The sequence below is a fragment of the Microlunatus kandeliicorticis genome, assembly GCF_014137855.1.
Classification (GTDB): domain Bacteria; phylum Actinomycetota; class Actinomycetes; order Propionibacteriales; family Propionibacteriaceae; genus Microlunatus; species Microlunatus kandeliicorticis.
Genome location: NZ_JACGWT010000005.1, coordinates 171,666 through 229,336 on the forward strand (window position 1 = coordinate 171,666; position 57,671 = coordinate 229,336).

Annotated in this window: 51 protein-coding genes and 1 pseudogene (2 of these 52 cut by a window edge); 20 read left to right on the plus strand and 32 right to left on the minus strand. The window is 73.1% G+C overall.

The annotated features are described in order from the left end of the window. The 8 genes from FHX74_RS15460 to uraD all read right to left on the minus strand — a co-directional run. Positions 1-377 carry the 5' portion of an acetolactate synthase large subunit gene (locus FHX74_RS15460; RefSeq protein WP_182561097.1) on the minus strand. Its footprint begins 1,438 nt before the window's first position, so 377 of the gene's 1,815 nt are visible here — the first part of the coding sequence; it begins with the start codon at positions 375-377; its stop codon lies beyond the left edge, outside the window. A 375-nt stretch (positions 378-752) separates the two neighbouring features. Next, entirely contained in the window at positions 753-920 is a 168-nt protein-coding gene (locus FHX74_RS15465) for a hypothetical protein (RefSeq protein ID WP_182561098.1), read from the minus strand. A 178-nt stretch (positions 921-1,098) separates the two neighbouring features. After that, on the minus strand, positions 1,099-1,236 hold the full coding sequence (locus tag FHX74_RS15470; RefSeq protein ID WP_182561099.1) for a hypothetical protein: 138 nt from the start codon (positions 1,234-1,236) through the stop codon (positions 1,099-1,101). Positions 1,237-1,383: 147 nt separating this feature from the next. Beyond that, entirely contained in the window at positions 1,384-4,068 is a 2,685-nt protein-coding gene (gene aceE / locus FHX74_RS15475) for a pyruvate dehydrogenase (acetyl-transferring), homodimeric type (protein ID WP_407941494.1), read from the minus strand. A 146-nt stretch (positions 4,069-4,214) separates the two neighbouring features. Next, entirely contained in the window at positions 4,215-5,786 is a 1,572-nt protein-coding gene (locus FHX74_RS15480; protein WP_182561101.1) for a nucleobase:cation symporter-2 family protein, read from the minus strand. A gap of 109 nt (positions 5,787-5,895) precedes the next feature. Then, entirely contained in the window at positions 5,896-6,849 is a 954-nt protein-coding gene (gene pucL / locus FHX74_RS15485; protein WP_182561102.1) for a factor-independent urate hydroxylase, read from the minus strand. 83 nt (positions 6,850-6,932) lie between these two features. After that, on the minus strand, positions 6,933-7,268 hold the full coding sequence (uraH, locus tag FHX74_RS15490; protein ID WP_182561103.1) for a hydroxyisourate hydrolase: 336 nt from the start codon (positions 7,266-7,268) through the stop codon (positions 6,933-6,935). Next, positions 7,265-7,822, minus strand: coding sequence for a 2-oxo-4-hydroxy-4-carboxy-5-ureidoimidazoline decarboxylase (gene uraD, locus FHX74_RS15495; protein ID WP_182561104.1), 558 nt, complete (start codon positions 7,820-7,822; stop codon positions 7,265-7,267). Before uraD ends, uraH begins: the two co-directional genes overlap by 4 nt. Before the next feature lie 124 nt (positions 7,823-7,946). Here uraD and FHX74_RS15500 point away from each other — a divergent pair, with 124 nt between their 5' ends. Then, on the plus strand, positions 7,947-8,717 hold the full coding sequence (locus FHX74_RS15500; protein ID WP_182561105.1) for an SDR family oxidoreductase: 771 nt from the start codon (positions 7,947-7,949) through the stop codon (positions 8,715-8,717). On the opposite strand, the gene FHX74_RS15505 is transcribed toward FHX74_RS15500, so the two are convergent. The 10 genes from FHX74_RS15505 to FHX74_RS15550 form a co-directional block, all read right to left on the minus strand. Then, positions 8,680-9,666, minus strand: coding sequence for a hypothetical protein (locus tag FHX74_RS15505; protein ID WP_182561106.1), 987 nt, complete (start codon positions 9,664-9,666; stop codon positions 8,680-8,682). The two genes, FHX74_RS15500 and FHX74_RS15505, sit on opposite strands and share 38 nt — an antisense overlap. Positions 9,667-9,730: 64 nt before the next feature. After that, positions 9,731-10,639 (minus strand): bifunctional allantoicase/(S)-ureidoglycine aminohydrolase, encoded by a 909-nt coding sequence (locus FHX74_RS15510; RefSeq protein ID WP_328823854.1) that lies wholly within the window; start codon positions 10,637-10,639, stop codon positions 9,731-9,733. After that, positions 10,636-12,018, minus strand: coding sequence for a DUF6986 family protein (locus FHX74_RS15515; RefSeq protein ID WP_220484055.1), 1,383 nt, complete (start codon positions 12,016-12,018; stop codon positions 10,636-10,638). Before FHX74_RS15515 ends, FHX74_RS15510 begins: the two co-directional genes overlap by 4 nt. 10 nt (positions 12,019-12,028) lie before the next feature. Continuing rightward, a complete protein-coding gene (aceB, locus tag FHX74_RS15520; protein WP_182561107.1) occupies positions 12,029-13,627 on the minus strand; it encodes a malate synthase A in 1,599 nt (532 codons plus the stop codon). 87 nt (positions 13,628-13,714) lie between these two features. Beyond that, complete coding sequence (locus FHX74_RS15525) at positions 13,715-15,172, minus strand: NAD-dependent malic enzyme (protein WP_182561108.1); 1,458 nt, start codon at positions 15,170-15,172, stop codon at positions 13,715-13,717. 65 nt (positions 15,173-15,237) lie between these two features. Continuing rightward, on the minus strand, positions 15,238-15,648 hold the full coding sequence (locus FHX74_RS15530) for a PIN domain-containing protein (protein WP_182561109.1): 411 nt from the start codon (positions 15,646-15,648) through the stop codon (positions 15,238-15,240). Positions 15,649-15,700: 52 nt separating this feature from the next. Then, a complete protein-coding gene (locus FHX74_RS15535; protein ID WP_182561110.1) occupies positions 15,701-16,858 on the minus strand; it encodes a cysteine desulfurase family protein in 1,158 nt (385 codons plus the stop codon). 59 nt (positions 16,859-16,917) lie between these two features. Then, positions 16,918-17,880 (minus strand): electron transfer flavoprotein subunit alpha/FixB family protein, encoded by a 963-nt coding sequence (locus FHX74_RS15540; RefSeq protein WP_182561111.1) that lies wholly within the window; start codon positions 17,878-17,880, stop codon positions 16,918-16,920. A gap of 65 nt (positions 17,881-17,945) precedes the next feature. Next, entirely contained in the window at positions 17,946-18,737 is a 792-nt protein-coding gene (locus FHX74_RS15545; protein WP_182561112.1) for an electron transfer flavoprotein subunit beta/FixA family protein, read from the minus strand. A gap of 61 nt (positions 18,738-18,798) precedes the next feature. Continuing rightward, positions 18,799-19,596 (minus strand): enoyl-CoA hydratase/isomerase family protein, encoded by a 798-nt coding sequence (locus FHX74_RS15550; protein ID WP_182561113.1) that lies wholly within the window; start codon positions 19,594-19,596, stop codon positions 18,799-18,801. Positions 19,597-19,801: 205 nt separating this feature from the next. Here FHX74_RS15550 and glgX point away from each other — a divergent pair, with 205 nt between their 5' ends. Continuing rightward, positions 19,802-21,922: a glycogen debranching protein GlgX gene (gene glgX, locus FHX74_RS15555; RefSeq protein ID WP_182561114.1), complete on the plus strand. Its 2,121-nt coding sequence runs from the start codon at positions 19,802-19,804 to the stop codon at positions 21,920-21,922. Between the two features lie 25 nt (positions 21,923-21,947). Here the strand turns inward: glgX and FHX74_RS15560 are convergent, their stop codons facing one another. Next, entirely contained in the window at positions 21,948-22,613 is a 666-nt protein-coding gene (locus tag FHX74_RS15560) for an SDR family oxidoreductase (RefSeq protein ID WP_182561115.1), read from the minus strand. Positions 22,614-22,726: 113 nt separating this feature from the next. After that, positions 22,727-25,291 (minus strand): alpha-glucan family phosphorylase, encoded by a 2,565-nt coding sequence (gene glgP / locus FHX74_RS15565; protein ID WP_328823855.1) that lies wholly within the window; start codon positions 25,289-25,291, stop codon positions 22,727-22,729. Positions 25,292-25,485: 194 nt separating this feature from the next. Here glgP and FHX74_RS15570 point away from each other — a divergent pair, with 194 nt between their 5' ends. From FHX74_RS15570 to FHX74_RS21160, 4 genes and pseudogenes are all read left to right on the plus strand, one after another. Next, positions 25,486-27,861 carry an alpha-1,4-glucan--maltose-1-phosphate maltosyltransferase gene (locus tag FHX74_RS15570; RefSeq protein ID WP_328823856.1) on the plus strand — a complete coding sequence of 792 codons (2,376 nt, stop codon included), beginning with the start codon at positions 25,486-25,488 and terminating at the stop codon, positions 27,859-27,861. After that, positions 27,858-29,357: a phosphotransferase gene (locus FHX74_RS15575; RefSeq protein ID WP_182561117.1), complete on the plus strand. Its 1,500-nt coding sequence runs from the start codon at positions 27,858-27,860 to the stop codon at positions 29,355-29,357. Before FHX74_RS15570 ends, FHX74_RS15575 begins: the two co-directional genes overlap by 4 nt. Beyond that, a pseudogene (glgB, locus tag FHX74_RS15580) lies at positions 29,357-31,258 on the plus strand (1,4-alpha-glucan branching protein GlgB); the annotation flags it as partial. The gene FHX74_RS15575 and the pseudogene glgB, both read left to right, overlap by 1 nt. Before the next feature lie 299 nt (positions 31,259-31,557). After that, entirely contained in the window at positions 31,558-32,367 is an 810-nt protein-coding gene (locus FHX74_RS21160; RefSeq protein ID WP_182561119.1) for an NUDIX hydrolase, read from the plus strand. A gap of 425 nt (positions 32,368-32,792) precedes the next feature. Here FHX74_RS21160 and FHX74_RS15590 read toward each other — a convergent pair whose 3' ends face one another. Beyond that, a complete protein-coding gene (locus FHX74_RS15590) occupies positions 32,793-33,620 on the minus strand; it encodes a helix-turn-helix transcriptional regulator (RefSeq protein ID WP_182561120.1) in 828 nt (275 codons plus the stop codon). An 85-nt stretch (positions 33,621-33,705) separates the two neighbouring features. Between FHX74_RS15590 and FHX74_RS15595 the strand changes: the two genes are divergently transcribed. Then, a complete protein-coding gene (locus tag FHX74_RS15595) occupies positions 33,706-34,473 on the plus strand; it encodes a phytanoyl-CoA dioxygenase family protein (RefSeq protein WP_182561121.1) in 768 nt (255 codons plus the stop codon). Positions 34,474-34,524: 51 nt separating this feature from the next. Here the strand turns inward: FHX74_RS15595 and FHX74_RS15600 are convergent, their stop codons facing one another. Then, a complete protein-coding gene (locus FHX74_RS15600) occupies positions 34,525-35,499 on the minus strand; it encodes a co-chaperone YbbN (RefSeq protein ID WP_182561122.1) in 975 nt (324 codons plus the stop codon). Between the two features lie 79 nt (positions 35,500-35,578). On the opposite strand from FHX74_RS15600, the gene pgm reads away from it, so the two are divergent. The 5 genes from pgm to FHX74_RS15625 all read left to right on the plus strand — a co-directional run bounded on the left by pgm (position 35,579) and on the right by FHX74_RS15625 (position 39,663). Continuing rightward, positions 35,579-37,210 (plus strand): phosphoglucomutase (alpha-D-glucose-1,6-bisphosphate-dependent), encoded by a 1,632-nt coding sequence (gene pgm, locus FHX74_RS15605; RefSeq protein ID WP_182561123.1) that lies wholly within the window; start codon positions 35,579-35,581, stop codon positions 37,208-37,210. 204 nt (positions 37,211-37,414) lie between these two features. Beyond that, complete coding sequence (locus tag FHX74_RS15610; protein ID WP_182561124.1) at positions 37,415-38,620, plus strand: inorganic phosphate transporter; 1,206 nt, start codon at positions 37,415-37,417, stop codon at positions 38,618-38,620. 25 nt (positions 38,621-38,645) lie between these two features. Then, positions 38,646-38,921 carry a hypothetical protein gene (locus tag FHX74_RS15615; protein WP_182561125.1) on the plus strand — a complete coding sequence of 92 codons (276 nt, stop codon included), beginning with the start codon at positions 38,646-38,648 and terminating at the stop codon, positions 38,919-38,921. An 80-nt stretch (positions 38,922-39,001) separates the two neighbouring features. Next, a complete protein-coding gene (locus FHX74_RS15620) occupies positions 39,002-39,373 on the plus strand; it encodes a DUF3349 domain-containing protein (RefSeq protein ID WP_182561126.1) in 372 nt (123 codons plus the stop codon). Next, a complete protein-coding gene (locus tag FHX74_RS15625; RefSeq protein ID WP_182561127.1) occupies positions 39,373-39,663 on the plus strand; it encodes a DUF3349 domain-containing protein in 291 nt (96 codons plus the stop codon). Before FHX74_RS15620 ends, FHX74_RS15625 begins: the two co-directional genes overlap by 1 nt. Positions 39,664-39,711: 48 nt before the next feature. Here FHX74_RS15625 and FHX74_RS15630 read toward each other — a convergent pair whose 3' ends face one another. Together FHX74_RS15630 and FHX74_RS15635 are read right to left on the minus strand one after the other, a co-directional pair. Then, positions 39,712-42,996 (minus strand): ATP-binding protein, encoded by a 3,285-nt coding sequence (locus FHX74_RS15630; protein ID WP_182561128.1) that lies wholly within the window; start codon positions 42,994-42,996, stop codon positions 39,712-39,714. A gap of 135 nt (positions 42,997-43,131) precedes the next feature. Next, entirely contained in the window at positions 43,132-44,760 is a 1,629-nt protein-coding gene (locus FHX74_RS15635; RefSeq protein WP_328823882.1) for an acyl-CoA mutase large subunit family protein, read from the minus strand. Between the two features lie 245 nt (positions 44,761-45,005). On the opposite strand from FHX74_RS15635, the gene FHX74_RS15640 reads away from it, so the two are divergent. Next, positions 45,006-46,223, plus strand: coding sequence for a cytidylyltransferase domain-containing protein (locus FHX74_RS15640; RefSeq protein WP_182561130.1), 1,218 nt, complete (start codon positions 45,006-45,008; stop codon positions 46,221-46,223). On the opposite strand, the gene FHX74_RS15645 is transcribed toward FHX74_RS15640, so the two are convergent. From FHX74_RS15645 to FHX74_RS15670, 6 genes are all read right to left on the minus strand, one after another. After that, positions 46,167-47,519, minus strand: coding sequence for a DUF6716 putative glycosyltransferase (locus FHX74_RS15645; protein ID WP_182561131.1), 1,353 nt, complete (start codon positions 47,517-47,519; stop codon positions 46,167-46,169). The genes FHX74_RS15640 and FHX74_RS15645 overlap by 57 nt on opposite strands. Then, on the minus strand, positions 47,509-48,054 hold the full coding sequence (locus FHX74_RS15650; RefSeq protein ID WP_182561132.1) for a MarR family winged helix-turn-helix transcriptional regulator: 546 nt from the start codon (positions 48,052-48,054) through the stop codon (positions 47,509-47,511). The genes FHX74_RS15645 and FHX74_RS15650 overlap by 11 nt, the downstream gene beginning before the upstream one ends. Next, positions 48,047-48,592: a PH domain-containing protein gene (locus FHX74_RS15655; RefSeq protein WP_182561133.1), complete on the minus strand. Its 546-nt coding sequence runs from the start codon at positions 48,590-48,592 to the stop codon at positions 48,047-48,049. The genes FHX74_RS15650 and FHX74_RS15655 overlap by 8 nt, the downstream gene beginning before the upstream one ends. A 13-nt stretch (positions 48,593-48,605) precedes the next feature. Further along, the gene (locus FHX74_RS15660) at positions 48,606-48,770 is read right to left on the minus strand and encodes a hypothetical protein (RefSeq protein ID WP_182561134.1); all 165 of its coding nucleotides are present in this window, start codon (positions 48,768-48,770) and stop codon (positions 48,606-48,608) included. A 76-nt stretch (positions 48,771-48,846) separates the two neighbouring features. Then, a complete protein-coding gene (meaB, locus tag FHX74_RS15665) occupies positions 48,847-49,791 on the minus strand; it encodes a methylmalonyl Co-A mutase-associated GTPase MeaB (RefSeq protein ID WP_328823857.1) in 945 nt (314 codons plus the stop codon). Between the two features lie 5 nt (positions 49,792-49,796). Next, positions 49,797-50,996, minus strand: coding sequence for an acetyl-CoA C-acyltransferase (locus FHX74_RS15670; RefSeq protein ID WP_182561135.1), 1,200 nt, complete (start codon positions 50,994-50,996; stop codon positions 49,797-49,799). A gap of 152 nt (positions 50,997-51,148) precedes the next feature. Between FHX74_RS15670 and FHX74_RS15675 the strand changes: the two genes are divergently transcribed. After that, a complete protein-coding gene (locus FHX74_RS15675; RefSeq protein WP_182561136.1) occupies positions 51,149-52,510 on the plus strand; it encodes a coiled-coil domain-containing protein in 1,362 nt (453 codons plus the stop codon). Between the two features lie 29 nt (positions 52,511-52,539). Here the strand turns inward: FHX74_RS15675 and nucS are convergent, their stop codons facing one another. After that, positions 52,540-53,259: an endonuclease NucS gene (gene nucS, locus FHX74_RS15680; RefSeq protein WP_182561137.1), complete on the minus strand. Its 720-nt coding sequence runs from the start codon at positions 53,257-53,259 to the stop codon at positions 52,540-52,542. An 86-nt stretch (positions 53,260-53,345) separates the two neighbouring features. Between nucS and FHX74_RS15685 the strand changes: the two genes are divergently transcribed. The 4 genes from FHX74_RS15685 (at position 53,346) to FHX74_RS15700 (ending at position 55,168) form a co-directional block, all read left to right on the plus strand. Continuing rightward, positions 53,346-53,603 (plus strand): hypothetical protein, encoded by a 258-nt coding sequence (locus FHX74_RS15685; protein ID WP_220484137.1) that lies wholly within the window; start codon positions 53,346-53,348, stop codon positions 53,601-53,603. Continuing rightward, a complete protein-coding gene (locus tag FHX74_RS15690) occupies positions 53,600-54,442 on the plus strand; it encodes an alpha/beta fold hydrolase (RefSeq protein ID WP_182561138.1) in 843 nt (280 codons plus the stop codon). The genes FHX74_RS15685 and FHX74_RS15690 overlap by 4 nt, the downstream gene beginning before the upstream one ends. A gap of 47 nt (positions 54,443-54,489) precedes the next feature. Beyond that, the gene (locus tag FHX74_RS15695; RefSeq protein ID WP_182561139.1) at positions 54,490-54,726 is read left to right on the plus strand and encodes a hypothetical protein; all 237 of its coding nucleotides are present in this window, start codon (positions 54,490-54,492) and stop codon (positions 54,724-54,726) included. Positions 54,727-54,913: 187 nt separating this feature from the next. Next, positions 54,914-55,168, plus strand: coding sequence for a hypothetical protein (locus FHX74_RS15700; RefSeq protein ID WP_182561140.1), 255 nt, complete (start codon positions 54,914-54,916; stop codon positions 55,166-55,168). Positions 55,169-55,188: 20 nt separating this feature from the next. Here the strand turns inward: FHX74_RS15700 and FHX74_RS15705 are convergent, their stop codons facing one another. Further along, a complete protein-coding gene (locus FHX74_RS15705; RefSeq protein WP_182561141.1) occupies positions 55,189-55,926 on the minus strand; it encodes a peptidylprolyl isomerase in 738 nt (245 codons plus the stop codon). Positions 55,927-55,990: 64 nt separating this feature from the next. Here FHX74_RS15705 and FHX74_RS15710 point away from each other — a divergent pair, with 64 nt between their 5' ends. Together FHX74_RS15710 and FHX74_RS15715 are read left to right on the plus strand one after the other, a co-directional pair. Next, the gene (locus FHX74_RS15710) at positions 55,991-56,665 is read left to right on the plus strand and encodes a cob(I)yrinic acid a,c-diamide adenosyltransferase (protein WP_182561142.1); all 675 of its coding nucleotides are present in this window, start codon (positions 55,991-55,993) and stop codon (positions 56,663-56,665) included. Next, positions 56,662-57,671 carry the 5' portion of a sugar phosphate isomerase/epimerase family protein gene (locus tag FHX74_RS15715; RefSeq protein ID WP_182561143.1) on the plus strand. It continues 70 nt past the right edge of the window, so the window shows 1,010 of its 1,080 coding nt (coding positions 1-1,010); the start codon lies at positions 56,662-56,664; its stop codon lies off the right edge, out of view. The genes FHX74_RS15710 and FHX74_RS15715 overlap by 4 nt, the downstream gene beginning before the upstream one ends.

Here is a 57,671-nt window from a genome sequence, read left to right on the forward strand (position 1 = left end):
GTGATGGCCACGATCGGGACCGAGTCCATGTAGGCGTCGGCGATCGGGGTGACCAGGTTGGTCGCGCCCGGGCCGGAGGTGGCCATGCAGACGCCGACCTTGCCGGTCACCATCGCGTAGCCCTCGGCGGCGTGCCCGGCGCCCTGCTCGTGCCGGACCAGGATGTGGCGGACGCCCTCGGAGTCGTAGAGCGGGTCGTAGGCCGGGAGGATCGCGCCCCCCGGGATCCCGAAGACGACCTCGGCGCCGACCAGCTCGAGGGACCGGACCAGGGCCTGGGCCCCGGTGAGCTCGTCCACCTGCGGGCCGCGCGCAGCGGCCGGTGCGGTGGTCTGGTGCGGGGCTGCGGGCTTCGGCGCCTGCTCCGTCTCCGTCATGTCCACTCCTGGTTGCTGATCCGATGATCGTACGCCGATCCCCGGTACCCCCGCCGGACGGCAGAGGTCGGGTGCCCGAGCAAGAAAAAACCCCCGCCGCCGATAGGCAGACGAGGGAGCGCGTCGGACGAGTGAGCTTGTGGCTCAGCCGACACGCTGTCGAACTACGAGGATCCGGGTGATCGAACGCACGACCCCATCTTGCCCCACCCGCCGGGCAAGTCAATCGCCGACACCCGCCGTCTTGTCATCCGGAAGGACGTTCGGGTGCCCTAGTGGTTGTCGGCTCCCGCGCCGTCCGACCCGTCCGACCGGGCACCGCCCGGACCCCGGAGGGTCCGAGCGGCGCCCGAGCAGAGTCGGCTCAGTAGTGGATCAGTAGTGGATCTGGGGGTGCCGCGGGTCGAAGGCCAGCGTGTGCCCCACGGACACGGCGAGGCGGTGCACCCGCTCCCGGGTCTCCGGGGCGGCGGTGCGGATCAGGGCGATCACCGGGACGACGAGGATCACGGCGAAGGCGAGGACGGCGACGAAGATGCTCACGAGGAGTCCTTCCGGTCAGCGACTGGGTCGGTCACAACCCCACTGTTGCGCCATCTGGTATGCACCAGACGATACCAGCAACCATGCCAGTGGTCCGTCTATTCCCCGCCGGTGACCGCGTGCCGCCTGAGCCGAAGCCGAGCCGAGGCCGCGGTCGAGGTCGTGATCGAGGGCGAGGTCAGTGGCGCCCGGCGTCGAGCCGTGCGTCGGCGGCGCGACCGACCGGAGCCTGGGTCGGCCGGAAGGTGGAGGCGATGGCGACGACCGGGACGACCAGCACGACGACGAAGGCCAGCACGGCGATCAGGGTGTCCACGAGAACTCCTCGGTGAGGGTGGGCGGATGGGTCGACGCCGCTGTCGTGGTCGGCGACCAGCCTACCGGCTCGCGCGCGACCGCCGGGACGACGAACGGCCCGGGCCGCAGGGCCCGGGCCGGTCGCGTCAGACCGTGCGGGACGACGTCAGGCGTCGCCGCCCGCGTTGCCGGAGGTGCCGGCGTTGACGTCGAGCAGGTCGTACTTGCGGACCGCCTCGGCAGCCGCCTCGGCCGGGAGCTTGCCCTCCTGCGCCAGCGCCTGGACCGCCTTGGCGGCGATCGAGTGGCTGTCGATGGTGAAGTAGCGCCGGGCCGCCGGGCGGGTGTCGGAGAAGCCGTGGTCGTCGGCCCCGAGCACGTGGTACGGGTTCGGGAACAGACCGCGGATCTGGTCCGGCACCCCGGTGGCGTAGTCGGAGCTGGCGATCACCGGTCCCTCGGCGCCGGCCAGCTTCTCGGCCAGGTAGCCGGTCCGCCGCTCCTCGTCCGGGTGCAGCCAGTTGTGCCGCTCGGCCGCCAGGGCGTCGCGCCGGAGCTCGACCCAGGAGGTCACCGACCAGACGTCGGCGCTGACCCCCCAGTCGTCGCGGAGCAGCTTCTGGGCCTCGAGCGCCCACGGGACCCCGACACCGGAGGCCATCAGCTGCACCTTGGGGCCGTCGCCGTCGTCGCCGGCGACCTTGTGGATGCCGCGGACGATGCCCTCGGTGTCGACGCCCTCGGGCTCGGCCGGCTGGACCATCGGCTCGTTGTAGACCGTCAGGTAGTACATGACGTCGCGCTGGTCGTCGGGGGTGTCGGGGCCGTACATCTGCTCGAGCCCGGCCCGGACGATGTGCGCGATCTCGTACCCGTAGGCCGGGTCGTAGATCTTCATCGCCGGGTTCGAGGAGGCGAGCAGCGGGCTGTGGCCGTCGGCGTGCTGCAGGCCCTCGCCGGTCAGCGTGGTGCGGCCGGCGGTGGCCCCGATCACGAACCCGCGGGCCATCTGGTCCATCGCCGCCCAGAGCCCGTCACCGGTGCGCTGGAAGCCGAACATCGAGTAGAAGACGTAGACCGGCAGCATCGGCTCGCCGTGCGTGGCGTAGCTGGTCGCCGCCGCGGTGAACGCCGCCACCGAGCCGGCCTCGTTGATCCCGGCGTGCAGGATCTGGCCCTGCTCGGACTCCTTGTAGCTGAGCAGCAGCGCCCGGTCGACCGAGGTGTAGTGCTGGCCGCGCGGGTTGTAGATCTTGGCGCTCGGGAAGAAGCTGTCCATCCCGAAGGTCCGGGCCTCGTCGGGGATGATCGGCACCACCTGGGCGCCGTAGTCCTTGTCCCGCATCAGGTCGCGGAGCAGCCGGACGAAGGCCATCGTGGTGGCCGCCTCCTGCTTGCCCGAGCCCTTGCGGATCCCCTCGAAGACCTTGTCGTCGGCGCGCAGCGTGGTCGAGGTGGCGTGCCGGCGCTCGGGGACGAACCCGCCGAGCTTGCGGCGCCGCTCGACCGCGTACTGCACCACGTCGGAGTCCGCCCCCGGGTGGTAGTACGGGACGCCGTAGGTGTCCTCGTCGATCTGGGCGTCGGTGACCGGGATGTTCATCAGGTCCCGGAACGCCTTGAGGTCGTCCTTGGTGAGCTTCTTCATCTGGTGGGTCGCGTTGCGCGCCTCGAAGTGCGCCCCGAGCCCGTAGCCCTTGACCGTCTTGGCCAGGATCACCGTCGGCCGGCCGGCCGCCATCCCCTGCCGGCTGGTGGCGGCGTGGTAGGCGGCGTAGACCTTGCGGTAGTCGTGGCCGCCGCGCTTGAGGCCCCAGATCTGCTCGTCGGTGTAGCTGTCGACCAGCGCCTTGGTCTCCGGGGTCTTGCCGAAGAAGTTCTCCCGGACGTAGGCCCCGGACTCGCCCTTGTAGGTCTGGAAGTCGCCGTCGGGGGTCTCGTTCATGATCCGCACCAGCTGACCCGAGCTGTCCTGGGCGAACAGGTCGTCCCACTCGCGGCCCCAGAGCACCTTGATGACGTTCCAGCCGGCGCCGCGGAAGAAGCCCTCGAGCTCCTGGACGATCTTGCCGTTGCCGCGGACCGGACCGTCGAGCCGCTGCAGGTTGCAGTTGATCACGAAGGTCAGGTTGTCCAGACCGTCGTTGGCCGCCAGCTGGAGCAGGCCGCGGGACTCGGGCTCGTCCATCTCGCCGTCACCGAGGAAGGCCCAGACGTGCTGGTCGGAGGTGTCCTTGATGCCGCGGTTGTGCAGGTAGCGGTTGAACTGCGCCTGGTAGATGGCGTTCATCGGACCGATGCCCATCGACACCGTCGGGAACTGCCAGAAGTCCGGCATCAGCCGCGGGTGCGGGTAGGAGCTCAGGCCGTGCGGAGCCTTCGACTTCTCCTGCCGGAAGCCGTCGAGGTCGGCCTCGCTCATCCGGCCCTCGAGGAAGGCGCGGGCGTACATGCCGGGCGAGGCGTGGCCCTGGAAGAAGACCTGGTCGCCGCCGCCCGGGTGGTCCGGGCCGCGGAAGAAGTGGTTGAGCCCGACCTCGTAGAGGGTGGCCGCGCCGGCGTAGGTGGAGATGTGCCCGCCGACCGCGATGTCCGGGCGCTGGGCGCGCTGGACCAGCACGGCCGCGTTCCAGCGCAGCAGCTTGCGGAACTGGCGCTCGAGCGCCTCGTCACCGGCGAAGTCCGGCTCGTCCTCGGGCGGGATCGTGTTGACGTAGTCGGTGGTCACCGGGGCGACCGAGGGCAGCCCGGACGCGGTGGCGCGGGCGGCGACCGCCCGGATGATCTCCTCGGCCCGCTGCGCGCCGCGGCTGGCGATCAGCGCATCGACCGACTCCAGCCACTCGGACAGCTCCTCCGGGTCCTGCCCCGCCCGGTCGGGCTCGGGCTGCTGCCCCGGGAGAACCGGCTTGGCTGAGCCGTTGGTGCGTGCGTCGGATACGGCGGTCACGGTGTCGACTGACTCCTCTGCTCGGCAGCCCGCTGGTCGGATCGCGATCAGTGCGGCTGGTCTTTCGCGGTGTCGCAGACCCGACAGTCCACCACGGAACCGGCGGCGTCCACCACAGGAACATTATTCCCGTCCGCATCGACGATGCGTCCGCCGGTGATCCGGTCCCCCTCGCGGAGCTGCCCGAGGGTGGTCAGGTCCTCGTAGCGGACGCTGCGGACGGGGGCCTTGGCGAACACCGACGGGTCGGACCGCGGCGTCCCGCCGAGGTGGTGGAAGACCAGGTTGAGCACGATGGCCATCAGGGCCGCCGAGCTGATCCCGGAGTGGAAGATGACCTGGAACCAGCCCGGGAAGCGGTCCCAGAAGTCGGGGCTGGCCACCGGGATCAGACCGACCCCGAGCGAGATGGCCACGATCACCAGGTTGAGGTTGCCCTCGTAGTCGACCTTGGCCAGCGTCCGGATGCCCGAGGCGGTGACGGTGCCGAAGAGCACCAGCCCGGCTCCGCCGAGCACCGGGTACGGGATCGCGGCGACCACCCGGCCGAGCACCGGCAGCAACCCCAGGACGAGCAGGATCAGCCCGCCCGCGGTGACCACGTACCGGCTCTTGACCCGGGTGATGGCGACCAGCCCGACGTTCTGGGCGAAGGCGGTCTGGTGGAAGCCGTTGAACAGCGGGGCGATCGCCGAGGACAGCATGTCGGCGCGCAGCCCGTTGCCGATCCGGCGCTTGTCGACGCGGGTGCCGACGATCTCGCCGACGGCCAGGATGTCGGCGGTGGTCTCGGTCATCGCCACCAGCACCACGATCAGCAGCGAGACCGTCGCGGCCAGCTCGAACCGCGGCATCCCGAAGGCCAGCGGGGTCGGGAAGGCCACCACCGGCCCGGTGCCGACGCCGGAGAAGTCGGCCCGGCCGAGCACCGCGGCGATCACCGTGCCCAGCACGATCGCAAGCAGGATCGAGAGTCGCGAGATCGCCGCGACCCCCACCTTGCTGAGCACGATGACGATCAGCAGGGTCAGCCCGGCCAGCCCGATGTTGCCGGTCGAGCCGTACCCGGGCGCCTTGCTGTCGTTGCCGAGCGCCCAGTTGGCGGCCACCGGGAACAGGCTCAGCCCGATCGAGGTGATCACCACCCCGGCGACCACCGGCGGGAAGAACTTGATCACCCGGGCGAAGAACGGGGTGAGCAGCAGCCCGATCACCGAGGAGAGCAGCACCGCACCGAACACCACCGGGAGACCGCTGCCGTCGCGGGCACCGCCGGCCGCGATGGTGGCCATGGTGGCCACCCCGGCGAACGAGGTGCCCTGGACCAGCGGCAGCTGCGAACCGAAGAACGGCAGCCCGAACGACTGGAGCACGGTGGCCAGCCCGCCGATGAACAGGCAGCAGGCGACCAGCAGGGCGATCCGGTCGCTGGGCAGCCCGGCCGCGCCGCCGACGATCAGCGGCGGGGCGATGATCCCCCCGTACATGGTCAGGACGTGCTGGGCGCCGTAGGCGAGGCTGCGGCCGAGCCCGAGGTACTCGTCCTCGGGTCGGCCCGAGCGGGCCGGGCGGCCGAACCGGCGCGGGGCGGTCGGGACTGCGGGCGGCGCAGAGGTCATGGCGTCGTTGCCTTCGGGTGTGCGGTGGCCGGCGTCCGGCCGGGTGGGTGTGCGGGAACGACCGCCGGCGGGCGCCGGCGGACCTGGCGGGGCTCTGACGCGCGGGGCCTCAGCAGAAGCCGGCGATGCCGACCCAGGCGGCCTCGGCGCTCGGTGCGCCCTTGCGGGCGATGGTGGCCTCGATCAGCCCGTAGGGCCGGTCGGCGGCGTGGTAGACGACGTTGGGGTTGTCCAGACCGCAGAAGCTGAGGTCGGAGAGGAAGTGGTGGTTGTTGGGGCAGGAGAACTTGATCTCGTCGATGGTCGGGTTGGCGGTGATGACGGACTCGGCCATCTGGAACAGGGTGTGCTGCAGCGCCTTGGAGTAGCCGGCCGCGAAGGTGGCGAGGATCGTCTCGCGGACCGCGGCGTAGGTGGCGTCGTAGTCGACCTCGGTGGTGTTGTAGCGCCACCGGGTGGCGAGATCGGTGGCCAGGATCCGGTCGGTCGTCTCGGCCAGCGTGGTGTAGCGGTCGCGGGGGTAGCCGACGAACCCGGACTCGGTCGACTTGAGCACGGTGAGCCCGTGGAAGCCGGCGATGACGGTCTCGGTGTCGCCGTCCTTGACCACCACCGCGGTGCGGGTCTCCGGACCCGCCTTGTAGAACGCGTGGTCGTGGTCGTTGATCCGGGCCCACAGGGTCTGCTCGGCCGCCCAGCGGCCGCCGGTGACCCAGCCGAAGCTCTCGGTGAAGTGCCGGCCGAGCCGGAGCAGGAACTGCTCGGGGGTGTCGATCCCCTCACGGGCGAAGGCGAAGACGGTGTTCTTCTGGGTGTCGGTGGCGACCACGTGGGCGTTGTCGCCCTCGGTGTGCGCCGCCTCGAAGTCGCCGCGCAGCTGCGAGGTGACCACCAGGTCCTCGATCCGGTGCCGGGCGCCGGCGCCGCGGTCGGCGTCCCGGGTGATCCGGACGACGTGGTTGCCCGCCTTGCCGTACTGGTTGGCGGTCAGCTCCACCTCGGCCGCCGCGGCGGGCCGGCCCGCGGTGCCGGAATCCGTGCGGTCGGTCACGGTGTCGGTCATGTCTGCTCCCTCGGGTGTGGCGGGTCGGGCGGGTCGGGCGGGTCGGGCGGGTCGGGCGGGTCGGGCGGCGGGTGGGTGGTCGGTCAGCTGCCGCGGTAGGTCGAGTAGGCGAACGGGCTGAGCAGCAGCGGGACGTGGTAGTGCGGGTCGGCTCCGACGGCGACCAGCACCCGGACCTCGGGGTAGAAGGTCGGGGTGCCGCGGTCGGCGAACCAGGCTCCGGTGCCGAAGGTGATCGCGTAGGCGCCCGGCTCGAGCGTCTCGGGGCCGAGCTCGCGGACCCGGCCGTCGGCGTCGGTGAGCGCGGTGGCGAGCGGCGCGTCGGACCCGGCGGCGTCGGCGCGGCGGAGCTCGACGGTCATCCCGGCGGCCGGCGCGCCGCCGACCGCGTCGAGGACGTGCGCGGTGATCAGGCTCATCGGGGGTCCGTTCGCTGGTCCGTTCGCTGGTCCGGGGCGGGCGGTCCGTCGTCGGGTCCGCCGCCGACGGCACCCTGCAGCCGCACCAGGGCGATCTGGCGGAGCTGCTCAGCGGTCTCGGCGGCCTCGGTCTCGTCGTCGTTGCCGAGCCGGCGGTCGAGCTCGGCGAGGATCTCCTCGCTGCTCCGGCCCGCGGCCCGGATCAGGAACACCCGGCCGAAGCGCCGCTCGTAGGCGGCGTTGCCCTCCCGCAATCGTCGCGGCACGTCGCCGCCGGTGTCCAGACCCGCCTGCTCCCCACGCGACAGGCCGGCCTCGGCGCTCTCCCCCGCGGCCCGCTCGCCGATCCGCGGGTGGTGGGCCAGCGCGCTCTCGACCTCGGCCGCGCTCAACGGGTCGGCGGCCGCGGCGGCCGTGGCGGTCAGGGCGTCGGTGTCGGCGTACGGGCGACCGGCGACGACCTCGGCGATCCAGCGGTCGACGTCGAGGCAGGGCCGGAGCACGGAGGCGGCCCGGTCGGGGGCCGCCGCGTTGAAGTCTGCGAGAGTGACCATCAGGAGCTACCTCACTGATTCCGTATCGCGGAAGTGATCTTCCGCATGACGACATCTTGGAGTGGTTCCAGTCTTCTGTCAAGGACCGGACGCCGGGCGGACGGTCGCGAGCGAGGGAGCAGCGATGGCGGAGCGACCACAGTCCCAGGTCGTGGTGGTCACCGGGGGCGGCAGCGGGATCGGACGCGCCGCGGCGCGGGCCCTGCTGGCCCGAGGGCACCGGGTGGCGGTCACCGGACGACGCCCGGAGCCGCTGACCGAGACCCTCGAGGGCGACGGGGTCGCGGCCGGTGGCGCCGGACTCACGGTGCCGATGGACGTCAGCGACCCCGCCTCGGTGGAGGCCGGCTTCGCCGCCGTCGAGGCCCGGTTCGGCCGGGTGGACGCGCTGTTCAACAACGCCGGGATCGGCGCCTCCGGCGCGGTCGACGAGGTCGACCACGACGCGTGGCAGCAGGTGGTGGCGATCAACCTGACCGGCTCCATGCTCTGCGCGGCGGCCGCGGTCCGGATCATGAAGCGGCAGGACCCGCAGGGCGGCCGGATCATCAACAACGGGTCGATCTCGGCGCACGCGCCGCGACCGGCCAGCGTGGCCTACACGGCGACCAAGCACGCGATCACCGGGCTGACCAAGTCGATCGAGCTCGACGGCCGGCCGTTCTCGGTGCGCGGCGGTCAGATCGACATCGGCAACGCGGCCACCCAGATGATGAGCGGCATCGGCGACGACGTCGGGGCGCTGCAGCCCAACGGGTCCCGGATGGTCGAGCCGACCTTCGACGTCGCGCAGGTGGCCGAGGCGGTCTGCTGGATGGTCGAGCTGCCGCTGTCCACCAGCGTCAACTCGCTCGTCATCACGGCAGCCGGGATGCCCTTCGTCGGTCGCGGCTGAGCCGGAGCAGGGTGGCCAGGTCGAGCCGGATCTTGGCCAGGGTGCGGACCAGCGGCTCCTCGCGCCACTCGTCGGGCAGGTCGTCGAACCGCACCGCGCGGTGCCGGGCGACCAGCAGCCCGAGCGCGGTGCCGAGCACCCAGAAGGCCAGCCCGGTGACGGCCATGGTGATCGCCCGGGCCCCGTGGGCGTGGATGTGCAGCACGGTGTTGTCGTCGATCAGCCGCGGCAGGTCGCTCACCGGACTGACCAGGGCGTAGAGCGCGTAGGGCAGCCCGAGCGCGACGCCCCAGCGCAGCGTCCGCCAGCGGTCGCGCCGGTTGATCCAGCGTTGCCGCAACGGCAGCGCCGCCACCGGCATGGCCACCGAGACGAGGTTGCCGATCCCCAGCCAGGTGAGGATCGGGAACAGCACCCCCAGCCCGGTGAACAGCACCGCGACCGCGTGGTGGCTGTCGACCAGCGCGATCCCACCGGTGAGCAGCAGCGTGGGCAGCCCGACGATGATCAGCAGCGTCAGGTTCTTGACCAGCAGGATGCGGCGCAGCGGGATGCCGTGACGGAGCCGGGCCGTCACCCGGACCGCGTCCGCGCCGAGCACGTTGGTGGTGGTGACGTCGGCCAGCACCCAGACCGCGAAGTAGCTGCCGACGATGACCGCCCAGGCCCGCCGGTCGCCGTGGTGCAGCGGGTCGACGAACAGCCACAGCGCGCCGAGCACGAGGTTGATCACCACCCCGGCCAGCCAGTTCCACGGGGGCCGGAAGGCCCAGCGGAGGTCGGCCCACACCTGCCGGTGCAGCCGGCGCTCGGCCGGGTCGCCGACCAGCGGTGCGCGGGCCGGGAGCTGCGGGTCGACCGGCAGCCCCGGGTCGCCCGGACCGAGCTCCACCGGCGTCCCGAGAACGGGGGTCAGACCCGTCCCCAGCTCACCGGCCGCGCTCGTCACGACGCCAGTCTGCCACCGCGCCGGAGCGGTTCCCGGGCTCGTCCGGGAGGGTCGTCCGGAGGGCTCAGCCGAACGGTCGGCCGAGCGGCATGTGCCGGTTGACGTCCTTGTAGAGCAGATAGCGGAACCGGCCCGGGCCAGCGGCGTAGCAGGCCTGCGGGCAGAACGCCCGCAGCCACAGGAAGTCGCCCTCCTGCACCTCGACCCAGTCGTCGTTGAGCCGGTAGACCGCCCGGCCCTCGAGGATGTAGAGCCCGTGCTCCATCACGTGGGTCTCGGCGAACGGGATCAGCCCACCGGGCTCGAAGCTGACGATGTTGACGTGCATGTCGTGCCGCAGGTCGTCGGGGTCGACGAACCGGGTGGTCGACCAGCGCTCGCCCCACTCGGGCATCCGGCCCGGGGTGATCGCCGACTCCTCGGTGATCACCGGATCGGGCGCGTCCAGACCGTCGACGCGCTGATAGTTCTTCCGGATCCAGTGGAACCGGGCGGTCGCGCCGCCGCGATTGTGCAGCGTCCAGTCCGCCGCCGGCGGCAGATAGGCGTAGCCGCCGGTGGGCAGCGGGTGGCTCGTCCCGTCCAGCGTCAGCTCGAGCGTGCCGTCGACCACGAACAGCACCGTCTCGGCGTCGGGGTCGGTCTCCGGCCGGTCGCTCCCGCCGCCGGCGGCCACCTCGACCAGGTACTGCGAGAACGTCTCGGCGAACCCGGTCTGCGGCCGGGCCAGCACCCAGAGCCGGGTGCCGGTCCAGAACGGCAGCAAGCTGGTGACGATGTCGCGCAGGCACCCGCGCGGGATCACCGCGTAGGAGGTGGTGACCACCGCCCGGTCGGTGACCAGGTCGTTCCAGCCCGGCATGCCACCGGTCGGGGTGTAGTAGGCCCCGTGCTCGGTGGTCCGGCCGGGCGCCGCGCCGTGCGGGTAGGCGTGCGGGTGGGCGTGCGGGCGGTCCGGACGGTCGGTGCTCACCGGTGGTCCTCCTGGTCGGTCGGGTCGGCGCCGGCGGCGCCCGGGGTCGCCCGGCCCGTCGGGGGAAGGTCGACGTTCTCGGTGTCCGAGCGGGGCCGGGCCAGCGCACCGAGCGCGTCCGGGCCCAGCCCGGTCGCGGCGGTCAGCTGCTCGGCGTCGGTGGCTCCGCACTGGTACCCGCGGTACAGGTAGCGGGCCAGCGCCCGGGCGGTGGCCGGCTCGTCGAGCACGCCGCCGCCGGTCCGCCCGACGTAGGCGGCCAGTCGGGCCGCGGCGGCGTCGAAGTCCTCGGTCCAGAACGCGATATTGGCCGCGTACCGGGTCGGCAGCTGGGCCGGGTGCAGGTCCCAGCCCTGGTAGAAGCCGCGCTCGAGCGAGCGCCGGACCAGTCGGTGGTGCAGACGCCAGGCCGCCAGCACCTGGTCGCGCGAACCGACCGGGAGCACGTTGGTCGAGCCGTCGGAGAGCTGGACGCCGGTGCCCGCCGCGACCAGCTGCATGACCTGCTTGGCGTGGTCGGCGGCCGGGTGCTCCATCGACTGGTGGGCGGCGGCGATCTGCAGCGAGGCGCTGTAGTCGTAGGTGCCGTAGTGCAGGCCGGTGACCCGGCCGCCGCCGGCGTGCAGGGCCGGTGCGAGCGGGCAGCTGCCGTCGGCGGCCAGGATGAGCTGCGGGGTCTCGACCTGGATCTCGAAGCCGAGCCGGCCCGGAGGCAGCCCGGCCGTCTGCTCGAACGCCGCGCAGACGTCGACCATCACGGCCACCTGGTCGACGGTGCTGACCTTGGGCAGCGTGAGCCGGAGCCCGTCGGGCAGCGGACCGTGCTCGAGCAGGGTGCCGAGGAAGAGGTCGAGCGTCCGGATCCCCCGGTGCCGGGTCGGGGCCTCGAAGCACTTGAACCGGATCCCGACGAACGGCGGCGCGGTGCCGTCGTTCACGGTCCGGGCCAGGGCGGTGGCCGCGGCGACCACCTCGGCGTCCTCGTCCGGGCGCGGGCCGTAACCGTCCTCGAAGTCGATCCGCAGGTCCTCGATCGGTTCGCGGGCCAGCTTGGCGTCGATCCGGGACGCCACCGCGGCGGAGCGCTCCCCCAGCCCGAGCGCCGCGGTCATCGCCTCGGCACCGCCGAACCGGGCGACGGCGTCGCGGGCCTGCTCCCCCCACGCCGCGACGGTGCCGGCGTCGAACCGGTGGCCCGGGACGTAGACCGTGTGCACCGGCTGCCGGCTGCCGTCCTCGCCCGGGTAGGCGGTGGCGAGCAGCGCGTCGGTGCCGGCCAGCCGGGCGTCGGCCGCGGCGAGCACGGCCGGGTCGAGTACGGCCGCGTCGGGCTGCGGGCGTCCCGGACGCGGTGCGGTCGGCGTGGGGGTCGGGGTCATCCGGTGGCGCTCACTTGATCAGCTCGTAGGCGGGCAGGGTGAGGAAGTCGACGAAGTCCTCGCCGAGACACAGGTCGGCCAGCAGCTTCTTCGCCGGGACGTAGTACTTCTCCCAGGTGTCGGCCGGGACGCTCTGCTGGAGTTTGCCGGCCTCCTCGTCGAGCAGCCGCTGGACGAGCTTGCGGCTGACCGTCTCGCCGGTGTCGGCGAGGATCACCTTGTTGTGGATCTCCTGCCACACCTGCGACCGGCTGATCTCGGCGGTGGCGGCGTCCTCCATCAGGTTGTGGATGGCCACCGCCCCGTTCCCGGACAGCCAGGTGGCGATGTAGACCAGCGCGACCTCGAGGTTGTTGCGCAGCCCCTGCTCGGTGTTGGCGCCCTGGGCCGAGGAGATGTCGAGCAGCTCGAAGGGGTCGACCCGGACGTCCTCGCGGAGCCGGTCGAGCTGGTTGGGCTTGTCGCCGAGCGTCTCGGTGAACACCTCGGCGCAGAGCTCGACCATGTCGGGGTGGGCGACCCAAGAGCCGTCGAAGCCGTCTGCGGCCTCGCGGGACTTGTCGGAGCGCACCTTCTCGAAGGCGGCGGCGTTGACCGCCTCGTCCTTGCGGCTGGGGATGAACGCGGCCATCCCGCCCATCGCGAACGCACCGCGCTTGTGGCAGGTGCGGACCAACAGCTCGGTGTAGGCCCGCATGAACGGCGCGGTCATGGTGATGTCGGCGCGGTCGACCAGCACGAACCGGCTGCCCGCGTCGCGGAAGTACTTGATGATGCTGAACAGGTAGTCCCAGCGACCGGCGTTCAGCCCCGAGGCGTGCTCGCGGAGCTCGTAGAGGATCTCCTCCATCTCGAAGGCGGCCGGGATGGTCTCGATCAGCACCGTGGCCCGGACCGTGCCGTGCTCGATCCCCAGCTCGGCCTCGGCGAAGGTGAAGACGTCGTTCCACAGCCGCGCCTCGAGGTGGCTCTCCATCTTGGGCAGGTAGTAGTACGGCCCGTGCCCGTTCTCGATCAGCGTGCGGGCCAGGTGGAAGAAGTGCAGCCCGAAGTCGGTCAGCGCCCCCACGGTCGGCTTGCCGTCGACGCGGACGTGGTCCTCGGGCAGGTGCCAGCCGCGCGGCCGCATCACCACCACGGCGAGCGGGGCGTCGGTGCGCAGCGCGTAGGACTTGCCCTGCGCGTTGGTGAAGGCGAGCGTGCCGCGGGCGGCGTCGCGCAGGTTGAGGATCGAGTCGATCACGTTCGACCAGCGCGGGTGCCCGGCGTCCTCCAGGTCGGCCAGCCAGACCTTGGCGCCCGAGTTCAGCGCGTTGATCGCCATGTTGGCCGGTGAGGCGGGGCCGGTCATCTCGACCCGGCGGTCCTGCAGCGCGGGCGGGGCGGGCGCGACCTGCCAGTCGCCGTTGCGCACGTCGACGGTGTGCGGCAGCAGCTCGAGCCGGCCCGACCGGGACGCCTCCAGCCGGTTGCCCCTGCGGGCGGCGACCAGGTCGTCGCGGCGCGCCCCGAAGGTGCGGTGCAGCTTCTCCAGGAAGGCCAGCGCCTCGTCGGTGAGGATCTCCTCGGCACGGTCGATCGGGTGCGGGTCGGTGACCTCGATGCTCATTCTCGCCTCATTCGTCGGTCGCGGGTCGGGTGCGGGGACGCCGGCGGTCGGCCGACGCCCGCGTCAGGGGCCCAGCCAACCACTGACTCACACCCCGACGGGGACCGGCTGCTCGACCCGGTGCGGTGTCGCGTCCGGCTCGCCCCCGGTCGGCACCGGCCGTCCCTCCCCCGCCACCCGCGCCACCGCGGCGGCGACCGCCGGGGCGACCCGGGCGTCGAACACGCTGGGGACGATGTAGCTGGCGTTGAGCTCGTCGGGCCCGACACAGTCGGCGATCGCCTCGGCGGCGGCGACCAGCATCGGTGTGGTGATGTCGCGCGCGGCGGCGTCGAGCAGGCCGCGGAACAGTCCGGGGAAGGCCAGCACGTTGTTGATCTGGTTGGGGAAGTCGCTGCGCCCGGTGGCCACCACCGCGGCGTGCTCGGCCGCCTCGGCCGGCGCGATCTCGGGGTCCGGGTTGGCCAGCGCCAGCACGATCGCTCCGTCGGCCATGGTCGCCACGTCGGCTCCGGTGAGCAGGTCGGGACCGGAGACGCCGATGAACACGTCCGCACCGGCGAGCGCCTGCACCAGCGTGCCGTCGAACCCGTCGGGGTTGGTGTGGTCGGCGATCCAGCGGCGGTGGGCGTCGGTGTAGGAGCCACCGCGGTGGACGGCTCCGCTGCGGGCGCAGGCGACGATCCGGGTCGCCCCCTGGGCGCGGAGCAGCTGGACGATCGCGTGCCCGGCCGCGCCGACCCCGGAGACGACGATCCGGGCCCGGTCGATGGTCTTGCCGACCAGCCGGAGCGCGTTGACCAGGGCGGCCAGTACGACGATCGCGGTCCCGTGCTGGTCGTCATGGAAGACCGGGATGTCGAGCTCGGCGCGCAGCCGGGCCTCGATCTCGAAGCACCGCGGGGCAGCGATGTCCTCGAGATTGACGCCGCCGTAGACCGGAGCGAGGGCGTTGACGATCGCGATGATCTGTTCGGTGTCGGTGGTGTCCAGGCAGACCGGCCACGCGTCGACGTCGGCGAACTGCTTGAACAGGGCCGCCTTGCCCTCCATCACCGGGAGTGCGGCGGCCGGACCGATGTCACCCAGTCCGAGCACCGCGGTGCCGTCGGTGACCACCGCGACGGTGTTGCGCTTGATGGTCAGCCGGCGCGCGTCCTCCGGGTGCGCGGCGATGGCCCGGCAGACCCGGGCGACGCCCGGGGTGTAGGCGCGGGACAGGTCGTCACGGTTGCGGAGCCGCACCTTGGGCTCGACGGCCAGCTTGCCGCCCAGGTGCAGCAGGAACGTCCGGTCGCTGACCTTGCGGACCGCGACCCCGGGCAGCGTCTCGAGCGCCGCCGCGACCGTGGTGGCGTGGTCCTCGCCGCTGGTGTCGCAGGTCAGGTCGACGACCAGGGCGTCGGGCCGGGACTCGACGATGTCGAGCGCGGTCACCGAGCCGCCGGCGGCGGCGACGCACCGGGCCAGCTCGGAGGTGACGGTGGGGCTGGCGGGGGCGTCGATCCGCAGCGTGATCGCGTAGCCCGGGCTCGGAGTCGGCATGAGGTCCTCTCGTTTTCCGTATCGCGGACGTTAGCTTCTGCGAAGCGGAATGACAAGCAGGTCGGTCAGCCGGCTGGCGGCGCGTCCAGCACGTCCGGCCCGGCCACCGCGATCCGCCCGTCGGCCCGGGCGCGGAGCTCCGGGTCGTCGGTCACCAGCACGTCGGCCTGGAGGACGGCGACGGCGAGGTACTCGGCCGCGGTGACGTCGTCCCAGTCGGCCTCGCGGGCGATCCGCCACGCGGTCGCCCGGGACACCCGGTCGCCGAGCAGCCGGATCCGGAAGCCGGCCAGCCGGTCGACCAGGGCGCGGCCGGCCGGCTCGTCCAGCCGGCCGGACCGGACGTCGGCCCAGACCCGGGCCAGCACCTGGGAGCGCAGCACCGCCGGTCCGACCAGCGGGTGGCGCCGGTCGGCGTCGGAGGCCCGGCGGACCAGGTCGAGGGCGACGGCGGCGTCGATCGCGTAGCGGGTCACGGCCCGATGGTGGCAGCAAGCACCGACACCGGACGTCCGGCGACGGCGCGGTTCAGGCGGCGGAGGCGAGCCGGCCGCGCTCGACCGCCTCGGGCAGCGCGGCGAGCAGGGCGGCGACGTCCGCCTCGGTGCTCGGGTGCCCGAGCGAGAACCGGAGGGCCGAACGCGCCTGCCGCGGGTCGCGGCCCATGGCCAGCAGGACGTGGCTGGGCTGGGCCAGTCCTGCGCTGCAGGCCGAACCGGTCGAGCAGTCGATCCCGGCCCGGTCGAGCAGCATCAGCACCGCGTCGGCGTCGGCGCCGGCGAACTCGAGGTTGGCGATCCCGGGCAGCCGCTCCCCGCCGCCGTTCAGCCGGGAGCCGGGGACCGCGGCGAGGACCCCGGCGACCAGCCGGTCGCGGAGGGCGGCGCGGCGGGGCTGCTCGGTGGCCAGCGCCGCGACGGCGGCGTCGACCGCGGCCGCGAACCCGGCGATCCCGGCCACGTCGAGGGTCCCGGAGCGCAGCTCGCGCTCCTGTCCCCCGCCGAACTGGATCGGGTCGACCGCGGCGTCGCGGCGGAGCAGCAGGGCGCCGGTGCCGACCGGACCGCCGAGCTTGTGCCCGGTCAGGCTGACCGCGTCGAGCCCGGAGTCGGCGAACGAGAACGGCCGCTGACCGACCAGCTGGACGGCGTCGCTGTGCAGCAGCGCCGGGCTCCGGCGTCCGGCCGCGACCACGGCGTCGAGGTCGGTGCACACTCCGGTCTCGTTGTTCGCGGCCATCACCGAGACCACGCCGAGCCGGTCGGCGTACCGGTCGACCAGCGCGGCGAGCGCCTCGGGATCGGGCCGGCCCTCGGCGTCGACGCCGACCACCTCGACGGTGGCGCCCGCGGTCCCCAGCCGGTGCACGGTGTCGAGCACCGCGTGGTGCTCGGTGGCGGCGCAGACCACGACGTCGCGGCCCCGGCGCCGTGCCGCGGCGAAGCCGCCCAGGACGGCGAGGTTGTCCGACTCGGTGCCCCCGGAGGTGAAGACCACCTCGGTGGGATGGGCACCGACCGCGGCGGCGATCTGCTCCCGGCACTCCTCGACGCGCTTGCGGGCGGCGCGGCCGGAGCCGTGCAGCGAGGAGGGGTTGCCGGTGCGGGACAGCTCGACGGCGACCGCCTCGATCGCGACCGGCCGCATCGGCGTGCTGGCCGCGTGGTCGAGATAGGTCCGGGTCACCGGATCAGGCTAGACCCGCCGCACCGACGGGCGGGCGGTTCGCTCCGTCGGTGCGGGGCTCAGCCCTTCCGCTTGGCGACCTCGTCGGCGACGGCGGGCAGCACGGTGTGCAGGTCGCCCACCACGCCGAGGTCGGCCAGCGCGAAGATCGGCGCCTCCGGGTCCTTGTTGACGGCGACGATCGCCTTCGAGGTCTGCATGCCGGCGCGGTGCTGGATCGCCCCGGAGATCCCGGCCGCCACGTAGAGCTGCGGGGAGACCGTCTTGCCGGTCTGGCCGACCTGGTAGCTGTGCGGGTACCACCCCGAGTCGACGGCGGCCCGCGAGGCGCCGACCGCCCCGCCGAGCGCGTCGGCCAGGGCCTCGACCTCGGAGAAGTCACCGCCGGTGCCGCGGCCACCGGAGACCACCACGGCGGCCTCGGTCAGCTCGGGCCGACCGCTCGACCGCTTCGGTTCGGTGGCGGTGATCCGGGCGCCCTTCGAAGTGTCGGCGACGGTGACCTCGAGCGGCTCGACCTGCGGGCTGGCCGGTGCCGGCTCGGGCGCGACGGCGTTCGGCTTCACGGTGATGATCGGCGTGCCGTGGGTGACCGTGGCGGTGACCGACCAGTTGCCGGCGAACACCGACTGGGTGGTCTCCGGGCCGTCCTCGCCGGCGCGGACGTCGACGGCGTCGGTGATCAGCCCGGACTCGGTGCGGACCGCGAGCCGGGCGGCGATCTCCTTGCCCTCGAGACCGGAGCTGACCAGCACCGCGGCCGGCTGCCGGTGGGCCACGACCTGGGCCAGCGCGTCGACCTTCGGGCCGACCAGGTAGTCCTCGAAGTCCGGTCCGGAGGCGCTCAGCACCGCGGTCGCGCCGTACTCGCCGAGGGTCGGCGCCAGCGCCGCGGCCCGGTCCGGGTCGGCGAACAGGACCGCCACCGGCTCACCGAGTCGCCGGGCCAGCGTCAGCAGCTCGAGACTCGGCTTGGCCACGCCGTCACCGGCCTGCTCGACCAGCACCACCACCTGCGCCATCGTTCGTTCTCCCTCTCGTCCTGCTCTGGACCTGCTGCGACCTGTCCGCGACCCGCTGCGACCGGTCAGACGTACTTGCCGGCGCTGAGGAACTCGACCAGCGCGCTCGCGCCGGAGCCGTCCTCGTCGGTGACCTGACGGCCCGCTTCGCGCGGCGGACGCGGGGCGGTCTGCCGGACCGCCGTCCAGGCGGCACCGGCGCCGACCGTGGCCGGCTCGACGCCGAGGTCGGCCAGGTCCCAGGTCTCGACCGGCTTCTTCTTGGCCGCCAGGATCCCCTTCATCGAGGGGTAACGCGCCTCGCCCGACTGGTCGGTGACGCTCACCACGGCGGGCAGCGCGGCCTCGACGGTCTGGCTGGCGACGTCGCCGTCGCGGCGGATCGTCACCGTGCTGCCGTCGGTCGCCACGGTGGCCCCGAACGTCGCGGCCGGCCAGCCGAGCCGCTCGGCCAGCATCGCCGGCACCACGCCCATCGACCCGTCGGTGGAGGCCATCCCGCACATCACCAGGTCGGGCTCGAGCTTGCGGACCGCGGCGGCGAGGACCGCGCTGGTGGCCGGGGCGTCGGAGCCGTGCAGGGCGTCGTCGAGGACGTGGACCCCGGAGTGCGCGCCCATCTGCAGCGCGCGCTTGATCGCGTCCGCGGCGTCGTCGGGACCCACGGTCACCGCGACCACCTCGACGTCGTCGCCGGCGTCGCCGTCCTCGGCGATCCGCAGCGCCTGCTCGAGGGCGTACTCGTCGAGCTCGGAGAGCAGCCCGTCGGTGCCCTCGCGGTCGACGGTCGCGTCGTCGGCAAAGCCCCGGTCGCCGGTCGCGTCCGGGACGTACTTCACCAGTACGGCGATCTTCATCTGGCTGCCTCCTCGCGGTCGGTGCCGATATTACTCACGGGTAACAAGAGACCTCAAACCGTCAGCGGCCGGTGAACCGGGGCTCGGTCTTGGCCACGAACGCGGCCGTCCCGGCCCGCGCGTCCTCGGTGCCGAACAGGGCGGCGAACTGGCGCTGCTCGAGGTCGAGGCCGACCTCGAGCGGCAGCCCCAGCCCGGTGTCGACGCAGGCCTTGGCCGCCCGCAGCGCGAGCGCGGGACCGCCGACGAACCGCGCCGCCCAGGCGCGTGCGCGCTCGGCGACCTCGGCGGCCGGCACCACCTGGTCGACCAGCCCGAGGGCCAGCGCCTCGGCCGCGTCGACGAACCGCCCGGTGAAGATCAGCTCTTTGGCCCGGGCCGGGCCGACCAGCCGGGCCAGCCGCTGGGTGCCGCCGGCGCCCGGGATCAGCCCGAGCTTGATCTCGGGCTGGCCGAACACCGCGTCGTCGGCGGCGATTCGGGCGTCCGCGCAGAGCGCGAGCTCGCAGCCGCCGCCCAGCGCGTACCCGTTGACCGCCGCGACCACCGGCTTGCCGATCCTCGCCACCGCGGCGAAGTCGGCCTGCAGCCGGGCCGACCGGGTGGCCATCGCGGCGTGGTCGAGGCCGGCCATCTCCTTGATGTCCGCACCGGCGGCGAACACCTGCGGCCCGCCGGTGATCACCACCGCGGCGACGTCGTCGCGGGCGTCGCAGGCGCGGGCCGCCTCGCCGAGCCGGTGCTGGATGTCCGCGTCGAGGGCGTTCATCCTGGGCTTGTCGACCCGGATCGTGGCCACGCCGTCGGCCACCTCGAGCCGGACGACCTCGTCGCCCCCGGAGCCGGATGTCTGCGTCATGGGCGGCACCCTAGGACGCCGCGGTGACGACGCCGCCGCAGGGACGCGGCGGAGCCGGGTCGACCGGCCGTCCGGTCGCGCGCTCCCGGTGTCGGGCACGCGCCGGTCCGGTTACGGGCACAATGGGCGCGCTGGTGCACAACCTGGAGGTGCCCCGCGGCGGCCGGACGGCCGCGGAGCCTGCAGGACAACGGGAAGTTGACACATGACGCACGTGGATCTGCCCACGCCCACCGACGTGACCCTGCTCGGGGCGCACGTCCGGGACGGCGGGACCTCCTTCGGCCTCTGGGCGCCGCGCGCGACCCGGGTCGAGCTGGCGCTGGTGGACGAGGACCGCACCCAGCACAACTTCGACATGACGATGGACGCCGAGGGCGTCTGGACCACCCACGTCCCCGGCGTCGGGGCCGAGCAGCGCTACGGCTACCGGGTGCACGGCGAGTGGGCCCCCGAGGACGGTCGCCGGTTCAACCCGGCCAAGCTGCTGGTGGACCCCTACGCGCGGGCGATCACCGGCGGTGTCGACTACAGCGGCCCGATCCTCGACCACACCCCGGAGTCGGACTACCTGCCCGACCCGACCGACAGCTTCGCCGCGGTGCCGCTGAGCGTGGTGGTCGAGGAGACGCCGCCGCCGGCGCCGGTCGCGCGGCGGGTCCCGCTGGCCGAGTCGGTGATCTACGAGCTGCATGTCAAGGGCTACACCCAGCTGCACCCGGCGGTGCCCGAGCACCTGCGCGGCACGTACGCCGGGCTCGCCTACCCGGCGGTGATCGACCACCTCAAGGCCACCGGGGTGACCGCGGTCGAGCTGCTGCCGGTGCACCACTTCGTCTCCGAGCCGTTCCTGATCGGCCGCGGGCTGAGCAACTACTGGGGCTACAACAGCCTCGGGTTCTTCGCCCCGCACGCCGCGTACTGCTCGGTGGGCACGATGGGTCAGCAGGTCCGCGAGTTCAAGGAGATGGTCTCGGCGCTGCACGCCGCCGGGATCGAGGTGATCCTCGACGTGGTCTACAACCACACCGGGGAAGGCGGCCACGAGGGCCCGACGCTGTCGTTCCGGGGCATCGACCACGCCGGCTACTACCGGCTGACCCATGATCAACGCAACGACTACGACGTCACCGGGTGCGGCAACTCGGTCGACACCTCCAACCCGGGCGTACTGCGGATGATCTTGGACTCGCTGCGGTTCTGGGTCACCGAGATGGGCGTCGACGGCTTCCGCTTCGACCTGGTCACCACGCTGCTGCGGGACAGCGAGCACCACGTCCGTCAAGATCATCCGTTCAAGGCCGCGATCGCCGACGACCCGGTGCTGGCGGACGTGAAGATGATCGCCGAGCCGTGGGACGTCGGCCCGTACGGCTATCAGGTCGGGGCCTTCGGCCCACGCTGGACGGAGTGGAACGACCGGTTCCGCGGGTTCGTCCGGGACTTCTGGCGCGGCAACATCGGCGGGGTCTCCGAGCTCGCGGTCCGGCTGGCCGGCTCGACCGACGTCTTCGACCACAGCGACCGCCCGGCCACCTCGAGCATCAACTTCGTCACCGCGCACGACGGCTTCACGCTGCGCGACCTGGTCACCTACGACGTCAAGCACAACAGCGCCAACGGGGAGTCTAACCGCGACGGCAGCGACGACAACCGCTCCTGGAACTGCGGCTACGAGGGCGAGACCGACGACCCCGCGATCAACGCGCTGCGGCACCGGCAGACCAAGAACATGATGGCCACGATGCTGCTGTCGACCGGCGTGCCGATGATCCTGGCCGGCGACGAGATCGGCCGCACCCAGGGCGGCAACAACAACGCCTACTGCCAGGACTCGCCGATCTCGTGGGTGCACTGGGACACCCAGCAGACCTGGGAGGACCTGCACCGGCTGACCACCACGCTGACCGCGCTGCGGGCCCAGCACCCGGTGTTCGCCCGCACCACCTTCCGGCACGGCGAGGACGTCAGGCCGCGGCGAGGGCGGAAGAAGACCGGACGCAAGAACATCGCCTGGTTCAGCGGCTATCCGCACGACCGGTCCGGTGAGATGACCGACGCGGAGTGGAACGACCCCGGCCGCCGGACGCTCGGGATGTACCTGGCCGACGACCGGCCGGAGCGCGAGGCCGACGACGCCTACCTGGTGTGGATCCACGCCGGTGTCGACCCGGTGACGGTCGAGCTGCCGGGCGGGGCCTGGGCCAGCGGCTACTCGATGATCTGCCACACCGGCGCGGACGGCGAGATCGAGGGTGACCGCTTCGCGGCCGACGGGATGCTGACCATCCCGGGCCGGACCGTGGTGGTGCTGCAGGCCGACTGAGAGGCGCGACCGGGCCGCTCGTCGCTCAGCCGAGAGCGGCCAGCGCCTCGCCGATCGGGGTGTCGCCGCTGACCGCCTCGACCTGGACGCCGACGGCCAGACCGTCGGTCAGGCAGGCGGCGACCAGCGCGGCGACGTCGGCCCGCGGGATCGTGCCCCGGCCGGTCCGCTCGGCCAACCGGACGCGACCGGTCCCGGGGTCGTCGGTCAGCCCGCCGGGGCGGAGCACGGTCCAGTCGAGCTCGCTGGCCCGGACGGCCTCGTCGGCCTCGGCCTTGGCGCGCAGGTAGACCTGGAACACCTCGCCGGTCTCGACGTCGGCGGCGTCGCGGTCGTAGTCGTCGGCGGCGAGTGCGGAGATCATCACGTAGCGCCGGACCCCGGCGGTCTCCGCCGCCCGAGCCAGCAGCACCGCCCCGTCGCGGTCGACGGTCAGCTTGCGCGCCGCTCCGCTGTTCGGGCCGCCGCCCGCGGCGAACACGACCGCGTCGGCGCCGTCGAGGGCCAGCCCGATCTCGTCCACCGAGCTCTGCTCGAGATCGAGGACGACCGGCTCGGCGCCGGCGACCCGGACGTCGTCGGCCTGCTCGGGGTTGCGGATCAGCCCGACCGGCTGGTGCCCCGCGTCGGCCAGGCGGCGCGACAGCAGCAGGGCGATCTGGCCGTGACCTCCGGCGATGACGATGCGCATGCAGTCAGTCTCCCCCACCCCGGACAGCACAACGGGTGAGACCGGGCCGGGAACACCCGGCCCGATCTCACCCGCTGGTGTCTGATCAGACGGTTCTGATCAGACGGTGACGCTCAGGCGCTCGGCGGCTGCGGCAGGTCCGACGGCAGCGCCGCCAGGCCCATCTCGGCCACGCTGGCCAGGTCGGGGTGGCTCGGCACCACCCGGACGGTGTAGCCGATCGACCCGGTCCGGTCGGCGGCGACGACGCCCTCGTAGCGACGCAGCCCGCTGCCGTCCACGTCCTCGCCGGAGGGGAACGGGTAGCTGTGCGTCTCGTGCAGGTTGTCCTCGGCGTCCACCCGGCCCGCAACCAGCTGGACCTCGATGTCGTCGGGGCTGAGCGAGCCGAGCCGCACCAGCGCGCTGACCTGGATGTCGGTCCCGACCTCGACCGCGTCACCGGTGAGGCTCTCGACGTGGTCGACGGCCACCTGCGGCCAGGCCGCCCGGACCCGGGCCTTCCAGGCCGCCAGCTCCTTGGCGCTGTCGGGCCGGTCGCTGACCAGCTGCGACGACGCCGCCGCGGGCGCGTAGAGGTTGGTCACGTAGTCGCGGACCATCCGCGAGGCCAGCACCTTCGGGCCGAGGCCGGCCACGGTGTCGGCCATCATCTGGATCCAGCGCTGCGGCAGGCCGTTCGCGTCGACGTCGTAGAACCGCTCGACGATCTCGTCCTCGATGATGTCGTAGAGCGCGCGGGCCTCGATGTCGTCGCGCTGCTCGGGGTCCTCGATCCCCTCGGCCGACGGGATGGCCCAGCCGAACGCCGGCTCGTACCACTCGTCCCACCAGCCGTCGCGGATGCTGAGGTTGGCCGCACCGTTGAGCGCCGCCTTCATCCCCGAGGTCCCGCACGCCTCGTAGGGGCGCAGCGGGTTGTTCATCCAGACGTCGCAGCCCGGGTAGAGCGGACGCGCCATGCCGATGTCGTAGTCGGGCAGGAAGACGATCCGGTGCCGGACGTCCTCGGCGTCGGCGAACTGCACCATCTGCTGGATCAGCGCCTTGCCACCCTCGTCGGCCGGGTGGCTCTTGCCGGCGATCACGATCTGGATCGGCCGGTCCGGGTCGGTGAGCAGCTTCTTGAGCCGCGCCGGGTCGCGGAGCATCAGCGTCAGCCGCTTGTAGCTCGGCACCCGCCGGGCGAAGCCGAAGGTGATCACGTCCGGGCTCAGCACGCCGCCCACCCAGTCCGCGGAGATCCCCCGGTTGTGGCAGCTCTCGGTCAGCCGGGCCCGGGTCATGGCGATCAGGTCGGTCCGCATCCGCCGCTTGAGCGCCCAGATGGTGGCCGGGTCGACCCGCTTGAGGCCGGCCCAGTCGTAGCCGTCGATCACCGTGTCGGTGTTCCCGCGCGGGCTCTCGAGCAGCTCGAGCAGCTCGGGGTGCACCCAGGTCTGGTGGTGCACGCCGTTGGTGATCGAGGTGATCGGCACCTCGCCGGTGTCGAAGCTCTTCCACAGACCGTGGAACATCTCCCGGCTGACCTCGCCGTGCAGCTGCGAGACGCCGTTGGCGCGCTGACCGAGCCGGAAGCCCATCACCGCCATGTTGAACTTCTCCGGGTCGCCGCCCTCGTAGTCCTCCGCACCGAGCTGGAGGACACGGTCGATCGGCAGCGCGCCGAAGCCGTTGAAGTGGTCGAACACCAGGTGCTTGTCGAACCGGTCGATGCCGGCCGGCACCGGCGTGTGGGTGGTGAACACCGTCCCGGCGCGGGTGTGCTCAAGCGCGGTGTCGAAGTCCGCGCCGTCCTCCATGTACTCGCGGATCCGTTCCAGACCGAGGAAACCGGCGTGGCCCTCGTTCATGTGGAACACCTCGGGCTCGGGGTGACCGGTGATCCGGCAGTACTCACGGATGGCCCTGACGCCGCCGACGCCGAGCAGCAGCTCCTGCGCCAGTCGGTGGTCGACACCCCCGCCGTACAGCCGGTCGGTGACCTCGCGCTCGGCGCCCTGGTTCTGCTCGACGTCGGAGTCGAGCAGCAGCAGCGGCACCCGGCCGACCTGGGCCAGCCAGACCTGCGCGTGCAGCGTCCGGCCGGCCAGCGGGACCTCGATCCGCACCGGCACCGCGCCCTCGTCGGTGTCCTCGTGCAGCAGGCTCAGCGGCAGGCTGTTCGGGTCGATCAGCGGATAGCGCTCCTGCTGCCAGCCGGCGCCGTTGAGCGACTGCTTGAAGTAGCCCTGCCGGTAGAGCAGCCCGACGCCGATGATCGGAACGCCGAGGTCGCTGGCGGACTTGAGGTGATCACCGGCGAGGATGCCCAGACCACCCGAGTACTGCGGCAGCACCGCGGTGATGCCGAACTCGGAGGAGAAGTAGCCGATCCCCTTCGGCGCCGACGCGTTCCCGCTCGCGTACTCCTGGTACCACTGGTCCGCGCTCATGTAGTCGGCCAGGTCGGCGTTGATCAGCTGGAGGTTCTTGACGAACTTGCGGTCCTTGGCCAACCGCTGCAGCCGGTCGGCCGAGACCTCGCTCAGCAGCCGGATCGGGTCGCCGCCGCTGGAGGCCCAGAGATCGGGGTCGACCCCGTTGAACAGCTCCTGCGTCTCCGGGTGCCAGCACCAGCGCAGGTTCAGGGCGAGGTCGGCCAGAGGGGCCAGGGCGTCCGGGAGCACGGGACGCACGGTGAATCGTCGGATGGCGCGCACCGGCATACCGTAACGGCAGCGGGAGCACCCGAGGCTCGTGCGAGGAAATGCCGCCCCGGCCGGTCCACCCTTCGGACAGTCCCGCTCACCCGGCCCCGCAGAGCTCGCCGGAGCCGCCGGGCGCCGACCGCCCGCTGCCCGCCGTCGGGGTGAGCCGCTAGGTTGGCGCCGTGACCTCCGATGCGCCCCGCACGTCGTCCACCCCGGCCACGCCCAGCCCGGCCGCGTCCGCTCCGGCACCCACTCCGGCGTCCGACCCGGCACCCGCGTCCGCCCCGTCCGGACGGTCGGGCAGCACGCTGGTGATCGAGGAGCCCGAGTACGGGACGCCGATCACCCGGATCCCGGTGACCAAGGTGTCGCCGGTGATCGAGTCCGGGGCCTATCCCGCCAAGGCCGCCGTCGGCGAGGCGATCCCGATCGAGGCCACCGTCTTCCGCGAGGGCCACGACGCCGTCAACGCGAACGTGGTGCTGATCGACCCCGAGGGCAACGAGACCGTCGCGATGATGGAGCGGGTGCCGCCCGCCGGGTTCGACCGCTGGGGCACCACCGTGGTGCTCGACCAGGTCGGTCTGTGGCACTTCCGGGTCGAGGGCTGGGACGACCCGTGGGAGACCTGGGTGCACAACGCCGAGATCAAGATCCCGGCGGGCATCGACGTCAGCCTGGTCTGCGCCGAGGGCGTCCAGCTGTTCGGCCCGGCCGCCGAGCGCGCCGCCGACGCCGAGGACACCGACAGTGCGGCCGTGCTCCGCGAGGCCGCTGCGGCGCTGGAGTCCCCGCAGCAGGTCGAGGACCGGCTGGAGATCGCGTTGTCGCCCGAGGTCCGCGAGGCGATGCTCGCCTACGGCCCGCGCGAGCTGGTCTCCCCCACCGCCGAGTACCCGATCTTCTGCGACCGGCGCGCCGCGCTGTTCAGCTCCTGGTACGAGTTCTTCCCGCGCTCGCAGGGCGCGACCTACGACGAGGCCACCGGCACCTGGACCTCGGGCACCTTCGACTCCTCCCACGAGCGGCTCGAGGCGGCCGCCGCGATGGGATTCGACGTCGTCTACCTGCCGCCGATCCACCCGATCGGCACGCACTTCCGCAAGGGGCCGAACAACAGCCTCGACCCCGGCCCCGGCGACCCGGGCTCGCCGTGGGCGATCGGGAACGTGGAGGGTGGTCACGACGCGATCCACCCCGACCTGGGCGACTTCGACTCCTTCGACCGGTTCGTCGCCCGCGCCCACGAGCTGGGGCTCGAGATCGCGATGGACTTCGCGCTGCAGGCCTCCCCCGACCACCCGTGGGTGACCGACCACCCCGAGTGGTTCAGCGAGCGGGTCGACGGCACGATTGCCTACGCCGAGAACCCGCCGAAGAAGTACCAGGACATCTACCCGATCAACTTCGACCGCGATCGCGAGGGCATCTACGCCGAGTGCCTGCGGCTGATCAACTTCTGGGTCGGGCACGGGGTCAAGATCTTCCGGGTCGACAACCCGCACACCAAGCCGGTCAACTTCTGGGCCTGGCTGCTCGGTGAGGTCCGCCGCACCGACCCCGACGTGCTCTTCCTGGCCGAGGCGTTCACCCGCCCCGAGATGATGCAGACCCTCGGCAAGGTCGGCTACCACCAGAGCTACACCTACTTCACCTGGCGCAACGAGCGCTGGGAGCTGATCGAGTACCTGACCGAGCTGTCCCGGGAGACCGACAGCTTCGTCCGGCCGAACTTCTTCGTGAACACCCCGGACATCCTGCCGACGTTCCTGCAGTCGGGCAGCCGGACCGCGTTCGCGATCCGCGCGGTCCTCGGCTCGACGCTGTCGCCGGTCTGGGGCGTCTACTCCGGGTTCGAGCTGTTCGAGCACCAGCCGGTCCGCCAGGGCAGCGAGGAGTACCTGGACAGCGAGAAGTACCAGTACCGGCCGCGGGACTTCGCCGCCGCCGATGCCTCGGGCAACTCGCTGTCGCTGCTCATCGGCCGGTTGAACGAGATCCGCCGCAGCCACCCGTCGCTCCAGCAACTGCGCGACATCACCTTCCACGAGGCGCCGAACCCGTCGGTGATCGTCTACTCCAAGCGGGCCGGCGACGACGTCACGATCATCGCCTGCAGCCTCGACCCGCACCAGACGGTGGAGTCGGAGGTGACCATCGACATGGACGCGGTCGGGCTGGCGCCGAACGAGGTCTACCTGGTGCACGACGAGATCACCGGGCAGACCTGGCGCTGGGGCACCCGCAACTTCGTCCGGCTCACCCCGGAGGACCCGGCCCACGTGCTGACCATCGTCCGGCCGCGGGCCGCGGCGCCGATCCCGGCCGCCGACAGCACCGCCGACACCACCGCCGACACCACCGCCGAGAGCACGGCCGACAGCACGGCCGACAGCACCGCAGACCACGCCGCCGAGACCACCCCCGAGCCGACGGCGTCCGCGACGCCGACGACCCCGGCGACCGGCACCGGCGGCCCGTCCGGCACCGCCCGCCCGACCGGCACCGCCAGTCCGTCCGGCACGGGCCCCGGCGACCGCGGGGGCCGGGCGTGACCGCTGCCGCGGCCGGTCCGTCGGGCTCCTCCGGCCCGGGCGACCCGCGCCGCGACGCGCTGCGCGAGCACCTGGCCGGAGCCCGCTGGTTCGGCGGCAAGGGCCGCGACTTCCGGGTGGCCGACGTGGTCGACCTCGGTTGGCTGACGCCGGCCGACTTCGTCCCGGCGGTCCGGATCGAGATCGCCGAGGTGCGCTACGCCGGCTCCGCACCGGACGTCGGGCTCGGCGGTCCGGACGACCAGACCGACCTCGAGGCCGTCGAGTACTACCAGCTGCTGATGGCCTACCGGCCGGCCGGCGAGCCCGGGCCGGGCGCGGGGCCGAGCGCCGGCAACGGCAGCGCACCGGCCGGCATCGTCACGGTCGACGACCCCGAGCGCGGTCGGCTGGTCGGCAGCGACGGCGTCCAGGACTCGGAGGCCCGACGGGTGCTGCTGGTCCGGCTGCTCGGCGAGTACGCCGCCACCTCGGCGGACGGCTCGCTGGCCTTCCGGCTGCGCGACAGCGACCGGCTGACCGCCGACCTGCCGAGCACGGTCTTCGGCGGACAGCAGTCGAACACCTCGCTGATGTACGGCGACGTGGCGATGCTCAAGCTGTTCCGCCGGCTCGAGCTCGGCCGCAACCTCGACATCGAGGCCCACCAGGTCCTCAGCGACGCCGGGATCGAGGACGTCGCCACCCTCTACGGCTGGCTCGAGGGCAGCTGGCGGACCGCCGCGGGCGTCCGGCACAGCGCCGACTTCGGGATGGTGGTCGAGAAGCTCCGCGAAGCGACCGACGGCTGGGAGCTGGCGCTCGAACGGCTGCGGGCCGGCGCCGACTTCACCGCCGAGTCCGAAGACCTCGGCCGCGCGCTGGCCGAGATCCACCGCGCCCTCGGGGCGAACTTCGCCACCGACACCATCGCGGGCGACGAGCTGGCCGACGTGATGGTCGAGCGGCTGGCGGTAGCCACCGAGGCGGCCCCGGCGCTCGCCGAGCACGCCGACGGGCTGCGCCGCTGCTTCGACGAGCTGCGCGGACGCGACCTGCCGGCCCAGCGCGTCCACGGCGACTTCCACCTCGCGCAGACGCTGCACACCCCGACCGGGTGGAAGATCATCGACTTCGAGGGCGAGCCGGCCAAGACGATGGCCGAGCGGGTCGCCCCGGACAACCCGTGGCGGGACGTGGCCGGGCTGCTCCGCTCCTACGAGTACGCCGCGGCCAGCGTCCCCGGCGACGACGGCGGCGAGAGCGCCCGGGCCTGGGCGCAGGCCTGCAGCACGGCGATGCTGGCCGGCTACCGGCGCGCCGCCGGGCTGCCCGCCGAGGACGACGAGGCGACCGCGCTGCTGCGCGCCTACACCGCGGACAAGGCCGTCTACGAGGTGGTCTACGAGGTGCGCAACCGTCCCGACTGGGTCCACATCCCGCTCGGAGCGGTCGCCGCGCTGGCCGCCACCCCGCAGTCCCACGATCACCCACACGATCGCGACCAGGAGATCTGATGGCATTCGACCCGACCGCCGGCCTCACCGGATGGGACCTGACCGGGTTCCACGAGGGCCACGACACCGAGTGCTGGCGACGGCTTGGAGCGATCGAGACCACCGTCACCGACGACGAGCGCGGTGAGCTGCGCGGCACCCGCTTCTCGGTCTGGGCACCGAACGCGAAGGCCGTCCGGCTGGTCGGCGACTTCAACTGGTGGAACGGCGAGGGCCACTACCTCCAGCTGGTGCCCGGCTCGGGCGTCTGGGCGCTGTTCGTCGAGGGCGTCAGCACGGGCAACCTCTACAAGTTCGAGGTGCTGGGCAGCGACGACGTCTGGCGGCTCAAGGCCGACCCGATGGCCCGGTTCTGCGAGGCCCCGCCGCACAACGCGTCGATCGTCTACCAGAGCCAGTTCCAGTGGGGCGACGACCAGTGGCTCTGGTACCGCGGCGAGGCGGCCGCGCACCAGCGTCCGATGAGCATCTACGAGGTGCACCTCGGCTCGTGGCGCAAGGGGCTGACCTATCTCGAGCTGGCCGACCAGCTGGTCGAGTACGTCACCTGGCAGGGCTACACCCACGTCGAGTTCATGCCGGTCGCCCACCACCCGTACGAGGGCTCGTGGGGCTACCACGTGACCGGCTACTTCGCGCCGATGAGCAAGTTCGGCTCCCCCGACGAGTTCCGCTACCTGGTGGACCGGCTGCACCAGGCTGGCGTCGGGGTGCTGGTCGACTGGGTGCCCGGGCACTTCGCCACCGACCCGTGGGCGCTGCAGCGCTTCGACGGCACCGCGCTCTACGAGCACGACGACCCCAAGCTCGGCTGGCACCCCGACTGGGGCTCCTACATCTTCAACTTCGGGCGCAACGAGGTGAAGAGCTTCCTGGTCTCCAACGCGCTGTTCTGGCTCGAGGAGTTCCACATCGACGGCCTGCGGGTCGACGGCGTCGCCTCGATGCTCTACCTCGACTACTCCCGCCAGGCGGGGCAGTGGATCCCGAACAAGTACGGGGGCAACGAGAACCTCGAGGCGGTCGAGCTGCTGCAGACCGTCAACCAGCACCTCTACCAGCGCAAGCCCGGGATCGTCACCGTGGCCGAGGAGTCGACTTCCTGGCCCGGCGTCACGCGGCCGGTCGACTGGGGCGGGCTCGGTTTCGGGTTCAAGTGGAACATGGGGTGGATGAACGACTCCCTGCGCTACTACGGCCAGGACCCGCTCTACCGCCAGTACCACCACAACCTGATGACGTTCGCGATGGCCTACGCCTACAGCGAGAACTTCGTGCTGCCGATCAGCCACGACGAGGTCGTGCACGGCAAGGGGTCGATGTACGAGCGCGTCCCGCAGGACGAGTGGCGCAAGTTCGCCACCATGCGGGCGTTCTACAGCTTCATGTGGAGCCACCCCGGCAAGCAGCTGCTCTTCCAGGGCCTCGAGTTCGGGCAGAAGCGCGAGTTCAGCGAGCAGCGCGGGATCGACTGGGAGGACTCCAACCAGTGGGGTCACCGCGGCGTCCAGCTGATGATCAAGGACCTGAACCAGATCTACAAGGACCACCCGGCGTTCTGGAAGCTCGACACCGACCCCGCCGGTTTCCAGTGGATCGACGCCGACGACCGGGGCGGCAACGTCTTCAGCTTCCTGCGGATGGACGACCAGGCGCAGATGATCGCCTGCTTGATCAACTTCTCGCCGGAGCCGCGGTACGACTACCGGATCGGGCTGCCCGCACGCGGGACCTGGAAGGAGATCTTCAACTCCGACGCCACCCAGTACGACGGCACCGGGGAGGTCGGCAACCTGGGCCAGATCGTCGCCCGGCCGGTGCCCACCCACGGGTTCCCGGCCACCGGCAACGTCTCGATCCCGCCGTTGGGCGCGGTCTGGCTGCTCTACGACCCCGAGGCGCCCACCGACGTCGACCCGCTGTCGGTGCCCGACGAGTCGTTCGCCACCCCCGCGCCGGCCACCCGGACCCCGGCCCGGCGGGCGGCCCGGACGGCCACCGAGGGCGGCACCGCGACCGGGCGTCGGGTCGCCACCAAGAAGGCCTCCGGCTCCCGGACCTCAGCGTCCACCCGGCGGGCGACCGGCTCGGAGGGACGGGCCGACGCCCCGGACACCGACCCGCTGCACACCCCGACGAGCCCGGGCTCCCGCGGGGCCGGTGACACGGGCGGGGCCGGCGAGACCGGCACCACGGAGGAGTGAGCGGGGCGCTCGGCGTCGAGGACGCCGGCGACGGGATCGCCCGGCTGTCCTGGTCGGCGGAGCCGGCAGCCGCGCCACTCGGCGGCGCGGACGAGGCCCAGGCGCTCCAGGACCGGCTGACCCGGACCGCCGAGACCTTGCTGTCCGGTGCGGTGTTCCGTCGGCTCGAGCTGACCGTGCGCGCCGACGACCCGTGGGGACGGCGCGCGGTGCTGCGGTCCGGGTTCCGCCAGGAGGGTGTCCGGCGGCGGGCGCTGCTCGGGCCGGACGGCGTCGCGGTCGACGCGGTGCTCTTTGCCCGGCTGACCGAGGACCCGGTCGGCGGAGCGGTCGGCTTCAGCGCGGTGATGAACAGCGCGCTCCCCCGCAAGCGGTTGATCGCCCACGTGCTCTACCGCGACGCCGACGGCCGGGTGCTGCTCTGCCAGACGCGGTTCAAGACCGACTGGGAGCTGCCGGGCGGGATCGTCGAGCCGTTTGAGGCACCGCGGCTCGGTGCCGCGCGGGAGGTCCGCGAGGAGCTGGGCGTCGACCTGCCGATCGGCCCGCTGCTGGCCGTCGACTGGATGCCGCCCTACCTCGGCTGGGACGACGCCCTCGAGCTGATCTTCGACGGCGGCCTCGTCACCGAGGCCGACCTGGCCGGCTTCACCCTGCAGCCGAGCGAGATCGCCGCCGTCCGGCTGGTCACCCTGGCCGAGGCCGCCGACCACCTCACCCCGCTCGCCCGCCGCCGCCTCGAGCTCATCACCACCCTCCCCGCCGGCCGCACCGTCCTGCTCGAGGACGGCAGCCTTCCCGCCTGACGGGCACCGAGCCCGTCGGAGCGCCATTCCTCATGCACGCGCGCTGAGCCCGTCGAAGCGCACTCCTGTCTGGCCGCGCACTTCGACAAGCTCAGTGCACGAGCAGAGACGCACGCTGAGCCTGTCGAAGCGCCGCTCCCCAGCCACGCGCGCTGAGCCTGTCGAAGCGCCGTTCCCCAGGGACGCACGTTGAGCCTGTCGAAGCGCCCTCTGTCCGGCCGCGCACGCTGAGCCTGTCGAAGCGCCGTTCCCCAGAGACGCGCGCTGAGCCTGTCGAAGCGCCATCTGGCCGTGCACGTCGACAAGCTCAGTGCACGGGCACAGACACACGCCGAGCGTGTCGAAGCGCCCTCTCTCTGGTCGCGCACTTCGACAGGCTCAGTACACGGGTACAGGCTCAGCGCACGGGTAGCGGCCCGCCTGGCTCACGCGCCGCGGCGGTAGCGGCCGGGTGGGACGCCGTAGCGAGCGCGGAACCGGCGGGACAGGTGGAACTCGTCGCTGTAGCCGAGCCGGCGGGCGATCTCGCGCTGCCCGAGCCCGGTCAGCCGGAGCAGCTGGGCGGCGGCGGCCAGCCGCGCCTCGTTGCGGTAGGCCGCCGGGGCCCGGCCGTGGACGGCGGCGAACCGTCGACGGAACCGGTCGTAGCTCATCCCGGTCTCGGTGGCCAGATCGTGCAGATCGAGCTCGGCGCGGGTGTCGGCGGCCAGCCGTCGCGCGGCCCGGGCCAGCCCGGCGTCCCGGCCCTCTGGAGCGGCCCCGTCGCGCTCGGCGGCCCGCAGCTCGGCGAGCCAGCCGGCCAGGGCCAGCAGCCGCAGGTCGGCCGCCGCGGCGTCCACCGGCTCGGCGCTCACTACCGCCCGCAGACCCGCCATCGACGGCACCGGGTCCAGCGGCGCGGGCCGACGCGCCCGCAGCGTCCCCGCGGCCGCGAGGGTGTCGAACAGCGCGCCGTCGAAGACCACGAACAGCTCCGACCAGACAGCGTTCCCGCGGGTGCCGTACCAGTGCGTCCGCCCCGGCGGGACGAGCAGCACCGAGCCGCTCGTGATGGTCTCCTCGACACCGCGGCGGTCACCGGTCGGCGGCTCGCGGTAGAGCCCGCGTCCGGCCGTCACGACCGACAGGATCCAGCTGTCCATCCGCCGCGCGACCGGCACGTGCGGGACGTCGTCGGACACCTCGCCGGCCAGCCGGACCGCACCGAGCCCGCTGTCGAACACCGTCGGCAGCCGGAACCGGGTCCATCCCACCAGCCGACCCTAGCGCCAGATCGTCCATGCCCGGGCACACGGCGGTCATGGCCGTCCGGCACCCGCCCTGCCTAGGGTCGTCGTCATGACCACGATGCCGACCGTTCCCACCGTGACGCAGGCGCAGCGCCGCCAGTACGTCGACGAGGGCTGGTTCGTCCTCGAGCGCGCCCTGAGCGACGACCAGCTGGCGCTGCTTCGCGGGGTCGCCGACTACGCGGTCACCAGCGCCGACGCGCAGATGGACGCCGAGGGGGTGGACGCCCTCGGGCTCACCACCCGCGGCAAGCGCTACTTCAGCTCGATGATCTACCGCGACCGGCCGGAGCTGCGGGCCTTCCTGTTCAGCGACCTGATGGCCGAGGTCTGCCGGGCCACCCTCGGCGAGGAGGCCTATCTGTTCTGGGAGCAGTACGTGATCAAGGCCGGCGACCCGGACACGACCTTCGCCTGGCACCAGGACTCCGGCTACGTGCACGAGAACCACGCGCCCTACCTGACCTGCTGGATCGCGCTCGACGACATCACCCTCGACAACGGTCCGGTCTACCTGCTCCCCTACTCGCGCTCGGGGATCCGCAGCTACATCCGGCACGTCCGCGACGACCGGGTCAACGACCAGGTCTGTTACTTCGGCTCCGACCCCGGGATGCCGGTGCTGGTCCCGGCCGGCTCGGTGGTCGCGTTCTCCTCGGTGGTCATCCACCGCAGCGGCCCCAACCTCACCGACCGGCTGCGCCGGGTCTACCTGGCCCAGTACTCGGGCGAGGTGATCACCACCGCCGACGGCTCCGAGCCGTGGGGCTCGTTCGAGCCGTTCCTGCACGAGGGCCGGGTCGTCGCCGACCGCTGAGCCGCCCTCGGTCGAGGCCGACCCGATCGCTCCCGAGGTGGCCGCCGGCCCTCAGAAGAGGGCGGTCATCAGGTCGCGACGCCCCTTGGCCACCCGCGGGTCGGCGTTGCCGAGGGTCTCGAAGAGCTCGAGCAGCCTCAGCCGGATCCGCTCGCGGTCGTCGCCGGCGCTGGTCCGCACCAGGCCCACCAGCCGGGCGAAGGCCGCCTCGGCCTGGCCCTGCACCATCTCGACGTCCGCGGCGGCGAGCTGGGCGTCCACCCCGGCGCCGGGCTCGCTGGCGGCGGCCAGCACCGCGGCCGGGTCGGCGTCCACCGTCCGGCCGAGCAGCCCGGCCTGCGCCTTGCCGGCCTTCGCCTCGGCGTCACCCGGATCGGCGGCCAGCAGCTTGTCGAACTCCGCCTCGGCGGCGGCGAAGTCACCACGCTCGAGCGCCTCGTCGGCGGCGGCGAACCGCGGGTCGACGGCCGGCTCGTCCTGCTCGTCGGGCGCCGCGGCCCCACCGACCGGCTCGGCGCGGCCGACCACGCCGTTGGCCACCGCGGCCTGGAGCAGCTGGTCGATGTAGGCGCTGGCCTGCTCCCGCGGGACGCTGCCCTGGAACAGCGGCGCCAGCTGGCCGCCGATCATCCCGATCACCGTCGGCACGGCCTGGACACCCAGCATCTGCGGGATCTGCGAGCCGTCGACGTTGAGCCGGGTCAACAGGAACCGGCCGTCCGCCTCGGCGGCCAGCGCGGCCAGCGTGGCCGACAGCTGCTCCCCCGACGCCCCGGCGCGCGGCGAGTAGAACTCGACGACCACCGGGTACTGGGTCGATCGCCGGATGGTGTCCGCCTCGAAGGTGGCGTCGGTGACCTCGAGCACGTAGCCGCCGCCGGCAGCGTTCGGCCCGGACGCGCCCCGCGCCCCGCCGGCCGGCGCCCGTCCGCCGGCCGCACCCTGCGGGGGGGTCTGCTGGCGGGCCCGTGCCGCCAGCTGGGACAGGTCGATGGCACCCGGTCGGTTGAAGCTCGCGCTGCTCATGCGGGCCATCTTCCCAAAGCCCCGGCCGGGGCCGGAGTCGCTCTCGCCCTCCGACCGCGGCTTCGGCATGATGAGCGGCATGGCCCACCCTCGCGCCGGACAGCCGGCCCGCCCCGAAGACCTGATCGACGTCGACGCGGTGCGGGGTGCCTACTACGATCGGGTGCCCGACCCCGACGACCCCGACCAGCGGGTGGTCTTCGGGACCTCCGGTCACCGCGGGTCGAGCCTGGACACCGCCTTCAACGACGCGCACATCGCGGCCACCACGCAGGCGATCGTCGAGTACCGGGCGAGTCAGCGGATCACCGGCCCGATCTTTCTCGGCAAGGACACCCACGCACTGTCGAAGCCGGCCTGGACCACGGCCATCGAGGTGCTGGTGGCCAACGGTCTGACCGTGCTCTGCGAGGGCGACGACGACTACACGCCGACCCCGGCCGTGTCGCGCGCGATCATCCAGCACAACCGGGGGGCGGCCGCCGCCGAGGTCGCCGACGGCATCGTCGTCACCCCGTCGCACAACCCGCCCCGCGACGGCGGCTTCAAGTACAACCCGCCGCACGGCGGACCCGCCGACAGCGACGCCACCTCGGCGATCGCCGCACGGGCCAACGAGCTGCTCCGCGACGGCAGCGCGATCCGGCGCACCGACTTCGCCTCGGTGGTCGGCGACCTGCACCGCTACGACTACCTGCGGGGCTACTGCGACGACCTGGTCAACGCCCTCCGGCTCGACCTGATCCGCGAGGCCGGCGTGCGGATCGGCGCGGACCCGCTCGGCGGTGCCTCGGTCCAGTACTGGGACTACATCGCCCAGCACCTGGGGCTCGACCTGACCGTGATCAACGAGACGGTCGACCCGACCTGGTACTTCATGACCCTGGACACCGACGGCAAGATCCGGATGGACTGCAGCTCGCCGAACGCGATGGCGAGCCTGATCGCCAACCGGGACGCCTACGACATCTCCACCGGCAACGACGCGGACTCCGACCGGCACGGCATCGTCACCCCGGACGCCGGGCTGATGAACCCGAACCACTACCTCGCCGTGGCCATCCAGTACCTCTACGGCCACCGCGACGGCTGGAAGCCCGACGCCGGAATCGGCAAGACGCTGGTCAGCTCGTCGATGATCGACCGGGTGGCCGCCGACCTCGGGCGCACCCTGGTCGAGGTGCCGGTCGGCTTCAAGTACTTCGTCGACGGGCTCCGCTCGGGTGACATCGGGTTCGGCGGCGAGGAGTCGGCCGGGGCGTCGTTCCTCGCGCTCGACGGGTCGACCTGGACCACCGACAAGGACGGCATCCTGCTCGCGCTGCTGGCCAGCGAGATCACCGCCGCCACCGGCCGGACGCCGAGCCAGCACTACGCCGAGCTGGAGGCCCGGCACGGGTCGCCGGCCTACGCCCGGGTCGACGCGCCCGCGAACCGCGAGCAGAAGGCCAAGCTGGCCAAGCTGAGCCCGTCCGACGTCGAGGCCACCGAGCTGGCGGGCGAGCCGATCACCGCCAAGCTGACCGAGGCGCCGGGCAACGGTGCCGCGATCGGCGGGCTCAAGGTGACCACCGCATCGGCCTGGTTCGCCGCCCGGCCGTCGGGCACCGAGGACGTCTACAAGATCTACGCCGAGTCGTTCCGCGGCGCCGAGCACCTCGCGCAGGTGCAGGAGGAGGCCCGCGCGGTGGTCTCCGCCGCGCTCGGCTGATCCGGGCCGGCTCCAGCCCGCTGACCAGGGGTTTCACCCGGCTCGCGACCGTAGGGTGGGAAAGCTCCGCGCGCACGTGACTTCCGTGCGCGCGGGGGCGTTCCTGCGCCCAGATGTACGCCAGGTGAACTCTTGGCGACATCACCCGGCGGCACGCTGACGCCCTTTGACCGCGGTGCCACGGCGACCCCAGAATTCACAGACGTGACCGAAGCCCTCTTCATCCTGGCCGTCGTGGTCGTCACCGCCCTGGCGTTCGACTTCACCAACGGCTTCCACGACACCGGGAACGCCATGGCGACCTCGATCGCCACCGGGGCCCTCAAGCCCAAGGTGGCCGTCGGGCTCTCGGCGGTGCTCAATCTCGTCGGCGCCTTCCTGTCGGTGCAGGTCGCCCTCACCATCAGCAACAAGGTGATCAACATCCAGTCGAGCAACGGCGCCCCGGTGTCGGCGCTGATGGGGGTGCCGATCCTCACCATCGTGTTCGCCGGTCTGGTCGGCGGCATCCTGTGGAACCTCGCCACCTGGCTGTTCGGGCTCCCGTCGAGCTCGTCGCACGCGCTGATCGGCGGCCTGATCGGCTCGGCGATCGCCGCCTTCGGCTTCGGCGGCGTCAAGTGGGCGGGCGTGATCACCTCGGTGGCACTGCCGGCGATCTTCGCCCCGGTGATCGCGGCGCTGGTCGCCGCCGTCGGCACCCGGGTGATCTACGCGATCACCGCCCGGATCGCCCCGGCCAACCGCGACAAGGGCTTCCGCTGGGGTCAGATCGGCTCGGCCTCGCTGGTCTCGCTGGCCCACGGCACCAACGACGCGCAGAAGACCATGGGCGTGATCACCCTCGCCCTGATCGGCTACGGCTCGTGGACCAGCACCACCTCGGTCCCGATCTGGGTCAAGGTCGCCTGCGCCGTGGCCATCGCGGCCGGCACCTACATCGGCGGCTGGCGGGTCATCCGGACCCTCGGCAAGGGCCTGGTCGAGATCGAGTCGCCGCAGGGCATGGCCGCCGAGTTCACCTCGGCCGCGGCGATCCTCTCCTCCGCCCACCTCGGCCTCGCGCTGTCCACCACCCACGTGGCCACCGGCTCGATCCTGGGCACCGGCCTGGGCCGGAAGGGCGCCTCGGTGCGCTGGGGCGTCGCCGGCCGGATGGTCGTCGCCTGGGTGATCACCCTCCCGGCCGCCGCGATCGTCGGCGGCATCTGCTGGCAGCTGTCCCACCTGATCGGCGGCGCCGCCGGCGTCGGCGTGATGTTCGTGGTCCTGCTGGCCGCGGCCGTCGGGATGTTCCTCCGGTCGCGCCGGAGCGCCGTCAGCGCCCACAACGTCAACGCGGAGTGGGAGGGCGGTCTGGCTCCGGCCGAGACCACCGAGACCCGCACCGCCACCCCGGCCGGCGTCTGAGCGCCGAGGAACTGGAGACATTGCGATGGAGATCATCACCACCACCCTCGGCGAGGTCTGGAAGGTTGCCCTCGGCGCGCTGATCCTGGGCGCGGGCTTGCCGATCGTGTTCTCGCTCGGCCTCAAGTCGCTCTACGGCAGCCAGACCGTCGCCGCCCGGGCCGACGGCGGCACGACGATCACCGGGGGCACCGGTGCGGCCGGCAAGGTCGGCGCCGTCGTCTGCTTCGGGATCGTCGTCGCCGCCATCCTGTTCGGTGTCGTCGTGCTGATCTGGGGCAAGCAGATGTTCGGCAAGTGACCGGGCCCCGGCCCGTCACCGACCGAACGGCTCCCTGAGCGACCACCGACGCACCACCCGACACCGCACCTGGAGGTGAGATGACCCTTCCGTCCGGAATCACCGCGAACGACGTCACGCCCGGCCCGAGCGTGTTCGGCCGCGTGCTGGGCTGGCTGACCGCCGGCTACCCGGAGGGCATCCCGCCGCAGGACCGGTTCGCGGTGGTCGCGCTGCTCAAGCGGCGGCTGACCGACGAGCAGGTGCACGAGATCGTCGCCGAGCTGACCCTGGCCGAGCGACCGTCCGGGCCCGACGGCGTCATCACCGACGTCGAGATCGAGCAGCTGACCGAGCGGGTGCTCTCGGAGCAGCCGAGTCCGTCCGACCTGGCCCGGGTGTCCGCGCGGCTGGCCGCGGCCGGCTGGCCGCTCGAGGGCGAGCACCTGCCCGACGAGGCGGACCCGAGCTGATGCCGAGCGCCTTCAACCGGATCCTGCAGTGGCTCCGGGCCGGTTACCCCGAAGGCGTGCCGGACGCCGACTACATCCCGCTGCTCGCCGTGCTCGCCCGGCGGCTGAGCAGCGAGGAGGTGCAGCAGGTGGTCGGCGAGATCTGCCGGCAGCGCACCACTCCGGCCGAGAACGCCGACATCGGTGTGCTGATCACCAAGATCACCGACGAGATGCCCCGGGACGAGGACGTCCGCCGGGTCCGGGCCCGGCTGGCCGGTGCGGGCTGGCCGCTCGCCGACCCGGTCTGACCGCGGACCCGATGATCTGACCGCGGATCCGATCGGCCGTCGCGGCGGTCAGCCGACCGCGGGACGGTCCCGGTGGTGTCGTGCCGGGTCCGGGCGGGCGTCGGCGGGGCGCGTCGCGAGCACCGCGTCGAGCTCGTCGCGCAGCGCCTCGACCAACTCGTGGGCCCGTTGCTGGGCGGATTGGTCGAGCGTCGGCTCCCCCACTCCGGTGGTCGCCTCGGCCAGCTCCTCGAGGCTCCGGGCCAGCCCGGAGACCCGCGGGAAGCCGACGTTCGCCGCACCGCCCTTGAGCTTGTGCGCGGCCGCCTCGAGCGCCGCGGCGTCGGCCCGCCGGACCGCCGCGCCGACGGCGGCGAGCTGCTCGGGCGCGCCGGCCGCGAACCCGGCGAGCACCCGGTCGAGCAGCGTGCGTCCGTCGGTCGACAGCCGCGCCAGCGCCTCCTGACGCTCGCGGTCCACCCGTGGCCCGGCCGTGGCGGGCTCCGGTGTGGCGGGATCACCGCTCGGTGCGTCCTCGGGCGCAGCGGGCGCGGCGTCGGGCGACGGGACCCACTGGTCGAGCGCCCGGCGCAACCCGGCCAGGTCGACCGGCTTGGCCACGAAGTCGTCCATCCCGGCGGCCAGACAGCGCAACCGCTCGTCCTGCAGCGCGGAGGCGCTGAGCGCGATGATCGGCAACCGCCGGCCGGGCGGCTCGGCCGCGCGGATCCGCCGGCTGGCGTCGTAGCCGTCGAGCACCGGCATCCGGCAGTCCATCAGCACCGCGGCGTAGTCGACCCGGCGCTCGACGGCCTCCACCGCCGCCCGTCCGTCGTCGACCAGGTCGACCTCGAAGCCCAGCGCCTCGAGCAGGCCGCGGGCGACCAGCTGATTGATCGGGTGGTCCTCGGCCACCAGCACGGTCTGCCCGCGCCGGCCGGCCTCGACCCCGCGCTCCCCGCGGGACGGAAGGCCGCCGTGGCCGAGCACCCGGTCGAGGGTGGCGCGGAGGTCCTGGTGGCGCAGGGGCTTGGCCAGCAGCCCGACCACGCCGCGGCGGTCGACCGCACCCGGGCCGGTGTCCACCTCCGGGTCCGCCCAGGTCAGCACCACGGCCCCCGGGCCGCCGGCACGGTCGCCGGCGTCCAGCAGCGCGGGCAGGTCGAGCCCGGGCAGGGTGTCGTCGACCGCCAGCAGCCGGTACGGCTCGCCCGTCCCCGCCTCGAGCGCGGCGACCGCCGCCGGGCCGCTGGTCACCAGGTCGGCGGTGAGCCCCCAGGCCTCCAGCTGGGCGGTCAACGCGGTGCCCGCAGCCGGTGAGGTCACGGCGGCCAGCACCCGCGCCGGCCCCCAGTCGGGCGGGGCGTCCCAGCGCGGTGCGGCCGGATCCAGGTCCTCGACCTCCGCGGCCCGGACCGGCACGGTGAACCAGAAGGTGCTGCCCTCGCCGACCCGGCTGTCGAAGCCGATCGCACCACCCATCCCCTCCACCAACCGACGACAGATGGCCAGCCCGAGACCGGTGCCGCCGTGCCGCCGGGTGGTCGACGGGTCGGCCTGGACGAACGGCTCGAACAGCCGGTCGCGGCGGTCGGGGGCGACGCCGACGCCGCTGTCAGCGACCTCGACCCGGACGGCGGTCGCGTCCTCGGGATCCGGCCGTGCGGTGACCACCACCTCGCCGTGGTCGGTGAACTTGATCGCGTTCGAGCCGAGGTTGACCAGCACCTGGGCGAGCCGTCCCGGATCACCACGGAGCCGCGCCGGGACGTCCGGACGCGCGGCGACCACCAGCCCGAGTCCCTTGCTGCGCGCCGGCTCGGCCAGCACCGTGGCGGTCCGGTCGAGCACCTCGCGCAGGTCGACGTCGGCGCTCTCGAGCTCGAGCCCACCGGCCTCGATCTTGGAGATGTCGAGGATGTCGTTGATCAGGTCGAGCAGGGTCTGACCGGTGCTGTGCAGGCCGTCGGCCAGCCGCCGCTGGTGCGGGTCGAGATCGGTCCGCAGCAGCAGCTCGGTCAAGCCGATCACGCCGTTCATCGGGGTGCGGATCTCGTGGCTCATGGTCGACAGGAACTCCGACTTGAGCCGGGCCGCCTCGACCGCTTCGTCGCGCGCGGCCGCGAGCGCGGCCGCCTGCTGGTCGCGCTCGGCTACCCACCCGAGCTGGGCGAGCGCCTGCTCGGCCGTCGGCACGAGGTCGATCCCCGAGACGGCCGCCGGGACGGTGAACACCGCCACGCAGACCACCCGTCCGTGGCTGCGCACCGGCACTGCGGTCCGGACGCCCTCGCCCGACCCGAGCTCGGCGCGCGCCGTCGCCGCGGTGCGCACCGCGGTCCGGACCAGCGTGCGGTCGTCGTCGACCTCCGTTCCGGCGACGTGCCCCGGCCCGACCGGGTACGGGTCGGCATCGGGGTCGGGGCCGGCGTCGAGACCGCCGGTGCCGGTCAGGTAGCCGGCGGGCCGCAGCCACCCGGTCTCGCGGGCCAGCGCGGCGGTCCCGGCGGCCAGGGCCTCCTCGAGGCCGCCGGCGCTGTTCGCGATGGCCGCGATCAGCTGGAGCAGCCGGAGCCGCGCGTGGGCCCGGGTCGCGGCCTCCTCGGCGCGCTTGAACTCGGTGACGTCGTGGGCCGTCCCCACCACCCGGGTCGGCGTGCCCTGATGGCCGAGCTCGACGACCCCGCGGCTGCGGACCCAGATCGTCCCGCCGGTCCGCGGCAGCATCCGGACGGTGAAGTCGATCACCGGTGCCCCGGCGCGCACCCGGGCCATCGCCTCGGTGATCATCCACCGGTCCTCGGGGTGGACCAGCGCCAGGTAGTCCGAGGACTGCCGCGGGCTGGTCTCCTCGGTCAGCCCGAGCATCCGCAGCAGCTCGGCACTCCAGCTGCTAGTGCCCTCCGCCTCGTTCCACACCCAGCTGCCGAGCCGGGCCAGCCGCTGCGCCTCGGACAGCCGGCGTTCGCTGCTCCTCAGCCGCTCCGTGAGGTCGCGGACCGCGGTGAACTCGGTGAGCCGGTGCATCCAGCCGATCCGGCGGCCGTCGTCGTCGGTGACCGGGAAGGTGCTGCAGGTGGTCCACAACGGTCGTCCGTCGCGGCGGACCAGCAGCACCTCGACATGGTCCCAGGCCTCCTGCCGGGTCTCCAGGTCGCGCAGGTGCTCGGCGAAGTCGCCGCGGCCGGTCTCGTCGAACATCTCGAACGCCGACATGGCCTCGACCTCGGCGAGCGGGCGGTCGAGCAGCTCCGCCAGCCGGGGGTTCGCGAAGATCATCCGGCCGTCGCGGTCGGTCATCCAGAACGCGTCCGTGGACGACTCGATCATCCACCGGTAGAAGGCGGGGTCCACCGACATGCACCCTCCCGCGACGCGCTGCCTGTCCCCCGACGTCCCGAGTCTAGGACCGAGGACCGGCCGCCGACGGCGGCGCAGCGAGGCGGGGATCAGAAGCGCAGATCAGACGGCGGGATCAGAAGGCGGGGATCAGAAGGTGGCGGTCTCGGTCCACCCGCCCCAGACGTCGCGCAGGGTGCCGCAGATCTCCCCCAGCGTCGCCTCGGCCCGGCATGCCTCGAGCATCGGTGCGACCAGGTCGCCGGTGCCGCGGGCGACCGCGGCCAGCGTGGCCAGCGCGGCGTCGACCGCGGCGCCGTCGCGCTCGGCCCGCCGCCGCGCCAGCAGCGCGCGCTGCTCGGTCTCGACGCTGTCGTCGATCCGGAGGATCTCCAGCTCGCCGCTGACCGTGGTGGTGTGGGCGTTGACGCCGATCACCGCACGGCGACCTGACTCGAGCTCGGCCTGCTGGGCGAAGCTCGCCTCGGCGATCTCGGCGGTGAACCAGCCGTCCTCGATCCCGGCCAGCAGTCCGGCGGTGACCGGCCCGATCGGGTGCGGTTCCTGTCCGCGCCGCTCGCCGAGCCGGAGCACGGTGGCGAAGATCGCCTCCGCCTCGGCCTCGAGCCGGTCGGTCAGCGCCTCGACGTACCAGGACCCGCCCAGCGGGTCGGCGACGTTGGTCACCCCGGTCTCGGCGGCGATCACCTGCTGGGTCCGCAGCGCGACCTCGGCGGCCTGCTCGGTGGGCAGCGCCAGGGTCTCGTCGAGCGCGTTGGTGTGCAGCGAGTTGGTGCCGCCGAGCACCGCGGCCATCGCCTCGACCGCGGTCCGCACGACGTTGTTGTACGGCTGCTGCGCGGTCAGCGAGACCCCGGCGGTCTGGGTGTGGAAGCGCAGCCACTGGGCCCGCCCGGTCCGGGCGCCGTAGCGGTCCCGCATCCAGCGGGCCCAGATCCGGCGGGCGGCGCGGAACTTGGCGATCTCCTCGAAGAAGTCGAGGTGCGCGTCGAAGAAGAAGCTCAGCTGCGGCGCGAAGCTGTCGACGTCGAGCCCACGGGACAGCCCGAGCTCGACGTAGCCGAAGCCGTCGGCGAGGGTGAAGGCGAGCTCCTGCGCCGCCGTCGACCCGGCCTCGCGGATGTGGTAGCCGGAGACGCTCAGCGGCTTGTAGGCCGGCATGGTCGCGTTGGTGTGGACCATCAGGTCGCCGATCAACCGCAGGTGCGGCTCCGGGGCGAACAGCCACTCCTTCTGGGCGTGGTACTCCTTGAAGATGTCGGTCTGGCAGGTGCCGTTGAGTCGGCGCGGGTCGACGCCCTGCCGCTCGGCGGCGACGACGTACATGCAGAAGATCGGCAGCGCCGGGCCCGAGATGGTCATCGAGGTGGTCACCGAGCCGAGGTCGATCCCCTCGAACAGCACCTCCAGGTCGGCGGCCGAGTCGATCGCCACCCCGCAGTGCCCGACCTCGCCGAGGCTCAGCGGGTCGTCGGAGTCGCGACCCATCAGCGTCGGCATGTCGAAGGCGACGCTCAGTCCGTCGCCGCCGCCGGCCAGGATCATCCGGTAGCGCTCGTTGGTCTGCCGGGCGTTGCCGAACCCGGCGAACTGGCGGATCGTCCACGGCTTGCCGCGGTACCCGGTCGGGTAGAGGCCGCGGGTGAAGGGGAACTCGCCCGGCCAGCCGATCCGCTCGACCCGGCGGTCACCGGGCTCGGGTCCGTAGACCGGGTCGAGCTCGATCCCGGACAGGGTGCGGAACTCGCGGTCCGGCACCCGGCCGGCCTCGCGGGCCGCTTCGTAGGCCTGCTGCCACCGCTCGCGGCCCGGGTCGCGTCCGCTGTCGTGCGCGGCGTCGTCCGGTGCCGTGAGGTTCGTCGTCGAACTGCTCACCACCCGATAGTAGGACGTCCTACTAATCCCGCGGAGCCCGCTCGTCCACGGACGCCCGCGGGCTCGGGCCGTTCCAGGGCAGGACGTGTTCATCGAACCGTCACCTGACCGCCCTACCGTCCGGTCCCGTGACGGCACCCGAGGCGGCGGCGATCATCCCGGCCCGAGGCGGCTCGAAGGGGGTGCCGGGCAAGAACCTCCGGCCGGTCGGCGGCGTCCCCCTGTTGGCCCGGGCGATCCGCGCCGCACAGGCGGTCCCGCGGATCGGGCCGGTCTGGGTGAGCACCGACGCCGCCGACATCGCCGCGCTGGCCCAGGCCGAGGGCGCGAGGGTCATCGACCGGCCGGCCGAGCTGGCCGGTGACCAGGCCAGCTCGGAGTCCGCGCTGCTGCACGCCCTCGACGTCGTCGAGCGCGACGCGGGGGCCGACGCCGCGCTGCCGCGGGCGCTGGCCTTCCTGCAGTGCACCAGCCCGTTCATCGACCCGGCCGACCTGGCCGCCGGGGTCGACCGGGTGCTCGACGGCGAGGCGGACAGCGTGTTCGCCGCGGTGGAGAGCCACGACTTCCTCTGGCGCGACGTCGACGCCGGCAGCACCCCCGGCCGCGGCGTGGTCACCGGCGTCAACCACGACCCGGCGCACCGGCCGCGGCGACAGGACCGGCGGCCGGACTTCCGTGAGACGGGCGCCTTCTACGTGATGGCCACCGCCGGGTTCCGGGCCGCCCGGCACCGGTTCTTCGGCCGGATCGGGGTGGTCCCGGTCGCTCCCGACACGGCCATCGACGTCGACCTGATCACCGACCTCCAGCTCGCCGAGGCACTGGCCGGGACCCGGCCCGACCTCACCGCGGGCCCGGCCGCCGCCGGCACCCCCGGCCCGATCGGCGTCGACGCGGTGGTCACCGACTTCGACGGCGTCCACACCCCCGACACCGCCTACGTCGACGCCGAGGGCCGCGAGCTGGTCCGGGTCAGCCGGAGCGACGGGATGGGGGTCGAGCGGCTCCGGGCCGCGGGCGTGCCGCTGCTGATCCTGTCCAAGGAGCGCAACGCGGTGGTGCGGGCGCGGGCGGCCAAGCTGGGCGTCGAGGTGCTGCACGCCGTGGACGACAAGGCGGCGGCGCTGACCGGCTGGCTGGCCGAGCGCGGTCTCGACCCGGCCCGGGTCGCCTACGTCGGCAACGACGTCAACGACCTCGCCCCGATGGCGCTGGTCGGCTGGCCGCTCGCCGTCCCCGACGCCCACCCGGAGGTGCTGGCCGCGGCCCGGGTGGTGCTGACCGCCTCAGCCGGAGCCGGGGCCGTCCGCGAGGTCTGCGAGCGGGTGCTGGCCGGGCGCTGACCGGACCCGGTCCGGACGTCCGAGATCGGGCAGCCCGCGCCGGCGTCGGTAGGCGCGCCGGACCTGCCGGACCCGGCGCAGCCCCACCCGGATCACCCGGACCGCGGGCGCGGGCAGCAGCAGCCGGACGGCCGACCGCAGCGTGGGCCGGCCGCCCCCGCTGCCCAGGGTGACCGGCGCCAGGTCGCCGGCCCGGCGCCGGGCGACCAGCGGCACCAGCGCGTCCACCCAGCCGGCGTCGGGTCCAGGGTGGAAGTAGTTCTCCTCGAGCCAGCGCGGATCCGGCGCGTGCAACCGGCCGGCGGCGAGGTCGGCCAGCGAGCCGAGGCAGCCCGAGCCGACGAAGACCTCGTTGATCATCTCCGCCGAGACCCCGAACTCGTCGAGCACCAGCAGCGGCAGTCCCGCGGCGATCGCCTCGAGCGCCGCGGTCGAGGAGACGGTGGCCAGCCCAGCCGCTCCGGCGAGCGCGTCCTGCATCGACCCGCCGCGGAAGGTCACCTGGTCGGGTCGCACCCGGCCCTCGTCGACCAGCTGCTGCCACAGCTCGGGATAGGACCACAGCTCGCGGTGGGTCTGCTGCTCCCCCGCGGCCGCACGGACCTTGACCACTCCGTGCAGGCCGCCGGGCTGCTCGGCCAGCCGGGCCAGCGCGAGCAGCACCGCACGACGCTGCTCGGGCTCGGGCGGCACCTTGGCCTGCGCGGCGAACACCACGTCGCGCCGCGGGCCGTCCGGCTCGATCCGCGGCCCGGGTCCGCCCTGACCGACCTGATCGACCTGATCGACCTCACCGCCCGGGCCGGCGAGGAAGGGCAACCGGGCCAGCACGAACCGCTGGTCGGCGCCGAGCGCGGCGGCCAGCGCCGCGAACGCGGCCACCTCGCGACGGCTGTGCAGCACGAACAGGTCGGCACCGCGCCGGAAGGCGATCGCCCGCGCCGTCGCCGGGATGCTGATCCCCGGCAGCCCGGTGACGAGCACCGGGCGGCGGCGGGGCGGCAGCGTCCGGGACAGCACCGCGACCAGCGCCTGGACCACCGGGCCGGTGCAGGCCAGCAGCACCACGTCGGGGGGACGTCGGGTGAGCTCGGCGACGAGCCGGAGCAGCGGCCGGACCCGGACCGGGCGCTCGGTGGCCGCGGCGATCTGGCCCGCCGACGGCATGATCGGGCTGGTGACGAGCCACTGCTCGCGGAGCCAGCCGGCCGGCAGCCCGTCCAGGGTGGCCGCGCCCCACTTCAGGTAGGAGTCCGAGTCGGCGACGGCGACGACCCGGACCGCCTCAGAAGTCACCGGCGGCAGCGCGTGGGCTGGTCAGCAGCCGGGTGAGCTCGTCGCAGGCCTCGTCGTCGAGCGCGCCGATCCCGAACCGTGCCCCGGTGATCACCGCGGTGGCCTGCTCGGTCACCGCCCGGCCGCGCGGGGTGATCGAGGCCAGCACCGCCCGGCCGTCCTCGGGGTGCGGGTTGCGCTCGATCAGCCCGGCCGCCTCGAGCCGCTTGACCAGCGGGGTGACCGAGGTGGCGTGCACCTGCAGCCGCTCGCCGATCTTGCCCAGCGGGAGCGCGCCGCGACGGGAGAAGCTGAGCAGCACCAGCACCTCGTAGCGGGCGAAGGTCAGCCCGAGCGGACGGAGCAGCTCGTCGAGCTCGGTCAGCACCAGCTGGTGGACCCGCATCAGCGAGGTGACCGCGCGCATCCGGTGCACCTCGGGCCAGCGCCGGTCCCACTGCGCCGCCGCGGCCTCGATCGGGTCGAAGGCCAACCGGGCGCGTTCGACGGCGCCCGCGCTCTCGTCCCCCGCCTGGTCGGCCCCGGGTTCAGTCATCGTCGTCCGCCTCGACCGGCACCATCGACGTCCGGAGCCCGGAGCGCTGGATCACCCGCTGGATGGTCAGATCGCGCTCGTCGGGACGTCCCACGAACCGGATCAGCCGGAGCCCCTGGTCCTGGGCGGCGGATTCGAACACGAAGTGACCGTAGTTGAAGATCCGCCCGATGAACGGCTTGTTCACCGTGATGTCGAGGATCCGTGACATCGGCATGGTGGCGGTCTGCTGGGCGAAGATCCCGTGCACCCGGAACACCCGCATGTTGGTGATCACGAACCGGTCCATGTGCTCGCGCAGGATGCGATGACCGCCGACCGCGGCGACCACGAGGCCGACCAGCACCGGGAACCAGGCGTAGGCGACGTTCACCCAGAGCGCACTGACCATGATCACCGCGGCCAGCACCAGCTGGAGGATCGCCGGGACGATGGCCATCCAGTGCCGGCGCACCTCGTCGACGATGATCTCGCCCTCGTCGGCGATCAGGTGCGTCTCGACCCGGGGGTCGAAGGCGACCCGGAACAGCCGTGCCATCGTGGGGCCGCCGTCAGGCGGCGAGGGCGCTGAAGAACTTCATGATCGAGTTGAACGCGCCGGCGATCGCCTCACCGGCACCGCGGACCGCGTTGGCGGCGTTCTCCGGCTGCGTGATCAGGTAGAAGAGCGCGAACGTCACCACCAGCACGAGGACGATGCGCTTGACCCACTTCACCCGGATTTCCTATCGCATCGCCGGAGCCGAGTCACGCGGGCGCGCCGCGCCGCGCCCGCTCCGAGGTCAGGACCGGTCAGGAGCGGGCGAGCACCGTGTCGGCCGCCGCATAGGGATCGAGCCGACCGGCCGCGACCTCGGCGGCCAGCGCGTCGAGCCCGGTCTGCCCGCGCGACCAGCGCGCCCGCAGGGTGCCCACCACCAGCGCCTCGACCTCGACCCGGGCCCGGCGGACCCGTCGTCGTCCCCGCGTCCCGTCGGCCTCGGCGTGGGCCCGGTGCCGGTCAAGCGCCTCGACCAGCGCGGGCAGCCCCTCGCCGGTGGCGGCGACCGTGGTCAGCACCGGCGGTTTCCACTGCCCGGGTGCACGGCTGGTCAGCGCGACCGTGGTGCGGAGCTCGCGGACGACGGCCTGCGCGCCGTCGCGGTCGGCCTTGTTGACGCAGAACAGGTCGGCGATCTCGAGCACACCGGCCTTGGCCGCCTGGACGCCGTCGCCCATCCCCGGCGCCAGCAGCACCACCGTGGTGTCGCTGGCGTCGACGACGTCGACCTCGGACTGGCCGACCCCGACGGTCTCGACCAGCACCACGTCGCAGCCGATCAGGTCGAACACCCGGAGCGCCTGCGGGGCGGCCGCCGACAGACCGCCCAGCGCGCCGCGCGAAGACATCGAGCGGATGAAGACCTTGTCGTCGGTGGCGAACCGCTGCATCCGGACGCGATCGCCGAGCAGGGCGCCACCGGTGAACGGTGAGCTGGGGTCGAGCGCCAGCACCCCGACCCGGCGACCGGCCTCGCGGAACAACCCGACCAAGCCGGCCACGGTGCTCGACTTGCCCACCCCGGGCGCACCGGTGAGCCCGACGACGTGGGCCCGTCCGGTGACCGGGGCCAGCCGGGCGGCGAGCTCGCGGCGCACCGGGGCGTCGTCCTCGATGGCCGAGATGAGTCGGCCGGCGGCCCGGACGCCGCCGGCCGCCGCCTGGTCGACCAGCCGGTCGAGCGCGGTCGGGGCCACCCGGGTCAGGCCACGCGGAGCAGCAGGGCGTCGCCCTGGCCGCCGCCGCCGCAGAGCGCGGCCGCCCCGACGCCACCGCCGCGCGGGCGCAGGGCGTGCGCGAGGTGCAGCACCAGCCGGGCGCCGGAGGCCCCGATCGGGTGGCCGATGGCGATCGCGCCGCCGTCGACGTTGACCCGGTCGTCGGCCTCGGCGTCGGTCAGGCCGAGGGCGCGGGCGCTGGCCACCCCGACCGCCGCGAAGGCCTCGTTGATCTCGATCAGGTCGAGCGCCGTGGGCGCGACCCCGGTCTTCTTGGCCAGCAGCTCGATCGCGTGCGCGGGCTGGAGCTGGAGCGACGAGTCGGGCCCGGCCACGCTGGCGTGCCCGCCGATCTCGGCGAGCACGTCGAGCCCGAGCCGGTCGGCCACCTCGCGGCTGGTCACCACCAGCGCGGCGGCGCCGTCGGAGATCGGGCTGGACGAGCCCGCGGTGATGGTCCCGTCCGCTCCGAAGGCCGGCCGCAGCCGGGCCAGCGACGCGGTGGTGACGCCCTCGCGCACCCCCTCGTCGGTGGTCACCGTGGTCGGCTCGGCCCCGCGCCGGGCCGGCGGCACCACGACCGGGACGATCTCCTCGGCCATCCGGCCGTCGGCTATCGCCGCGGCGGCCCGCTGGTGCGACCGGGCCGCGAAGGCGTCCTGGTCCTCGCGCGAGACCTGGACCGCTCCGGCGTTGCAGGCGTCGGTCAGCGATCCCATCGCCTGGTCGGTGAAGGCGTCCCACAGCCCGTCGAGGGCCATGTGGTCGCGGAGCGCGACGTCGCCGTAGCGGAAGCCGGCCCGCGACCGCGGCAGCAGGTGCGGCGCCTGGGTCATCGACTCCATCCCGCCGGCCACCACGATCTCGCACTCGCCGGCCCGGATCAGCTGGTCGGCCAGCGCGACCGCGTTGAGCCCGGAGAGGCAGACCTTGTTGATCGTGATCGACGGCACCGACATCGGGACGCCACCAGCCACCGCGGCCTGCCGGGCGGGCAGCTGGCCGGCTCCGGCCTGCAGCACCTGGCCCATGATCACCTGGTCGACCTGCTCGCCGGAGACGCCGGACCGCTCGAGCGCGGCGGCGATCGCGGCGCCGCCCAGCGCGGTCGCCGGGAGGTCGCCGAGCGCCCCCATCAGCTTGCCCACCGGGGTCCGTGCCCCGCCGACGATGACCGCACCCATGACCCGAGATTACCGCCGCGGTCCGCCGCGAGGACCCGTTCGGCGGGTCGGGCCGACCGTCCCCGTCCGACCTCGTCCGCGAGATAAGTTGAAGGAGGAGCGCCGGGGACGGCGTCCGAGCACCTGGGTGTCGCGAAGCATGAGGATGGACAGTGAGTGATCACGGGGACGGCCTGAACCTGTTCGACGAGACGGCGAGCGCGGCGGGGAACTTCCCGACGGCGCTGCGCGGCTACGACCGCTCGGCCGTCGACGACTACGTACGCAGCCTCGAGGCCCGGGTGGTCGGCAACCACCACCAGCAGAGCGAGCTCGAGGAGCAGGTCCGCCAGCTCCAGCAGCAGCTCGATGAGGCCCGGCGCGAGCTCGAGACCCGGCCCACCGGCGAGATCGACTACTCCAGCCTGGGCGGCCGGGCCAGCAACATCCTGCGGCTGGCCGAGGAGCAGGCGCGCGAGATGCGCGAGAAGGCCACCACCGACGCCAAGCTGCTCCGCGACCGCGCGGAGCGCGAGGCCGAGGCGATCCGGTCCTCGGCGCAGAGCGAGGGCCAGCAGATCAAGACCAGCGGCTCGGACGAGATCGCCAAGCTCCGCGAGCAGGGCGCCGCCGAGGTCAAGGCGCAGATCGAGCGCGCCCGGACGGAGTCGGCGGCCATCGTGGCCGCCGCGCACCGCGAGGCCGAGGCCGTCCGGCGGGAGGCCACCCAGCAGGCCGACACCACCCGCCAGGAGGCCTACCTCGAGGGCGAGGAGCAGCGCCGCGCGGCGCAGACCGAGGCCGCCGAGGTCCGCCGCACCGTGGCCCAGGAGCGCGAGGCGGCGATCGCCGAGCTCCGCCGGATCCACACCGAGTCGGTGACCGCGACCGGCAAGCTGTTGTCCGAGGCGACCCAGCACCACCAGGAGGCGGGCGCCCGGCTCAGCGAGGACCTCGAGAAGGCCACCCAGCTGCGCGCCGAGGCCGAGACCGAGGCCGAGCAGATCCGGCTCCGGGCGATCGAGGAGTCCGACACCCTGCTCACCGAGGCCAAGAAGCAGGCGGCCCGGTTGCGGCAGCGGACCCAGGCCGAGTTCGAGTGGCGCAAGGAGCAGCTGCGGCGCGAGACCGAGAACCTCGAGCAGCGCAAGCAGGCGGTGCTCGCCCAGCTCGCCGGGCTCAGCGACCTGGCCTCGCAGACCAGCGCCACGATGCCCGAGCCGGCTCCGATGGCCGACCTGGCCGACCTCGAGGGCTTCGAGACCGTCGACCCGGCGGCCGAGCAGGGCCACGTCAGCGACGAGGAGCTCGCCGGCAAGACCGCGGCCGAGCAGACTCCGGACGAGACGTCGGTGGAGAACCCGGCCGAGACCGCGAGCGAGACCGCGGACGGGACGCCCGGCCGCGGCCCGAGCGCCGAGGCCCGCGCCGAGGTCGAGGACGCCGACAGCGACGCCACCGAGTCGGCACCGCCGGCCGATGACCCCGACGACGCCACCCGGCAGCTCCGGGCGGTCCGCACCAGCCGTCGCTGAACCAGGACCGCTCCGGAGGGACCGGGGGCTCAGAACAGCCGGTCCTCCGGGGAGTCGAGGCCGCGCAGCACGTCGTAGTCCACGGTCACGCAGGTGATCCCGCGGTCGCCCGCGAGCACCTTGGCCTGGGGCTTGATCTGCTGCGCGGCGAACACCCCGGCCACGTCGCCGAGCAGCGGGTCCCGACGCATCAGCTCGAGATAGCGGGTGAGCTGCTCGACGCCGTCGATCTCCCCGCGCCGCTTCACCTCGACGGCGACGTAGCGTCCCTGGTCGTCGCGGCAGAGCAGGTCGACCGGACCGATCGCCGTCATGTACTCGCGGCGGACCAAGCTCCAGCCCGGCCCGAAGGTCTCCGGGTGCTCGGCGAGCAGCGCCTGCAGGTGCGCCTCGACGCCGTCCTTCTGCAGACCGGGGTCGACGCCGAGATCGTGCCGGCTGTCGTGCAGCACCTCGGCCAGCGAGATCTGCAGGGTGTCGCCGTCACGGCCCTTGACCAGCCAGACACCGGTCAGCGGCTCCCCGGTGGTGACCGTGGCCGCGTACCCGCCGGCCTCGACCTCCGCGGGGCTCAGCTCGACCAGCGTGCAGGGCGGGCTCATCCAGTTGAGCGGCTTGTAGGCGCGGTCGTCGGCGTGGATCGAGACCGACCCGTCGGACTTGACCAGGATCAGCCGCGAGGCCATCGGCAGGTGTGCGGTCAACCGCCCCGCGTAGTCGACCTGACAACGGGCGATGACCAGACGCACCGGGACACCCTACCGAGCCGCGGTCGCCGGCCCGGCCCGGCGGGACGACGTCCGGGAGCGACCGCTCCGGCTGGCAGACTCGGACGGTGAGCCCTTCCCGCCGCCGACCCCGACGCGTGCTGGCCACCCGCCCGCTGCTGATCGACCAGCGTGGCGACGAGAAGTCCGACGGCCGCTGGATCGTCCGGCCGATGAGCGGGGCGGCCAGCCAGAAGCAGTACCGCTGCCCCGGCTGCCAGCAGGTCATCCCGGCCGGGACACCGCACGTGGTGGTCTGGCCCGAGCTGCACGGCGTCGACGAACGGCGGCACTGGCACACCGCCTGCTGGCAGCGCCGCCGGTGAGCGACCGCGGGCTCCCCCGGCTGCACACCACCACCGTCGGCGAGGACGGCAACCCGGTGGTCTTCCTGCACGGGCTGTTCGGCCAGGGCCGGAACTGGACGACGATCGCCCGCGCCCTCGCCGAGGACCACCACGTGCTGCTGCCCGACCTGCCCGACCACGGGCGTTCGGAGTGGTCGGACCGGCTCGGCTACCCGGCGATGGCCGAGGCGGTCGCCGCCACCCTGGAGGCGGACCGTCCCGGCACGGCCTGGTCGGTGGTCGGGCACTCGATGGGCGGCAAGGTCGCGATGGCCCTGGCCCTGCGCCGACCGGACCTGGTGGCCCGGCTGGTGGTGGTCGACATCGCCCCGGTCGTCTACGACGGGATCAGCAACTTCGGCGACTACGTCCGGGCGATGCGGGCGGTGCCGCTCGACCGGCTCCAGCAGCGCGGCGAGGCCGAGGCGGTGCTCGAGCCGCTGGTGCCCGATCCGGTGATCCGCGGCTTCCTGCTGCAGAACCTGCGTCGGGAGAGCGGACCGAACGGCGTCCGCTGGCGCTGGCAACACAACCTGGCGCTGCTCGGCGACCGGCTGACCGACCTGTGGCAGTGGCCGGACGCCCTGGCCCACGCCGCCCCCTATCCCGGACCGGTGCTGTGGGTCGCGGGCGCCGAGTCCGACTACGTGCGGCCCGCGTACGCCGAGGCGATGCGCGCGCTGTTCCCTGCCGTGCGGACGGTGACGGTCAAGCACGCCGGTCACTGGGTGCACTCCGAGCAGCCGGCGGTCTTCACCGGGATCGTCCGGCAGTTCCTGGAGACGCCGGCGTCCCCCACCGCCGCGTCCGCAACCTGAGAAAAGCTCAGGCATCGCGGACCACGCAACACCTAACCTGACGCACCATGAAGATCACGAAGCTCGTGGCGGGCGCGGCCGTCGGCGTGATCGCGGCCGGCGCCTGGGCGCTGCCCGCCGCCGCGGCCTCCCCCTACGCCATGAACCGGCACTTCAGCGGACAGGCGTCGTGCACGAAGGCGGCCCGGCAGGTCGCGCGCGACGGAGCGGTGATCACCCAGCGGTGCACCAGCAGCCCGGTCGTGCCGCACCGCTACACGCTCACCTACTACTACCCCGCCTGATCACCGCCGGCCCCCGCGGGCACGTCTCCCGAGCACTCCCCGCGCGCTCCACCGGGGGCGTGATAGCGCGCTACCGGCTCGGGTACGCGCCGGTGGGCGACCTGGTGAATCTGATCATCGGCTGACGGGGCAATGCATGGTGTCGGGACGCTCGTCCCGGCCCGGGTGCGGTGACGGGAGGACGACCATGGCGGCAGGGGCGCTGCAGGAGCTGGCGCTGCGGGTGTGGCTGATCGTGCTCCAGGTGCCCACCCCCACGCCGACGACGATGCCCGACGTCTACCCGCAGCAGGGCAACGGGTTCGCGGCCGCGATCGTCCCGGCGCTGATCGGGGTCGGCGTGCTGGCGCTAGCCGCGGTCTGGCTGTCCAGCAGCCCGAAGCGCCGCCGGCCCGCCCCGCAGGGTCCCGACCGGCGGGTGGGGTCGCGCGACCACCGCTGAACCCCGCCGGGGGTCGGCGTTCAGACCTGGGTGACGGAGAGGATCTCGACCGGGTTCTTCGGCTGCCCGTCGTAGGAGCCGTCCGCGGTGCCCGCCTCGGCGATCTTCTTGACCACCGCCAGACCGGCCGCGTCCATCGTCCCGAAGACGGTGTAGTTGGGGTCGAGCTGGCTGTCGCCGTAGACCAGGAAGAACTGCGACCCGTTGGTGTCCGGCCCGGCGTTGGCCATCGCCACCGTCCCGGCCGGGTAGGTCTCCTTCCCGGTCAGCTCGTCGGGGAATCGGTAGCCCGGACCACCCGAACCGGTGGCCGTCGGGTCCCCGCACTGGAGCACCAGGATCCCGGCCGTGGTCAGCCGATGGCACCGGGTGTCGTCGAAGTACTGCTGACGGGCCAGCGAGACGAAGCTGTTGATCGTGCACGGGGTCGCCGACCGGTCCATCGCGATGGTGATCGTGCCGTCGTTGGTCTTGATCGCGTACTGGACGCTGCCGGTGTCGGCCACCCCGGTGGTCGGCGGCAGGGAGACCTTCTTGGCCGCGCTGCCCGACGGCGTGTAGGTGCAGGTCTTGCCGCCGTCCGCGCCGGCCGGCGACCCGGCCCCGGGCGCCGAGGAGCCCGACGGCACCGTCCCGCAGCCGACCAGTCCCACCAGGACGGCGGCGGCCAGCGTCGCGACGGCGCCGGCGCGGCGCGCACGGCGCGGGCGAGGGCGGCCGGACTGTGCTGGAACGGGAGGGCGGACGTGCGGCTTCACCGCGTCAGGGTGCCACCGCCGGGGAGACGATCGGCGACGCAACGCCGCCGGTACAGTGGCCGCCGTGGTCAACCTCACCCGGATCTACACCCGGACGGGTGACGGCGGCCGGACCCGGCTCTCCGACCTCTCCGAGGTCGCCAAGACCGACCTGCGGGTCGAGGCCTACGGCGACGTGGACGAGGCGAACTCCGCGATCGGGCTGGCCCTGGCCCTCGGGCCCGACCTGCCGACCGACGTCCGCGACCTGCTCGGCCTGGTGCAGAACGAGCTGTTCGACCTCGGCGCCGACCTGTCCACGCCGGTGGTCGCGGAGCCGGAGTTCCCGCCGCTGCGGATCACCCAGGCCTCGATCGACCGGCTCGAGCGCTGGTGCGACGAGTACACCGCCACCCTGCCGGCGCTGCGCTCGTTCGTGCTGCCCGGCGGGTCGCCGGCGGCCGCCCAGCTGCACCTGGCCCGGACGATCACCCGACGCGCCGAGCGCGCCGCCTGGCACGCCTCGCAGCAGTACGGCCTGGACGAGCCGGGCGGGCTGACCGCGCTCGCCCTGCACTACCTCAACCGGCTCTCGGACCTGCTGTTCATCCTGACCCGGGTGGTGAACGGCGCCGAGCACGACGTGCTCTGGGTGCCCGGTCGCGACCGGCCGGGTGCGCCCGAGCAGGACCCGCCGGCCACCGATGATCACCACCAGCACAGCCCAGCCGAAGCCACCGACGGAGAGGACCACCGATGAGCACCGACCAGACCGCGGCACCGGAGCCCGGACTGCGCGAGGCGACCGGATCGGCGCGACCCGAGCAGACCCGCCCGGTCACCCTGTTCACCGGCCAGTGGGCCGACCTGCCGTTCGAGGAGGTCTGCCGGCTCGCCGCCGAGTGGGGCTACGACGGCCTGGAGATCGCCTGCTGGGGTGATCACTTCGACGTCAAGCGCGCCGCCGAGGACGAGGGGTACGTCCAGGGCAAGCGCGACACCCTGGCGAAGTACGGGCTCGGCTGCTGGGCGATCAGCAACCACCTCAACGGCCAGGCGGTCTGCGAGGCGATCATCGACCAGCGCTACCAGAACATGGTCAACCCGCGGGTGTGGGGCGACGGCGACCCCGAGGGTGTCCGGCAGCGGGCCGCCGAGGAGATGAAGGACACCGCCCGGGCGGCGAGGAACTTCGGCGTCGACACGGTGATCGGCTTCACCGGCTCGGCGATCTGGCACTACGTGGCCATGTTCCCGCCGGTGGCCGACGACGTGATCAAGGCCGGTTACGCCGACTTCGCCGAGCGCTGGAACCCGATCCTGGACGTGTTCGAGGAGCAGGGCGTCCGGTTCGCGCACGAGGTGCACCCGAGCGAGATCGCCTACGACTACTGGTCGACCGTGGCCACCCTCGAGGCGATCGGGCACCGCACGAGCTTCGGGCTCAACTTCGATCCCTCGCACATGGTCTGGCAGGGGCTGGACTACGTCGGTTTCCTGTGGGACTTCCGCGAGCTGATCTACCACGTCGACTGCAAGGACACCAAGATCAGGATGTCCGGCGGCCGGAACGGCATGCTCGGCTCGCACCTGCCCTGGGCCGACCCCCGGCGCGGCTGGGACTTCATCTCCACCGGGCACGGCGACACCCGCTGGGAGGACATCTTCCGCATGCTCAACCACATCGGCTACGCCGGCCCGATCAGCATCGAGTGGGAGGACGCCGGGATGGACCGGCTCGACGGCGCCCCCGAGGCGCTCGAGTT

Coding starts and splice junctions, on each gene's coding strand:
- FHX74_RS15625 (WP_182561127.1), top strand. CDS start 39,373: ATGCCGAGCGCCTTCAACCGGATCCTGCAGTGGCTCCGGGCCGGTTAC.
- uraD (WP_182561104.1), bottom strand. CDS start 7,822: ATGGTCACTCTCGCAGACTTCAACGCGGCGGCCCCCGACCGGGCCGCC.
- FHX74_RS15525 (WP_182561108.1), bottom strand. CDS start 15,172: ATGCCGACTCCGAGCCCGGGCTACGCGATCACGCTGCGGATCGACGCC.
- FHX74_RS15650 (WP_182561132.1), bottom strand. CDS start 48,054: ATGACTGAACCCGGGGCCGACCAGGCGGGGGACGAGAGCGCGGGCGCC.
- FHX74_RS15620 (WP_182561126.1), top strand. CDS start 39,002: ATGACCCTTCCGTCCGGAATCACCGCGAACGACGTCACGCCCGGCCCG.
- aceB (WP_182561107.1), bottom strand. CDS start 13,627: ATGAGCATCGAGGTCACCGACCCGCACCCGATCGACCGTGCCGAGGAG.
- glgX (WP_182561114.1), top strand. CDS start 19,802: ATGACGCACGTGGATCTGCCCACGCCCACCGACGTGACCCTGCTCGGG.
- FHX74_RS15550 (WP_182561113.1), bottom strand. CDS start 19,596: ATGACGCAGACATCCGGCTCCGGGGGCGACGAGGTCGTCCGGCTCGAG.
- FHX74_RS15480 (WP_182561101.1), bottom strand. CDS start 5,786: ATGACCTCTGCGCCGCCCGCAGTCCCGACCGCCCCGCGCCGGTTCGGC.
- FHX74_RS15600 (WP_182561122.1), bottom strand. CDS start 35,499: ATGAGCAGCGCGAGCTTCAACCGACCGGGTGCCATCGACCTGTCCCAG.
- FHX74_RS15560 (WP_182561115.1), bottom strand. CDS start 22,613: ATGCGCATCGTCATCGCCGGAGGTCACGGCCAGATCGCCCTGCTGCTG.
- FHX74_RS15500 (WP_182561105.1), top strand. CDS start 7,947: ATGGCGGAGCGACCACAGTCCCAGGTCGTGGTGGTCACCGGGGGCGGC.
- FHX74_RS15595 (WP_182561121.1), top strand. CDS start 33,706: ATGACCACGATGCCGACCGTTCCCACCGTGACGCAGGCGCAGCGCCGC.
- FHX74_RS15655 (WP_182561133.1), bottom strand. CDS start 48,592: ATGGCACGGCTGTTCCGGGTCGCCTTCGACCCCCGGGTCGAGACGCAC.
- FHX74_RS15695 (WP_182561139.1), top strand. CDS start 54,490: ATGAAGATCACGAAGCTCGTGGCGGGCGCGGCCGTCGGCGTGATCGCG.
- pucL (WP_182561102.1), bottom strand. CDS start 6,849: ATGACCGACACCGTGACCGACCGCACGGATTCCGGCACCGCGGGCCGG.
- FHX74_RS15545 (WP_182561112.1), bottom strand. CDS start 18,737: ATGAAGATCGCCGTACTGGTGAAGTACGTCCCGGACGCGACCGGCGAC.
- FHX74_RS15540 (WP_182561111.1), bottom strand. CDS start 17,880: ATGGCGCAGGTGGTGGTGCTGGTCGAGCAGGCCGGTGACGGCGTGGCC.
- FHX74_RS15700 (WP_182561140.1), top strand. CDS start 54,914: ATGGCGGCAGGGGCGCTGCAGGAGCTGGCGCTGCGGGTGTGGCTGATC.
- uraH (WP_182561103.1), bottom strand. CDS start 7,268: ATGAGCCTGATCACCGCGCACGTCCTCGACGCGGTCGGCGGCGCGCCG.
- FHX74_RS15515 (WP_220484055.1), bottom strand. CDS start 12,018: ATGACCCCGACCCCCACGCCGACCGCACCGCGTCCGGGACGCCCGCAG.
- pgm (WP_182561123.1), top strand. CDS start 35,579: ATGGCCCACCCTCGCGCCGGACAGCCGGCCCGCCCCGAAGACCTGATC.
- FHX74_RS15670 (WP_182561135.1), bottom strand. CDS start 50,996: ATGGGTGCGGTCATCGTCGGCGGGGCACGGACCCCGGTGGGCAAGCTG.
- FHX74_RS15615 (WP_182561125.1), top strand. CDS start 38,646: ATGGAGATCATCACCACCACCCTCGGCGAGGTCTGGAAGGTTGCCCTC.